The organism is Aeromonas lacus, assembly GCF_000764665.1.
GTDB classification, from domain to species: domain Bacteria; phylum Pseudomonadota; class Gammaproteobacteria; order Enterobacterales; family Aeromonadaceae; genus Aeromonas; species Aeromonas lacus.
Map to the genome: position 1 here is coordinate 1 of NZ_JRGM01000146.1, position 56,890 is coordinate 56,890.

The 56,890-nt window shown below is 59.9% G+C and carries 50 protein-coding genes, 4 tRNA genes and 1 pseudogene (1 of these 55 cut by a window edge); 25 read left to right on the forward strand and 30 right to left on the reverse strand.

Translation table 11 applies throughout. From position 1 onward, the window contains the following. The 7 genes from LG31_RS21665 to LG31_RS0115330 all read left to right on the forward strand — a co-directional run. The coding region (locus tag LG31_RS21665) for a hypothetical protein (protein ID WP_238567529.1) at nt 1-235 on the forward strand (235 nt) is incomplete at its 5' end. A 416-nt stretch (nt 236-651) separates the two neighbouring features. After that, entirely contained in the window at nt 652-1,575 is a 924-nt protein-coding gene (locus LG31_RS0115305) for a LysR family transcriptional regulator (protein WP_033115308.1), read from the forward strand. Between the two features lie 135 nt (nt 1,576-1,710). Further along, nucleotides 1,711-2,838, forward strand: coding sequence for an ABC transporter substrate-binding protein (locus tag LG31_RS0115310; RefSeq protein ID WP_033115309.1), 1,128 nt, complete (start codon nt 1,711-1,713; stop codon nt 2,836-2,838). Nucleotides 2,839-2,882: 44 nt separating this feature from the next. Continuing rightward, a complete protein-coding gene (locus tag LG31_RS0115315) occupies nt 2,883-3,881 on the forward strand; it encodes an ABC transporter ATP-binding protein (protein ID WP_033115310.1) in 999 nt (332 codons plus the stop codon). After that, nucleotides 3,878-4,831, forward strand: a complete 954-nt coding sequence (locus LG31_RS0115320) for an ABC transporter permease (RefSeq protein WP_033115311.1) — start codon at nt 3,878-3,880, stop codon at nt 4,829-4,831. The genes LG31_RS0115315 and LG31_RS0115320 overlap by 4 nt, the downstream gene beginning before the upstream one ends. After that, nucleotides 4,821-5,618, forward strand: a complete 798-nt coding sequence (locus LG31_RS0115325) for an ABC transporter permease (protein ID WP_033115312.1) — start codon at nt 4,821-4,823, stop codon at nt 5,616-5,618. The genes LG31_RS0115320 and LG31_RS0115325 overlap by 11 nt, the downstream gene beginning before the upstream one ends. Nucleotides 5,619-5,637: 19 nt before the next feature. Continuing rightward, complete coding sequence (locus tag LG31_RS0115330; RefSeq protein WP_033115313.1) at nt 5,638-7,068, forward strand: gamma-aminobutyraldehyde dehydrogenase; 1,431 nt, start codon at nt 5,638-5,640, stop codon at nt 7,066-7,068. 126 nt (nt 7,069-7,194) lie between these two features. On the opposite strand, the gene ychF is transcribed toward LG31_RS0115330, so the two are convergent. The 7 genes and pseudogenes from ychF to lolB all read right to left on the reverse strand — a co-directional run bounded on the left by ychF (nt 7,195) and on the right by lolB (nt 13,860). Further along, nucleotides 7,195-8,286 carry a redox-regulated ATPase YchF gene (gene ychF / locus LG31_RS0115335; RefSeq protein ID WP_033115314.1) on the reverse strand — a complete coding sequence of 364 codons (1,092 nt, stop codon included), beginning with the start codon at nt 8,284-8,286 and terminating at the stop codon, nt 7,195-7,197. Between the two features lie 61 nt (nt 8,287-8,347). Next, nucleotides 8,348-8,938: an aminoacyl-tRNA hydrolase gene (gene pth / locus LG31_RS0115340; RefSeq protein WP_033115315.1), complete on the reverse strand. Its 591-nt coding sequence runs from the start codon at nt 8,936-8,938 to the stop codon at nt 8,348-8,350. 193 nt (nt 8,939-9,131) lie between these two features. After that, nucleotides 9,132-11,120, reverse strand: coding sequence for a bifunctional metallophosphatase/5'-nucleotidase (locus LG31_RS0115345; protein ID WP_033115316.1), 1,989 nt, complete (start codon nt 11,118-11,120; stop codon nt 9,132-9,134). A 101-nt stretch (nt 11,121-11,221) separates the two neighbouring features. Continuing rightward, entirely contained in the window at nt 11,222-12,169 is a 948-nt protein-coding gene (locus LG31_RS0115350; protein ID WP_005343846.1) for a ribose-phosphate pyrophosphokinase, read from the reverse strand. Nucleotides 12,170-12,357: 188 nt separating this feature from the next. Next, a tRNA-Gln gene (locus LG31_RS0115355) sits at nt 12,358-12,432 on the reverse strand. Further along, nucleotides 12,412-13,282 (reverse strand): annotated as a pseudogene (gene ispE, locus LG31_RS0115360) (4-(cytidine 5'-diphospho)-2-C-methyl-D-erythritol kinase). The gene LG31_RS0115355 and the pseudogene ispE overlap by 21 nt, the downstream one beginning before the upstream one ends. After that, nucleotides 13,282-13,860, reverse strand: coding sequence for a lipoprotein insertase outer membrane protein LolB (gene lolB, locus LG31_RS0115365; protein WP_033115318.1), 579 nt, complete (start codon nt 13,858-13,860; stop codon nt 13,282-13,284). The pseudogene ispE and the gene lolB overlap by 1 nt, the downstream one beginning before the upstream one ends. 126 nt (nt 13,861-13,986) lie before the next feature. On the opposite strand from lolB, the gene hemA reads away from it, so the two are divergent. The 7 genes from hemA (at nt 13,987) to LG31_RS0115400 (ending at nt 21,136) form a co-directional block, all read left to right on the forward strand. Then, complete coding sequence (gene hemA / locus LG31_RS0115370; RefSeq protein WP_033115319.1) at nt 13,987-15,243, forward strand: glutamyl-tRNA reductase; 1,257 nt, start codon at nt 13,987-13,989, stop codon at nt 15,241-15,243. A gap of 55 nt (nt 15,244-15,298) precedes the next feature. After that, the gene (prfA, locus tag LG31_RS0115375; RefSeq protein ID WP_033115320.1) at nt 15,299-16,387 is read left to right on the forward strand and encodes a peptide chain release factor 1; all 1,089 of its coding nucleotides are present in this window, start codon (nt 15,299-15,301) and stop codon (nt 16,385-16,387) included. A 61-nt stretch (nt 16,388-16,448) separates the two neighbouring features. Next, nucleotides 16,449-17,288: a peptide chain release factor N(5)-glutamine methyltransferase gene (gene prmC / locus LG31_RS0115380; RefSeq protein ID WP_033115321.1), complete on the forward strand. Its 840-nt coding sequence runs from the start codon at nt 16,449-16,451 to the stop codon at nt 17,286-17,288. A gap of 57 nt (nt 17,289-17,345) precedes the next feature. Next, the gene (locus LG31_RS0115385) at nt 17,346-17,735 is read left to right on the forward strand and encodes a SirB2 family protein (RefSeq protein ID WP_084059652.1); all 390 of its coding nucleotides are present in this window, start codon (nt 17,346-17,348) and stop codon (nt 17,733-17,735) included. Nucleotides 17,736-17,747: 12 nt separating this feature from the next. After that, entirely contained in the window at nt 17,748-18,548 is an 801-nt protein-coding gene (locus LG31_RS0115390) for a SirB1 family protein (RefSeq protein WP_033115322.1), read from the forward strand. Nucleotides 18,549-18,652: 104 nt separating this feature from the next. Next, nucleotides 18,653-19,507 carry a 3-deoxy-8-phosphooctulonate synthase gene (gene kdsA / locus LG31_RS0115395; protein WP_033115323.1) on the forward strand — a complete coding sequence of 285 codons (855 nt, stop codon included), beginning with the start codon at nt 18,653-18,655 and terminating at the stop codon, nt 19,505-19,507. A 348-nt stretch (nt 19,508-19,855) separates the two neighbouring features. Next, nucleotides 19,856-21,136: a dicarboxylate/amino acid:cation symporter gene (locus LG31_RS0115400; RefSeq protein ID WP_033115324.1), complete on the forward strand. Its 1,281-nt coding sequence runs from the start codon at nt 19,856-19,858 to the stop codon at nt 21,134-21,136. Between the two features lie 99 nt (nt 21,137-21,235). Here the strand turns inward: LG31_RS0115400 and grcA are convergent, their stop codons facing one another. Beyond that, nucleotides 21,236-21,616 carry an autonomous glycyl radical cofactor GrcA gene (gene grcA / locus LG31_RS0115405; RefSeq protein ID WP_033115325.1) on the reverse strand — a complete coding sequence of 127 codons (381 nt, stop codon included), beginning with the start codon at nt 21,614-21,616 and terminating at the stop codon, nt 21,236-21,238. A gap of 379 nt (nt 21,617-21,995) precedes the next feature. On the opposite strand from grcA, the gene LG31_RS0115410 reads away from it, so the two are divergent. The 3 genes from LG31_RS0115410 to LG31_RS0115420 all read left to right on the forward strand — a co-directional run bounded on the left by LG31_RS0115410 (nt 21,996) and on the right by LG31_RS0115420 (nt 24,107). Then, nucleotides 21,996-22,736, forward strand: coding sequence for a substrate-binding periplasmic protein (locus LG31_RS0115410; RefSeq protein ID WP_033115326.1), 741 nt, complete (start codon nt 21,996-21,998; stop codon nt 22,734-22,736). A 69-nt stretch (nt 22,737-22,805) separates the two neighbouring features. After that, nucleotides 22,806-23,483 carry a uracil-DNA glycosylase gene (ung, locus tag LG31_RS0115415; RefSeq protein WP_033115327.1) on the forward strand — a complete coding sequence of 226 codons (678 nt, stop codon included), beginning with the start codon at nt 22,806-22,808 and terminating at the stop codon, nt 23,481-23,483. Between the two features lie 72 nt (nt 23,484-23,555). Then, nucleotides 23,556-24,107: a hemerythrin domain-containing protein gene (locus LG31_RS0115420; RefSeq protein WP_033115328.1), complete on the forward strand. Its 552-nt coding sequence runs from the start codon at nt 23,556-23,558 to the stop codon at nt 24,105-24,107. A gap of 264 nt (nt 24,108-24,371) precedes the next feature. Here LG31_RS0115420 and LG31_RS0115430 read toward each other — a convergent pair whose 3' ends face one another. The 3 genes from LG31_RS0115430 to LG31_RS0115440 form a co-directional block, all read right to left on the reverse strand. After that, the gene (locus tag LG31_RS0115430) at nt 24,372-25,172 is read right to left on the reverse strand and encodes an AraC family transcriptional regulator (RefSeq protein WP_033115330.1); all 801 of its coding nucleotides are present in this window, start codon (nt 25,170-25,172) and stop codon (nt 24,372-24,374) included. Nucleotides 25,173-25,182: 10 nt separating this feature from the next. Further along, nucleotides 25,183-25,719 (reverse strand): YbhB/YbcL family Raf kinase inhibitor-like protein, encoded by a 537-nt coding sequence (locus tag LG31_RS0115435; protein ID WP_033115331.1) that lies wholly within the window; start codon nt 25,717-25,719, stop codon nt 25,183-25,185. Nucleotides 25,720-25,907: 188 nt separating this feature from the next. After that, entirely contained in the window at nt 25,908-27,164 is a 1,257-nt protein-coding gene (locus LG31_RS0115440; protein ID WP_033115332.1) for an adenylosuccinate synthetase, read from the reverse strand. Between the two features lie 172 nt (nt 27,165-27,336). On the opposite strand from LG31_RS0115440, the gene LG31_RS0115445 reads away from it, so the two are divergent. Next, nucleotides 27,337-28,248: a LysR family transcriptional regulator gene (locus tag LG31_RS0115445; RefSeq protein ID WP_033115333.1), complete on the forward strand. Its 912-nt coding sequence runs from the start codon at nt 27,337-27,339 to the stop codon at nt 28,246-28,248. A gap of 88 nt (nt 28,249-28,336) precedes the next feature. Here LG31_RS0115445 and LG31_RS0115450 read toward each other — a convergent pair whose 3' ends face one another. Together LG31_RS0115450 and LG31_RS0115455 are read right to left on the reverse strand one after the other, a co-directional pair. Further along, nucleotides 28,337-29,656 carry a TAXI family TRAP transporter solute-binding subunit gene (locus LG31_RS0115450; protein ID WP_033115334.1) on the reverse strand — a complete coding sequence of 440 codons (1,320 nt, stop codon included), beginning with the start codon at nt 29,654-29,656 and terminating at the stop codon, nt 28,337-28,339. A 60-nt stretch (nt 29,657-29,716) separates the two neighbouring features. Further along, the gene (locus LG31_RS0115455) at nt 29,717-30,862 is read right to left on the reverse strand and encodes a MalY/PatB family protein (RefSeq protein WP_033115335.1); all 1,146 of its coding nucleotides are present in this window, start codon (nt 30,860-30,862) and stop codon (nt 29,717-29,719) included. Nucleotides 30,863-31,048: 186 nt separating this feature from the next. Here LG31_RS0115455 and LG31_RS0115460 point away from each other — a divergent pair, with 186 nt between their 5' ends. Next, nucleotides 31,049-32,221 (forward strand): MFS transporter, encoded by a 1,173-nt coding sequence (locus tag LG31_RS0115460; RefSeq protein WP_033115336.1) that lies wholly within the window; start codon nt 31,049-31,051, stop codon nt 32,219-32,221. Between the two features lie 16 nt (nt 32,222-32,237). Here LG31_RS0115460 and LG31_RS0115465 read toward each other — a convergent pair whose 3' ends face one another. Together LG31_RS0115465 and LG31_RS0115470 are read right to left on the reverse strand one after the other, a co-directional pair. After that, complete coding sequence (locus LG31_RS0115465; RefSeq protein WP_033115337.1) at nt 32,238-33,137, reverse strand: LysR family transcriptional regulator; 900 nt, start codon at nt 33,135-33,137, stop codon at nt 32,238-32,240. Nucleotides 33,138-33,267: 130 nt separating this feature from the next. Beyond that, the gene (locus tag LG31_RS0115470; RefSeq protein ID WP_033115338.1) at nt 33,268-34,023 is read right to left on the reverse strand and encodes a YciK family oxidoreductase; all 756 of its coding nucleotides are present in this window, start codon (nt 34,021-34,023) and stop codon (nt 33,268-33,270) included. 222 nt (nt 34,024-34,245) lie between these two features. On the opposite strand from LG31_RS0115470, the gene sohB reads away from it, so the two are divergent. After that, on the forward strand, nt 34,246-35,253 hold the full coding sequence (sohB, locus tag LG31_RS0115475; protein WP_033115339.1) for a protease SohB: 1,008 nt from the start codon (nt 34,246-34,248) through the stop codon (nt 35,251-35,253). 202 nt (nt 35,254-35,455) lie between these two features. Beyond that, on the forward strand, nt 35,456-36,679 hold the full coding sequence (locus LG31_RS0115480) for an MFS transporter (protein WP_033115340.1): 1,224 nt from the start codon (nt 35,456-35,458) through the stop codon (nt 36,677-36,679). Between the two features lie 4 nt (nt 36,680-36,683). On the opposite strand, the gene LG31_RS0115485 is transcribed toward LG31_RS0115480, so the two are convergent. Both LG31_RS0115485 and LG31_RS0115490 read right to left on the reverse strand, forming a co-directional pair. Then, nucleotides 36,684-37,766 carry a protoglobin domain-containing protein gene (locus tag LG31_RS0115485; protein ID WP_033115341.1) on the reverse strand — a complete coding sequence of 361 codons (1,083 nt, stop codon included), beginning with the start codon at nt 37,764-37,766 and terminating at the stop codon, nt 36,684-36,686. 160 nt (nt 37,767-37,926) lie between these two features. Continuing rightward, entirely contained in the window at nt 37,927-38,280 is a 354-nt protein-coding gene (locus LG31_RS0115490; protein WP_033115342.1) for a DsrE/DsrF/TusD sulfur relay family protein, read from the reverse strand. Between the two features lie 158 nt (nt 38,281-38,438). Here LG31_RS0115490 and LG31_RS0115495 point away from each other — a divergent pair, with 158 nt between their 5' ends. Then, nucleotides 38,439-38,834 carry a DUF1090 domain-containing protein gene (locus tag LG31_RS0115495; protein WP_033115343.1) on the forward strand — a complete coding sequence of 132 codons (396 nt, stop codon included), beginning with the start codon at nt 38,439-38,441 and terminating at the stop codon, nt 38,832-38,834. A 165-nt stretch (nt 38,835-38,999) separates the two neighbouring features. On the opposite strand, the gene LG31_RS0115500 is transcribed toward LG31_RS0115495, so the two are convergent. The 4 genes from LG31_RS0115500 to LG31_RS0115515 form a co-directional block, all read right to left on the reverse strand. Next, the gene (locus LG31_RS0115500) at nt 39,000-39,245 is read right to left on the reverse strand and encodes a YfhL family 4Fe-4S dicluster ferredoxin (RefSeq protein WP_033115344.1); all 246 of its coding nucleotides are present in this window, start codon (nt 39,243-39,245) and stop codon (nt 39,000-39,002) included. Between the two features lies 1 nt (nt 39,246). Next, entirely contained in the window at nt 39,247-40,611 is a 1,365-nt protein-coding gene (trhP, locus tag LG31_RS0115505; RefSeq protein ID WP_033115345.1) for a prephenate-dependent tRNA uridine(34) hydroxylase TrhP, read from the reverse strand. 226 nt (nt 40,612-40,837) lie between these two features. Further along, nucleotides 40,838-41,572 carry an EAL domain-containing protein gene (locus LG31_RS0115510; RefSeq protein WP_033115360.1) on the reverse strand — a complete coding sequence of 245 codons (735 nt, stop codon included), beginning with the start codon at nt 41,570-41,572 and terminating at the stop codon, nt 40,838-40,840. A gap of 646 nt (nt 41,573-42,218) precedes the next feature. Next, a complete protein-coding gene (locus LG31_RS0115515) occupies nt 42,219-42,857 on the reverse strand; it encodes a response regulator (RefSeq protein ID WP_033115346.1) in 639 nt (212 codons plus the stop codon). Between the two features lie 122 nt (nt 42,858-42,979). Between LG31_RS0115515 and LG31_RS0115520 the strand changes: the two genes are divergently transcribed. After that, a complete protein-coding gene (locus LG31_RS0115520) occupies nt 42,980-46,387 on the forward strand; it encodes an ATP-binding protein (RefSeq protein ID WP_050513475.1) in 3,408 nt (1,135 codons plus the stop codon). A gap of 9 nt (nt 46,388-46,396) precedes the next feature. On the opposite strand, the gene LG31_RS0115525 is transcribed toward LG31_RS0115520, so the two are convergent. The 5 genes from LG31_RS0115525 to astB form a co-directional block, all read right to left on the reverse strand. Continuing rightward, nucleotides 46,397-46,681 carry a hypothetical protein gene (locus tag LG31_RS0115525; RefSeq protein WP_033115348.1) on the reverse strand — a complete coding sequence of 95 codons (285 nt, stop codon included), beginning with the start codon at nt 46,679-46,681 and terminating at the stop codon, nt 46,397-46,399. 137 nt (nt 46,682-46,818) lie between these two features. Further along, nucleotides 46,819-46,903: transfer RNA gene (locus tag LG31_RS0115530), tRNA-Tyr, on the reverse strand. A 31-nt stretch (nt 46,904-46,934) separates the two neighbouring features. Further along, a tRNA-Tyr gene (locus LG31_RS0115535) sits at nt 46,935-47,019 on the reverse strand. Between the two features lie 39 nt (nt 47,020-47,058). Next, nucleotides 47,059-47,143: transfer RNA gene (locus LG31_RS0115540), tRNA-Tyr, on the reverse strand. A gap of 260 nt (nt 47,144-47,403) precedes the next feature. After that, nucleotides 47,404-48,741, reverse strand: coding sequence for an N-succinylarginine dihydrolase (gene astB / locus LG31_RS0115545; protein ID WP_033115349.1), 1,338 nt, complete (start codon nt 48,739-48,741; stop codon nt 47,404-47,406). A 344-nt stretch (nt 48,742-49,085) separates the two neighbouring features. Here astB and topA point away from each other — a divergent pair, with 344 nt between their 5' ends. Further along, on the forward strand, nt 49,086-51,707 hold the full coding sequence (topA, locus tag LG31_RS0115550) for a type I DNA topoisomerase (protein WP_033115350.1): 2,622 nt from the start codon (nt 49,086-49,088) through the stop codon (nt 51,705-51,707). Between the two features lie 97 nt (nt 51,708-51,804). Next, the gene (locus LG31_RS21455) at nt 51,805-51,969 is read left to right on the forward strand and encodes a hypothetical protein (protein ID WP_165791285.1); all 165 of its coding nucleotides are present in this window, start codon (nt 51,805-51,807) and stop codon (nt 51,967-51,969) included. A gap of 40 nt (nt 51,970-52,009) precedes the next feature. Here LG31_RS21455 and LG31_RS0115555 read toward each other — a convergent pair whose 3' ends face one another. From LG31_RS0115555 to LG31_RS0115570, 4 genes are all read right to left on the reverse strand, one after another. Further along, nucleotides 52,010-52,354, reverse strand: a complete 345-nt coding sequence (locus LG31_RS0115555) for an MGMT family protein (protein WP_033115361.1) — start codon at nt 52,352-52,354, stop codon at nt 52,010-52,012. A gap of 156 nt (nt 52,355-52,510) precedes the next feature. Further along, a complete protein-coding gene (locus LG31_RS0115560) occupies nt 52,511-54,376 on the reverse strand; it encodes a beta-N-acetylhexosaminidase (RefSeq protein WP_033115351.1) in 1,866 nt (621 codons plus the stop codon). Next, entirely contained in the window at nt 54,361-55,233 is an 873-nt protein-coding gene (locus tag LG31_RS0115565; RefSeq protein ID WP_033115352.1) for a glucosamine kinase nucleotide-binding domain-containing protein, read from the reverse strand. The genes LG31_RS0115560 and LG31_RS0115565 overlap by 16 nt, the downstream gene beginning before the upstream one ends. Then, nucleotides 55,226-56,890: the 3' portion of a glycoside hydrolase family 9 protein gene (locus LG31_RS0115570; RefSeq protein WP_033115353.1), read on the reverse strand. It continues 69 nt past the right edge of the window; 1,665 of the gene's 1,734 nt are visible here — the last part of the coding sequence; its start codon lies off the right edge, out of view — the gene reads right to left on this strand; it ends in the stop codon at nt 55,226-55,228. The genes LG31_RS0115565 and LG31_RS0115570 overlap by 8 nt, the downstream gene beginning before the upstream one ends.

Below are 56,890 nucleotides of genomic sequence, written 5' to 3' on the forward strand. Positions count from 1 at the left end.
CCAACTGAGCTACATAGCCAACCTTGCTTCCGGTGAGTCGTTACCTCGTCACCGTGCGGGCCGAATTATGCGTATCTGGCTCTGGGGCGTCAACCATTTTTTTGCCAGAAAAACTCAATTTGAGTGCGTTTGGCCAGTTATTGGTCTCTGTTGCGCAAAAGCCCAACAATCTGCATTTTTTTACGTCATCTCCTGCTTTGGTGTAACGGCAAAAGATAAAAACGCAGGCTCGTGAGGGTTGCCTTGCCATAGGGTAGAGAGGAGAGGAAAGGGGACTGCTACTGGGAGAGAAGAGTGTGTGGCTCCTTTCTATATCGTCCAGTTGCTACTTTTTAAATCAATATCTTATTCGATGATCGCTTGCAGCAGCTTGGTCTTGTGGGGATTTGCCGCTACAAACGGGTCAACAGGGAGATTTTTGGCATGCCACTGACATTTCAGAGGCGCTTTTTGCGGTTTTGAGTGCTGCTAGCGTAGACGCGCTCCCCGATTGCAATATGGGTTGTTGTCATTTGAGTTCCATATAAGTGGCTTCTGGCCGACAAGCCGGGAGTGAACGTCATTTTTGCGAGCCGTCTCACCCCTCTTTCCCCTGACGCAACCCGGTCAAGTCGGTAAGCTTGGGAGAGTCACCAAAGGCAAGGACGCCCGATGAACTTCACTTTTCGCCAGATCCGCTATTTCGTGGCCGTTGCCGACAGTCTGTCGGTGAGCCGCGCAGCCCAGGAGCTGCACATCTCCCAGTCCGCCGTCACCGGCGCCATTCGCGAGCTGGAGGAGGGGGTGGGCGCCACCCTGTTCGAGCGTGGCCCGCGCGGAGTGACGCTCACCCCTCAGGGCCACCAGTTTCTGCTCCATGCCCGGCGCATCCTCGGCGCCATGAGCGATGCGGCCCACTCCCTGAAAGGAACCGCACGCGAAGAGGAGGGGAGCCTCACCATAGGTGTCACCAGTCTGGTGGCGGGTTACTACCTCTCCGATGCCCTCGGCCGCTTTCGCCGCCTCTTTCCGGCAGTGCATATAGAAGTGAAAGAGGATGAGCAGGCGTTTCTCGAGCACCAGCTGGTCAATGGCGAGATCGACGTGGGGCTCTTGATGACCAACCGCACCATCCGCCACGAGGCGTTCGATACCGAGTTGCTGACCCGCTCACCGCTACGGCTCTGGCTGCCGGTCAATCACCCTCTCTGCGCCCAGCCCTCCATCTCGTTGACCGAACTGGCCAACGAGCCGCTCATCGCCCTCACCGCCGACCAGATGGAGCAGGTGATTCAGGCTGGACTGCGTCGTTATGGCCTGCGGCCGCGCATCGTGCTGCGCACCGGTTCGGTGGAAGCGGTGCGCAGTCTGGTGACCAGCCATCTCGGTCTGGCCCTGCTGCCGGATTTTGCCTACCGCCCCTGGTCGCTGGAGCAGGAGCGGGTGGAGGCGCGGGAGATCAAGGAGCCGATCCCCGCCATCGATATCGGACTGGTGTGGCGACGTGGCTCGCGTCTGCCGTGGGCGGCGCGCGAATTTATTGAAATAGCCAAGGAGCAGGGGCGGCTGCGCGCCCGGCTCGGGCCGGCTAGATAGGGTTCATACGACGTCGATATCACTTTTCCCGATAGCTTGGCCCCTGAAAATTGAAATTCTCATTGCTCTCTCCTTCCCCTACGCTCACTCAAGCGTTAACAGGATGTTAATTCACTACTGGAGAAGGAGATCACCATGAGACTGACTGCACTCTGTCTCGGATTGCTGGCGTCATCCCTGCCGCTGCACGCAGCGCAGAAAGGGGAGGGACAGGTCGACATTGTCGCCTGGGCCGGCTACGTGGAGCGGGGCGAAACCGACAAGAACTATGACTGGGTGACCGGTTTCGAGCAGGCTACCGGCTGCAAGGTGACGGTGAAGACCGCCGCCACGTCGGACGAGATGGTCGCCCTGATGAATGAAGGGGGCTTCGATCTGGTGACCGCCTCGGGAGATGCCAGTCTGCGTCTCATCGCCGGTGGCAAGGTGCAACCCCTTGATCTGTCGCGCATCCCCAGCTGGAGCAAGGTTGATCCCCGTCTGCAAAATGCCCCCTGGCACACGGTAAACGGCAAGCACTACGGCGTGCCCTACCAGTGGGGATCCAACGTCCTGATGTACAACACCAAGGTCTTCCCCAAGGCGCCCGACTCCTGGTCCGTGGTGTTCGAAGCCCAGACCCTGCCCGATGGCAAGCCCAACAAGGGGCGTATTCAGGCCTTTGATGGCCCCATCTATATCGCCGATGCCGCTCTCTATCTGATGACGCACAAGCCGGAGCTGGGGATCAAGGATCCCTACGAGCTGAATGAGGATCAGTACAAGGCGGCGCTGGAGCTGCTGCGCCAGCAGCGGCAACTGGTTGGTCGCTATTGGCACGATGCCTTCGTGCAGATCGACGACTTCAAGAATGAAGGGGTAGTGGCGTCGAGTTCCTGGCCCTTCCAGGCCAATACGCTGGCCGCGGACAAGCAGCCGGTTGCCACCGTGGTACCCAAAGAGGGGGTCACCGGCTGGGCCGATACCACCATGCTGCATGCCGAAGCCAAACACCCGGTTTGTGCCTATCAGTGGCTTGAACACTCTCTCGACAACAAGCTGCAGGGGGATCTCGCCTCCTGGTTTGGTTCCGTGCCTGTGGTTCCCGCGGCTTGCCAGGGTAATGCCCTGCTTGGCGCCGAAGGGTGCAAGACCAACGGGGCTGACAACTTCGCCCGGGTGCACTTCTGGCGTACCCCGGTCAGCCAGTGCAAGAGCCAGGGAACCTGCGTCCCTTACTACCGCTGGGTCTCCGATTACATCGCCATTCTTGGCGGCCGCTGACACGTCCGGGCCGGCTTGCCGGCCCCTCACTCTGGAGTCAATTCATGCACGCAGTTCAGTTTGAACGGGTGAGCCGTCACTATGGCGCCGTCAAGGCGGTGGACGAGGTGTCGCTGGCCATCGCGCCGGGGGAGTTCTTCTCCCTGCTGGGGCCGAGCGGTTCCGGCAAGACCACCTGTCTGCGGATGCTGGCCGGGTTCGAGTACCCGACCGGTGGCACCATCCGTCTCTTTGGCGAGGAATGCTCGACGCGTCCACCCTACGAGCGCCCTCTCAATACCGTCTTTCAGGATTACGCCCTCTTTCCCAACATGAATGTGCGGGACAACATCGCCTACGGGCTGATGATCAAGGGGATCGACAAGGCCACCCGCCACCGCCGTGCCGACGAGATGCTCGAACTGGTGCGCCTGCCCGGGGTGGGGGATCGCCGGCCGGGTCAGCTCTCTGGTGGCCAGCGCCAGCGTATCGCCATCGCGCGCGCGCTCATCAACCAGCCGCGGGTGCTGCTGCTGGATGAACCGCTCGGCGCCCTCGATCTCAAGCTGCGCGAGCAGATGCAGCTCGAACTCAAGGCGCTGCAGCGCCAGCTTGGCATCACCTTTATCTTCGTGACCCACGATCAGCAGGAAGCGCTCTCCATGAGCGATCGCATCTGCATCTTCAATCAGGGTCGCATCGAGCAGGTCGCCTCTCCCGAGACCATCTACGACACGCCAGCCACCCCCTTCGTGGCTCGCTTTGTCGGCAGCGTCAACCTGTTCGAAGGGGAGGCCGCCCACCGTCTCACCGGCCAGAGCGGTCAGGTGATGGTGCGCCCGGAGCGGATCCGGCTCGCCACGGCCGGAGTGCCCGGTTGGTCCGGCGAGGTGCGTGAGGTGGAGTATCTCGGCCCCTATGTGCGCTATCGGGTACGCATCGACAGTGACATCGAACTCATCGTCAACCACCCCAACGAGGGACAGGCGCGCCTGCCGCTCGGGGAGCGGGTCTCGCTAAGCTGGGCGGCGCCTGCCGTGCACGCTCTGGGAGCGACCCCATGAACAGTGCGAGTCTGACCATGCCAACCGTGCTTCCCCGTGCGCCGCTGCGTCGGCGCCTCTCGAACCTGCTTTATGGCCGCTCCGGTCTGCTGCTGGGGATCCTGCTCGGGCCACCCCTCATCTGGCTTGGCCTTATCTATGCCGGCTCCCTGCTGATGCTGCTCTCCAACTCCTTTTTCGGGCTCGACGAGTTCAGCGGCCAGATCCGCCACGAGTTCACCTGGCAGAACTTTATCGATCTGGCGCGCCCCGAGAATCGGGATGTGATCCTGCGTACCGTCACCATGTCTCTGTTGGTGACACTGGCCTGTGCCCTGATCGCCTTTCCCATTGCCTATTACATGGCGCGCTACACCAGAGGGCGGCAGCGGGCTTTTTTCTACATCGCCATCATGCTGCCGCTCTGGTCGAGCTATCTGGTGCGGGTCTACGCCTGGAAGCTGATCCTCGCCAAGGAGGGGGCGGTGAACTGGCTGGCGGGTCAGCTGGGGCTGGACGGGGTGTTGCAGGCGCTGCTCAGTCTGCCGGAGATTGGCGGCCCCTCGCTGTCGTTTTCACGGATCGGCACCTTTATCGTCTTCGTCTATGTCTGGCTCCCCTTCATGATCCTGCCCATTCAGGCAGCCGTGGAGCGGATCCCTCTCTCCCTTATCGAGGCGAGCGCCGATCTCGGGGCCACTCCGGGGCAGACCTTCCGTACCCTGCTGCTGCCGCTGGCGCTGCCGGGGGTAGTGGCCGGCTCCATCTTCACTTTCTCGCTGACCCTTGGCGACTACATCATCCCGGGCATTATCGGCAACTCCACCCTCTACATCGGTCAGGTGGTCTACATGCAGCAGGGCACGGCGGGCAACCTGCCTTTCGCCGCGGCCTTCTCGCTGGTGCCCATTCTCATCATCGCCGTCTATCTGATGGTGGCAAAACGTCTGGGGGCTTTCGATGCGCTTTGATCAACCGGGTCGTACCCTGCGGGTGGCCGCCTATGGCGGGCTCGCCTTCCTGCACTTTCCGATCCTCTTTATCTTTCTCTATGCCTTCACTACCGAGAGCAAGAGTTACCAGTTTCCGCCACCGGGCTTTACCCTCCACTGGGTCGCGGTGACCTTCGAGCGTCCCGATGTCTGGCGCGCCATCCAGCTCTCGCTGGAGGTGGCGAGCCTTGCCACTCTGGTTGCCCTGCTGTTGGGGACGCTGGCAGCCGCCGCCATCGCCCGCAGCCGCTTCTTCGGTCAGGAGATGGTCTCGCTGATGCTGATCCTGCCTATTGCCCTGCCGGGGATAGTGACCGGTCTGGCGCTGCGTTCGGCCTACGGTGCGCTGGAGATCCCCTTCAGCTTCTGGACCATCGTCATCGGCCACGCCACCTTCTGTGTGGTGGTGGTCTACAACAATGCGCTGGCCCGTTTTCGCCGTACCAACCGCTCGCTCATCGAGGCATCGATGGATCTCGGGGCCGACGGTTTCCAGACCGTGCGTTACGTCATCCTGCCCAACATCGCCACTGCGCTGCTGGCGGGCGGCATGCTGGCCTTTGCCCTCAGCTTTGACGAGGTGATCGTCACCACCTTTACCGCCGGCCAGCAGACCACGCTGCCCATCTGGATGTATCAGGAGCTGATCCGGCCGCGAGATCGCCCGGTCACCAACGTGGTTGCCCTTATCATCGTCGCCGTCACCACGGTGCCGATCCTGCTCGCCTATTACCTGACCCGCGATGGCAACGACGCCGTGCGCTAATTACCAAGGAAGGTTATTCATGAACATTTCGACCCAGCAACTTATCGACGGCCAGTTTGTGACAGGGGAAGGTCCGAGCGAACCGGTACTCAACCCCGCGACCGGTGAGCTGATTGTCCAGCTGCCGGAGGCATCCTTCGAGCAGGTGAGCCGCGCCGTCAACGCCGCCCAGCGCGCCTTTGGCACCTGGCGCCACACCACGCCGGCGACCCGCAGCAACCTGCTGCTGCGCCTTGCTGCCGCCATCGAGGAGCGGGCCGAGGCCTTCGCCGCCATCGAGTCCCTCAACTGCGGCAAACCCTATGCGGCCGTGCTGGGTGACGAGCTGCCGGCGGTAGTCGACTGCTTCCGCTTTTTTGCCGGTGCCGCCCGCTGTCTGCACGGGCCGCTGGCGGGCGAGTACCTCGACGGTCACACCAGCATGATCCGCCGCGATCCCATCGGGGTGGTGGGCAGCATCGCCCCCTGGAACTACCCGCTGATGATGGCCGCCTGGAAGATTGCCCCCGTGCTGGCGGCCGGCAATACGGTGGTGCTCAAGCCATCGGAGCAGACCCCGCTGAGCGCCCTGTTGCTGGCGGAGATTGCCAGCGAGATCTTCCCGCGCGGGGTGATCAACATCATCTGCGGCCGTGGCGAGAGTGTGGGCGCGCCGATGGTGGAGCATCCGCTGGTGCGGATGGTGTCGCTCACCGGCGATATCGCCACCGGCCAGAAGATCCTGCAGAGCGCGGCGCGCACCATGAAGCGTACCCACCTCGAACTGGGTGGCAAGGCGCCGGTCATCATCTTTGACGATGCGGATCTTGATGCGGTTGTGGCTGGCATTCGCACCTTCGGTTTCTACAATGCCGGGCAGGATTGCACCGCCGCCTGCCGCATCTATGTGCAGAACAAGTTGCACGACCGCTTCGTCGCTGCCCTGACCGATGCGGTCTCATCCATCAAGGTGGGTACCCAGTATGAAGAGGGGGTCGAGATGGGGCCGCTGATCTCCGATCGCCAGCGCCATCGGGTAGCGAGCTTTGTCGAACGGGCCGTCACCAGTGGCCATATGGAGGTGACCACCGGCGGGCGGATGCGCCCCGGCAGCGGCTTCTTCTACGAGCCGACCCTGATCGTGGGGGCCCGTCAGGAGGACGAGATCGTGCGCCGCGAAGTGTTCGGCCCCGTGGTGTCGGTGACCCGTTTCAGCGACGCCGAGCAGGTGGTGCAATGGGCCAACGACTCCGACTATGGCCTTGCCTCTTCGGTCTGGACCCGGGATCTGGGGCTGGCCCACAAGGTGGCAGCCGGGCTTCAGTATGGCTGCACCTGGATCAACACCCACTTCATGCTGGCCACCGAGATGCCCCACGGCGGGATGAAGATGTCCGGTTACGGCAAGGATCTCTCCCTCTACGCGCTGGAGGATTACACGGTACCGCGCCACATTATGGTCAAGCTCTAGCAATCGGCTATGAGTCACGGCTTTGTGAAAGCGGCAAGGCCGCGTTGCCAAGCGCAAAAGAAAAAGCCCATCCGTTGCCGGATGGGCTTTTGTCGTCCCGGGCCGCAAACTGCGGCCACCGCAGGATTAGACGTTGAACAGGAAGTTCATGATATCGCCATCTTTGACGATGTAGTCCTTGCCTTCGGCGCGCATCTTGCCCGCTTCTTTGGCGCCCTGCTCACCCTTGTAGGTGATGAAGTCTTCAAAGGCGATGGTCTGGGCGCGGATAAAGCCCTTCTCGAAGTCGGTGTGGATCTTGCCAGCCGCTTGCGGGGCAGTGGCGCCGACCGGAATGGTCCATGCACGCACCTCTTTCACACCAGCGGTGAAGTAGGTCTGCAGATTCAGCAGCTGGTAGCCGGAGCGGATAACACGGTTCAGACCAGGCTCTTCGATGCCAAGGTCTGCCATGAACTCGGCGCGATCTTCGTCGTCCAGCTCGGCGATGTCAGCTTCGATGGCGCAGCAGACGACCACGACAACCGCGTTCTCGGCGGCTGCGATCTCGCGCACCTTGTCCAGATAGGGATTGTTCTCGAAACCATCTTCCGCCACGTTGGCGATGTACATGGTGGGTTTGAGGGTCAGGAAGTTGAGGTGGCTGACAGCGGCCAGCTCTTCCTTGTCCAGCTTCATGCCACGGATCATCTGGCCGTTTTCCAGCGCAACCTTGATCTTCTCCAGGGTTTCGACTTCCAGCTTGGCATCCTTGTCGCCGCCCTTGGCGCGCTTGGACTGACGGTGAATGGCGCGCTCGCAGGCGTCCAGATCCGACAGGGCCAGCTCGGTGTTGATCACTTCGATGTCGTCGGCAGGGGAGACCTTGCCGGCAACGTGGATGATGTTTTCGTCGTCGAAGCAGCGCACAACGTGGCCGATCGCTTCGGTTTCACGGATGTTGGCCAGGAACTGGTTGCCCAGACCTTCACCCTTGGAGGCACCGGCTACCAGACCGGCGATGTCGACGAATTCCATGGTGGTAGGCACAACGCGCTGCGGATTGATGATGGCCGCCAGCTGGTCGAGGCGGGGATCCGGCATCGGCACCACACCGGTGTTCGGCTCGATGGTGCAGAACGGGAAGTTGGCGGCTTCGATACCGGCCTTGGTCAGCGCGTTGAACAGGGTGGATTTGCCTACATTGGGCAGGCCCACGATACCGCATTTAAAACCCATGGATTGTTACCTTACTTGATGGATGCTGTGAGGCTCGCCCGCAGGCGGCCCGTGTCATGCTTTATTCGGCCTTGAAGCTGTGCAGCCGGTTCATGGCCTTGGTCATATCTTGTTTGAACAGGATGTCGGTGGCACGCAGGGACTCGTCCAGTGCGGCGTCGATCAGGTTCTGTTCACTGCTGGGCGCCTTGGTCAGCACGAAGCCGGCGACCAGCTCCTTGGCTCCGGGATGGCCGATCCCGAGGCGCAGCCGGAAGAAGTTATTGTTGTTGCCCATCTTGGCGATGATGTCCTTGAGGCCGTTATGGCCGCCGTGACCACCACCCTGCTTGAACTTGGCGATGCCCGGGGGCAGATCCAGTTCATCATGGGCCACCAGAATCGCTTCCGGCTCAATCTGATAAAAACGCGCCAGAGCGGCGACCGCCTTGCCGGAGAGGTTCATGTAGGTGTTCGGGATGAGCAGTCGCACATCCTGCCCATCAACCAGAATGCGGGCAGTATGGCCGAAGAACTTGGGCTCTTCGCGCAGGCTGACATTGTGCCAGCGGGCCAGTTGCTCCACATACCAGGCGCCCGCATTGTGGCGGGTTTTGGCATATTCCGGGCCGGGATTGCCCAGTCCGACGATCAGTTTGATTTGGCTTGTCACGCTTGATGTCTTCACTCGCAGCTGCCATGGGCACACTACCCAGGGCAATAGGACGCAATATTCTAGCCGCCGAGTGGCGATCACTCAACCAATGTGCATGTTATGGCGGGATTTGAGCGATTTTGGCGGCCAATGGATGACAAACGGGCCTCTTGCGAGAGGCCCGTTCTCTGTCGATTTGCTGATGACCCGGTTATTTGGCGCGCAGCAGGGTGACAGTTTCCTCATCCAGAGCGGTCAGAGTGGGGCGGGCATCGCGCACATACTCCACGAAGGAGGCGGCATCGGTACCGCAATCGACCCCGGCTGCTTTGCAGTCGAGGGATTTGCCCGGGGCATAGACGGCGCCGAGCAGCTCGCCGTTTTGTGCCACTTTGAGCACCGGGAAGGCGGTCAGCTTGCCGTTGACGCTGGCGATGTCGACCCGCTCGCTCTTCTGACGCTGGGCATTGGCCAGTGCCTGCCAGCCGTCGTTGCCGTTGGCGCTGTAGGCGTTCATCACCACGCGATAGTGCTGACTATCCACCAGATCCTGCCACTCGCCACTCGCCGTCTTGTGCTGCAGTTGGGTCAGGGTGCCCGCCTTGCCTGCGTTGGTCTCCTGAAAGGTGTAGCGCAGGTGGCCACCATAGGGGAACTTGCCGGCATGGGCGCTGGCGGGCAGGGTGGCGGTGATGGTCTCGGTCAGCAGGGCGCGCACCTCGGCGCCGGTCAGGGTCAGCACCGCGAGCTGGTTTTTGAACGGCAGCAGGGTGAGGGAGCTGTCTCCCTCGCGCCACTCGCCGGCCGGCAGCTCGGCGCGCACGCCACCCACCGCCACCAGTGCGAAGTCGACCGGACCGCCTGTCAGGGCCTGAACAGCCGGGGTATTGGCCCAGTAGAACTCCCCTTCGGCAACCAGCGGTGCCACGTCGGAGCCATGGCTGTCGCTGCCGTTGTCGCCGGGGCGACGGGCATTTTGCAACTGCTCGGGAATGGTGCCGATCACCGGGCCATAGGCTTTCTCCAGCGCCGGTTTGTAGTGGCTGTCGATGATGCCGCGCAGGCGGGGATCTTCATCCACGGTGACCAGATTGGGCTGGTTGTCGATGAACTGGCTCGCCTCCTTGCTGCGGTTCTCGTCGAGGGGCTGCTTGCGCGCCGCATCGGCGAAAAAGTCGCGGCTGGCCAGCAGGCTGTTGTGGCCCTGACAGTCGGTCACATGACCCTGACCATCAAAGCTCACCTGCGCCAGACCAATGGCCTGGGCGTAGGAGCCAGCCTGCACCACGCAGGTCTTGCCGATGCCGTCCGGGTTGGTCACCAGCTTGGCGTATTCACCTGTGTTGCCCCAGCCGATATTGCGAAAATCGCCGAGCAGGCTGTGGGAGTGGCCGCCGACGATGGCATCGATGCCGTTCACCTTGGCGGCCAGCGCCAGATCCCGTTCATTGCCGATGTGGGTGAGCGCCACGATCTGGTGGATCCCTTTGGCTTGCAGCATGTCGACCGTGGCCTGGGCCGATTCAACTTCCTTGGCAAAGCGCAGCTTGCCGACGTTGGGGGCGATGTTGCCCATATCTTCCAGCACCAGCCCGATAACGGCGACCAGCTGCTTGCCTTGCGGCAGGTTATTGATGTCGGTGACCGGGCTCTTCTGGTTGCCGTCAAAGGCATAGACAGTGAAAGGCTTGAGATTGGCCACTTTGCTGAGGGCGGGATCGTCCTTGGTGTCGAGGTTGGCGGCCAGCACCGGGAAGTTGACCCCCGTGATGAAGCGGGCCAGCTTCTGGTTGTCGAGATCGAATTCGTGGTTGCCAAGGGCCATGGCATCGAGGCCGAACTGATTGAGCAGCTCGGCGTTGGCCATCCCTTCGTTGAGCTTGAAGTAGCCGCTGCCCTGCCAGGCATCGCCGCCGTGCAGCAGCAGCATGGCGTGGTTTTGGGCCAGCGCATCGGCCTGATAGGCCTTGGCCATGGTCAGCAGCCGCGGGTAGCCGCCGAAACGGGTGTAGAGGGTATCCGTCTTCCCCTCTTGGGCAAAGATATGCCCCTTCAGCTCGGCGTTGACCGGGTCAAACTGGGAGTGGGTATCGTTCATGTGAGCCAGAGTCAGCACGAAGGGCTGATTTTCTTTGGCAGGCTGACAGGCGAAGAGGGCGGAGGTCAGGGTCGCAAGCAGGAGGGGGCGCAAGCCATTCATGGGTAAATCCTTAACACCTGCCACAGGCAGGGTCGTACATATAGCCGGGGTCTATAAAGACGAAAACCGCCTGATGGCGGTTTTCGTTATTGCTGAATCTATCAATGCTCAAACATGGCAGAGATGGACTCTTCGTTGCTGATGCGACGAATGGCTTCGGCCAGAACAGTCGAGAGGGTCAGCTGTTTGACTTTGCCGACCGCCTTCATCTCCGCGGTGAGCGGGATGGAGTCGGTGATGATCAGTTCGTCGATCACGGAGTTCTTGATGTTCTCGACGGCAGAACCGGAGAAGACCGGGTGGGTAGCGTAGGCGAATACACGCTTGGCACCACGCTCTTTCAGGGCTTCTGCAGCTTTGCACAGAGTGCCGCCGGTATCGATCATGTCGTCAACGATGATGCAGTCGCGACCGGCAACGTCACCGATCAGGTGCATAACCTGGGAGACGTTCGGGCGGGGACGACGCTTGTCGATGATGGCGATGTCGGTATCGTCCAGCAGCTTGGCGATAGCGCGTGCACGCACGACGCCGCCGATGTCCGGCGATACAACGACAGGGGACTCGAGGTTCTTGGACTTCATGTCTTCCAGCAGCACCGGGCTACCGAATACGTTGTCTACCGGAACGTCGAAGAAGCCCTGGATTTGCTCGGCATGCAGGTCAACGGTCAGCACGCGATCCACACCCACGCTGGAGAGGAAGTCAGCGACAACCTTGGCGGTGATGGGCACACGGGCGGAGCGGACGCGACGGTCCTGACGGGCATAACCAAAATAGGGGATTACGGCAGTGATACGGCCAGCTGAAGCACGACGCAGTGCATCCACCATGACGATCAATTCCATCAAATTGTCGTTGGTCGGGGCACAGGTGGATTGAATGATGAAGATATCGCCACCGCGTACATTCTCGTTGATCTGTACGCTGATCTCGCCGTCGCTAAAGCGACCTACGGCAGCATTGCCGAGTTTGATAAACAGGCGATCTGCGATCTTCTGGGCTAGTTCCGGCGTTGCGTTACCAGCAAACAGCTTCATGTCAGGCACGGTTTGAAACCTCGGGGTTGCATCCAGTATGTGGGGGGAGTCTGAAATCAGACCCTTATCGTTTTGGGGCAAACGATTTAGCCAGACAACGAGCAAGGGAATAGCCGCATCGGGATGGCAGAAAGGGGGGTGAGCCCTGCGACGTGGGCGAGCACGACATCGCCCGCGTCACTGCCATCAGATCAAATTGGCTGGGGTACTAGGATTCGAACCTAGGGATGGCGAGATCAAAACCCGCTGCCTTACCGCTTGGCGATACCCCAATCATTTGAATTGTTGCAAAGTAACGAGGAGTGGTGATATGTTCTCGCCCTTGGCAACAAACCCATCCAGCCCCTTCGGCACTCTGGCCAACACTTCCCGAGCAGTCACTTCGTCTTCAAACTGAGCAAAGACGCAGGCTCCTGTGCCCGTCATTCTTGACGGCGCGTATTCTAGCAACCAGCCGAGCGCATTGGCAACCTCGGGGTGGCGCTTTTTCACGAGCGCTTCGCAATCGTTTTTCCACTCCCCCTCCATCAGGTTGTGCAAAGCCATCTTCGGCGTGGCTCTGGGCAGATCCGGATCCTGGAACACGACAGCGGTTGCCACATGGCAATCCGGCTTGAGCACCAGATACCATGACTCGGGCAATTCGACCGGTTGCAGTCGCTCGCCAACCCCCTCGGCAAAGGCTGCCTTGCCACGGACAAAGACCGGCACATCGGCGCCCAGCTGCACCCCAAGCGCTGCCAGTTCATCTTCGTCAAGACCAGCCTGCCAGAGGTGGTTGAGAGCAACCAGCGTGGTGGCCGCATCGGACGAACCGCCGCCGATACCCCCCCCCATGGGCAGCACCTTCTCCAGCCGGATATGGGCTCCCTGCGGGCTGGGCAGCCTTGCCTGCAGCAGGCGGGCGGCACGGATAATGAGGTTTTGCTCATCCGGTACGCCGGGAATGGCCGGGCTCAGGGTGAGGGTGTCGTTATTTGGAATCACCTCGAATTCGAGCCAGTCACCGTGGTTGAGGAAGATGAACAGGGTTTGCAGCTCGTGGTAGCCATCCGGACGACGGCCATTGACGTGCAGGAACAGGTTGAGTTTGGCCGGTGCCGGCCAGCGTGTGGAAGCCATTAGCGTGCAAGAGTCCATTGGTTGATCTGAAGCTTGAGGCGGCTGCCCTGACCGGTCATGGTCAGCTGGTGGGGCAGGCGGTAGCCATCCTGATCCCGGTAGTCGCCATAGACGATCTGCCACTGGCCGTCACGCACCCGGGCCAGACTGCTGTCGGGGTTGAGCTCGAAGTCGGCCTCGCCCGGCAGCCCCTTGATCCACTCCGGCAGACCGGCGACCGGAATGTTCCAGCCGGTGAGCTGATAGATCAGCCCTTCGGCATCTTGGCTCTGGTGACGCTTGCCCTCGCTGTCGATCAGGGTGATTTCGCCCTTGCTGCGGGAGAGCTCGAGAATGCTGGTGCCGATCAGGCTGGTGAGGTTGAGCCGATAATCATCGCCATCCTGCTGCCAGTTGAGGCGGGCGCTGCCCTTTTGCTGGGGAGTGATGATGGCCATCTTGCCGGAAAGCTCCCAATGGGTGAGCTGTTCGAGGCGGGTTCGTTCCTGATCCCAGTTAACCTGGGCCCGCTGGGGCTGAGTGGTGGCACAACCGCCAAGGATCAGCAGGCAGGCGAGGGTAAAAATACGTAGCAGCAAGAGAAGGCTCCAGAGAGAGGAATTTGCCACAGTATACGGGGCGGCCGTATTGCTTTTAAAGACTTACCCTTTCTCGTACAATTGGCAGCCTTTGCACCCAGCGTATGAAATGATCGTCGCCCACTCATGAGTTTGCTTGCCCTCGGAATCAACCACAACACCGCCAGTGTCGCCTTGCGGGAGCGGGTCGCCTTTGGTCCGGACTGCATCGATCGCGCCTTGCGTGAGCTGGTGAACCAACCCGGCATCAACGAGGCGGTGATCGTCTCCACCTGCAACCGGACCGAGCTTTACTGCAATCTGGCCGGTGAGCAGCAGGGCGAGGTGCTGCGCTGGCTGCAGCAGTTCCACGGGCTGGATGCGGCCGAGCTGGTCAGCGCCATCTACCAGCACCATGACGAAGAGGCGGTGCGCCACCTGATGCGGGTGGCGTGCGGACTCGACTCGCTGGTGCTGGGTGAGCCGCAGATCCTCGGCCAGATCAAGCAATCCTACGCCCATGCCCAGCAGGCGGAGTCGGTGAAGGGGGCGCTGGAACGGCTGTTCCAGAAATCTTTCTCGGTGGCAAAAAGAGTGCGCACCGATACCGAGATTGGCGCGAGCGCCGTGTCGGTGGCGTTTGCTGCCGTCAGCCTGGGTCGGCGGATCTTCTCCGATCTTTCCCAGACCAAGGTGCTCTTGGTCGGTGCTGGCGAAACCATCGAGCTGGTGGCCCGTCATCTGCGCGAACAGAACGTGACCCAGATGATGGTGGCCAACCGGACTTTGCAACGGGCCCAGACCCTGGCTGCCGAATTTGGCGCCCAGGTGATGACGCTCGAAGAGATCCCCGATTACCTGCACGAGGCGGATATCGTCATCAGCTCGACCGCGAGCCCGCTGCCCATCATCGGCAAGGGGATGGTGGAGCGTGCTCTCAAGGCGCGCCGTTTTCGTCCCATGTTTCTGGTCGATATCGCCGTACCGCGCGACATCGAGGCGGAAGTGGACGAGCTCTCCGACGCCTACCTCTACACGGTGGACGATCTGCAGGGGATCATCGAGCAGAACCTCGAGACCCGCAAACGGGCCGCGGCACAAGCCGAGGTGATCGTGCAGGAGGAGCGCGACGAGTTCATGGGCTGGTATCGCGGCCAGAGCTCGGTTGATCTCATTCGCGACTACCGCCAGCAGTCCCAGCAGGTCGCTGACGAGGAGTTGCAACGCGCCCTGCTGGCACTGGCCCAGGGCGAGAGTGCCGAGCAGGCGCTCAAGGCGATGGCCCATCGCCTCACCAACAAGTTGATCCATGCGCCGACCCAGGCCCTGCGCCAGGCGGCCTCCCAGGGCGACGAGAGTGCGCTGTCCCGTCTGCGGCAGGCACTGGGGTTGTCACAAGAGTAATTTTTCGGGGCTACCATGCTGGTGGTCCCGTCCTCCATTTGAGATTGCAAGAGTTATGAATCCGTCACTGATCAGAAAGCTGGAAGGCCTCATCGAGCGCCACGAAGAAGTTCAGGCCATGCTCGGCGAGCCCGACGTGGTCTCGGATCAGGAGCGCTATCGCGCCCTGACCCGTGAATATGCCCAGCTGGAAGATATCGTTCACGCCTTCCAGCGTTTCCGTCAGGCGCAGGATGATCTGGAGACGACCCAGATGATGCTGGAAGAGGATGATGCCGACCTGCGCGAGATGGCGCAGGAGGAGCTGCCGCTCGCCAAGGCCAATCTGGAGGCGCTGGAGCAGGAGCTGCAAGTGATGCTGCTGCCCAAGGATCCCAAGGATGACAACAACTGCTATCTGGAGATCCGGGCCGGGGCCGGCGGTGATGAAGCGGCCATCTTTGCAGGCGACCTGTTCCGCATGTACTCCCGCTTTGCCGAGCGTCAGGGCTGGCGTGTCTCCATCGTCAGCTGCAACGACGGGGAATATGGCGGTTACAAGGAGGTCATCGCCAAGATCGACGGCGAGCGTGTCTACGGTCGTCTCAAGTTTGAATCCGGTGGTCACCGGGTACAGCGGGTGCCGGAGACCGAATCTCAGGGTCGGGTGCACACCTCCGCCTGTACCGTCGCTGTACTGCCGGAAGTGCCGGAAGCCGAGCAGATCGAGATCAACCCCTCCGATCTGAAGATCGACACCTTCCGCGCCTCCGGTGCCGGTGGTCAGCACGTCAACAAGACTGACTCGGCCATTCGGATCACCCACCTGCCGACCGGGCTGGTGGTGGAGTGTCAGGACGAGCGCTCCCAGCACAAGAACCGCGCCAAGGCGATGTCGGTACTCTCTGCCCGCCTGCAGGCGGCTGAGGATGAGCGCCATCGCGCCGCCGAGCAGAGTACCCGCCGCAATCTGGTGGGCTCCGGTGATCGTTCCGAGCGCATCCGTACCTACAACTATCCGCAGGGCCGTCTCTCCGAACACCGCATCAACCTTACCCTGTACCGCCTCTCCGAAATTTTGGAAGGGGATCTGGACTGTGTTATCACGCCGCTGGTGCAGGAGTATCAGGCCGACCAGCTTGCCTCGCTGGCCGAGAGCAATTGATGCAAATGCTGAACCGGCAAGCTCGCATTCAGACGTGCCTGATTAAAGTAGGACGGCACTGATGCAGATCCAGCAGGCTCGTGCCCATATCATGACTGTACTGGCAGGGGGAGAGTCCCCTCGCGCCGATGCCGATGTGCTGCTCTGTCATCTGCTCGACTGCCGGCGCAGCTATCTGATGACCTGGCCCGAGCGCGAGCTGGATGTCGCCCAGCAAGCCACCCTGCAGACGTGGCTGGCCCGTCGTCTCAATGGCGAGCCCATTGCCCATCTCGTTGGCGAGCGGGAGTTCTGGTCGCTGCCGCTGAAAGTGAGCCCGGCGACCCTGATCCCGCGCCCGGATACCGAAGTGCTGGTGGAGCAGGCGCTGGCGAAGATCCCGCAAGGGCCCTGCGCCGTGCTGGATCTCGGCACCGGTACCGGCGCCATCGCGCTGGCCATCAAGTCCGAGCGACCCGAGCTCGATGTATGGGCGGTGGATCGGATGGTGGACGCTGCCGCTCTGGCGCGCGAGAACAGCGCGGCGCTGGGATTACCCATCGAGGTGCGGGACGGCAGCTGGTTTGCTCCGCTCGATGAGCAGGCTCCCCGTTTTGCGGTGATTGTCTCCAATCCCCCCTATATTGATGGCGCCGATCCCCATCTCGAGCAGGGTGATGTACGCTTTGAACCGCGCTCGGCGCTGGTGGCGGACGAAGCGGGGCTGGCGGATATCCGCCATATTGCGGCCCATGCCCCGGCCCATCTGCACAGCGAAGGGTGGCTGCTGCTGGAACATGGCTGGGATCAGGGGATGGCGGTGCGCCAGCTGCTGCAGGATTTCGGCTATCGCAGCGTAACCACAGTGCGCGATTACGGGGAGAACGAGCGGGTTACTCTGGGCATGTGCCCGACCAGCTGACTCCCTTTACTACCGGTTTGACGGGCAGGGGCGCGGCCTCTGCATCGAGGATTGATATTGAATAGCTATCTTGTGCTCAAGCATCTGCATCTCACCCTGATTGGCGGGGCCGTGCTGATGTTTATGCTTCGTTTTTACTGGGTTCAGGCCGGTTCTGGCCGGGCGTTCAGCGCACCCGTGCTGAAAACCAGCGGTCTGCTCAACGGACTGGTGGTGCTCTCCGGTGTACTGCTCTGTGTGGTGCTGGGTCTCAACCCGCTCAATAACGGTATTCCCTGGCTTAGCGAGAAGCTGACGGGGATCCTGGTATTGGTCTTTCTGGCGGCGATGGCGCTGCGGCTGGCCAAAAGCAATCTGGTGCGCTGGTGCTCCTTTCTGGGGGCGCTCGGCTGGATCTACTTTATTGCCAAGTTGGCAGTGCTCAAACAGGCGAGTTTGTTCGGTTAAGGCATGAAGAGCATGTTACGTATAGACGAATGGACCGATTTTGAAGCCCATGAGCTGACCGAGCTGGCCCTGGCGGTCAGCGACGAAATCTATGGCTCGGCCGAGCAGGGGATCCGCGAGCTGCAGCTGCTGGACGAGTGGCTGGATGAGCAGATCGAAGAGGGCACCTGCGACGAGGTGCGCCAGCAACTGCTGCGCGGTTTCTATCAGAGCCTCGGGTTTTACGGCGACTGGCAGGATTACTTCTCGGCCGACAATTGCGACATCAATCAGGTGTTGCTGCAGCGCAAGGGGATCCCGGTCAGTCTCGGCATTCTCATCATCCAGCTGGGACGCAAGCTCGGGCTCGATGTGGAGGGGATCTGCTTCCCGGGTCACTTCCTGGTGAGCTTTGCCGGCGGTGAGGGGGAGGTCTATGTCGATCCCTTCACCGGCGATGAGCTGAGCCTGGCCCGTATCGAACTGCTGCTGCGCGGCGCGCTCGGCGATCTGGCCACCCTGACCCCGGATTACCTGCAGCCCTCTGGTCAGTGGGAGATCATCGAGCGGCTGCTCAATGTCAGCAAGGGTGCCCTGCTGCGGGAAGACCGCATGTCCGAGGCGCTGCGCTGCAGCGAGTTGTTGCTGCGGATGAAGCCCGGCGATCCGCTGGAGACGCGGGATCGCGGCTTTATCTACGAGCAGCTGGATTGCCCCCGTCAGGCTGCCGACGACTTTGAATACTTTATTGAACAGTGCCCGGACGATCCGGTAGCCGACGTGCTGAAAGTGCAGCTGGCTGCGCTGGATTTGACCCCCAAGCCCCTCCATTAAGGATGGCTTGGCACTGCAACAGAAGAATATCCAGGCCGCTGCGCCCGGTCGCAACGGACTAACTTGGCTTCAGGCCCCAAGACCCATAATTAAGGATGTCTTAGATGGAACAGAAGAATATCAAGATCAACGAGCTCAACGTTGCCAATGACAAACCGTTCGTGCTGTTTGGCGGCATGAATGTGCTGGAGTCTCGCGACATGGCGATGGCGGTGTGCGAGAAGTACGTGGAAGTGACCAGCAAGCTGGGCATCCCGTTTGTCTTCAAGGCGAGCTGGGACAAGGCGAACCGTTCCTCGATCCACTCCTATCGTGGCCCGGGTCTGGAAGAGGGGATGAAGATTTTCCAAGAGCTGAAAGCGACCTTCGGCATGCCGGTCATCTCCGATCTGCACGAGCCCCATCAGGCCAAGCCGGTCGCCGAGGTGGTTGACGTCATCCAGCTGCCCGCATTCCTGGCGCGCCAGACCGATCTGGTTGAGGCGATGGCCCGTACCGGCAACGTCATCAACATCAAGAAGCCACAGTTCCTGAGCCCAAGCCAGATGAAGAACATCACCGACAAGTTCGAGGAGTGCGGCAATGATCGCCTGATCCTGTGCGAGCGCGGCGTCAACTTCGGTTATGACAATCTGGTGGTGGACATGCTGGGTCTGGGCGTGATGAAGAAGAGCACCGGTGGCTATCCGGTTATCTTCGACGTGACCCACTCCCTGCAGTGCCGCGACCCTCTGGGTGCCGCATCCGGCGGTCGCCGCGAGCAGGTCACCGAGCTGGCGCGTGCCGGTATGGCGGTTGGTCTGGCCGGTCTCTTTATCGAATCCCACCCGGATCCGAAAATTGCCCGTTGCGATGGCCCGAGCGCGCTGCCGCTCGACAAGCTGGAAGGCTTCCTCAAGCAGATGAAAGCGATCGACGATCTGGTCAAGGGCTTCGAGCCGCTCGATACTTCTGTCTGATTGGCTCCATAACGCTGGTTAAGACTGACAAGGCCCCGCATGCGGGGCCTTGTCATTGGTTCAATCCCCTCTGTTTTCCTCTCATGTCAGACTGCTTCCCCCTCATTGCGTACCACCCACCAATTAATAATCGGTGAATAAATATTTATAAATGGTTACTAATGTTGCGTGATCAGTGTCGCTTAACTCCATTTTTTAACATGAGATGATGGCGCTACAGTCACCAGAGCGCGGCATCAGCCGATCCAGGATTCGTTACGTCTCCTGCGGGTTGCTTTTGCCTGATGCATCGGGGCTGCATACCAATAAAACAGAACAACACACCGACAACGGAAGGGATTAAGCAGCATGAGTAAAAAGATTATGGGCAGCCTCTATTTTCAGGTACTGCTCGCAATAACCCTCGGGGTATGTCTTGGCCACCTCTACCCGCAATTGGGGGCCGACATGAAACCCCTTGGCGATGGTTTCGTCAAACTGATCAAGATGATTATTGCCCCCGTCATCTTCTGTACCGTGGTGACAGGGATTGCAGGTATGGAGAGCATGAAGGCCGTAGGCAAGACCGGTGCCATCGCCCTAGTCTATTTCGAGGTGGTCAGCACCATCGCCCTGATCATCGGGTTGTGCGTGGTGAACCTGCTGCAGCCGGGTGCCGGCATGAACGTTGATCCGGCCGCACTGGATGCCAGCACCATCGCCGTCTATGCCGAGCAGGCCAAGTCACAGGGGATCATTCCATTCCTGCTCGACATCATTCCGGGTAGCGTGATCGGTGCCTTTGCCAGCGGTAACATCCTGCAGGTGTTGCTCTTTGCCGTGCTGTTTGGCTTCTCCCTGCACCATATTGGTGAGAAGGGGAAAATTATTTTCGGGGTCATCGAGAGCTTCTCGACTGTCATCTTCGGCATCATCAACATGATCATGAAGCTGGCACCGGTAGGGGCATTTGGTGCCATGGCATTTACCATCGGCAAATACGGGGTGGGTTCTCTGGTGCAACTGGGCCAGCTTATCGCCTGCTTCTATATCACCTGTCTCTTCTTCATCTTTATCGTGCTGGGCAGCATCGCCAAAGCATCCGGTTTCAGCATCTTGCGCTTCATCTCCTATATCCGCGAGGAGCTGCTGATCGTGCTGGGAACCTCCTCCTCCGAGTCAGCGCTGCCGCGCATGCTGGACAAGATGGAGAAGCTGGGTTGCCAGAAATCGGTAGTAGGGCTGGTCATTCCGACTGGTTACTCCTTCAACCTGGATGGCACCTCCATCTATCTGACCATGGCCGCTATCTTCATCGCCCAAGCGACCAATACCCCGCTCGATCTGTTCCATCAGATCACGCTGCTGGTGGTGCTGCTTATCTCCTCGAAAGGGGCGGCCGGGGTCACCGGGAGTGGCTTCATTGTGCTGGCTGCGACCATCTCCGCAGTTGGCCACCTGCCGCTGGCCGGTCTGGCGCTGATTCTGGGGATCGACCGCTTCATGTCGGAAGCACGGGCGCTGACCAACCTGATTGGCAACGGGGTTGCGACCGTGGTGGTGGCAAAATATTGCAAGCAGCTGGATGTGAAGAAAATGGAGGGCGTGCTGGGCCGCAAGGGCGGGGTTCTGGAAACCGAAAAGGTGTAACTGAGCCTGTCAGGCTGAACGCAACGCAATAAAAAAACGGCCCTCGGGCCGTTTTTTACTGACATCCATGGATGTCATCACTTCATGACAGAGCGGGAATTACAGGCTCTGGGTGAAGGTACGGGTAACAACGTCACGCTGCTGTTCCGGGGTCAGGGCGTTGAAACGCACTGCATAGCCTGAAACGCGGATGGTCAGCTGCGGGTACTTCTCCGGGTTGGCGATGGCATCTTCCAGAGTTTCGCGACGCAGCACGTTGACGTTCAGGTGCTGGCCACCTTCAACGGCAGGTTCAGCCTGAACCGGCAGTTCACGGTATTCGAACTGACCCAGATCAGCCAGTTGAACTTCCTGATCGGCAGCAAAGGCGTCGCCTTTGACACAGATGCAGCGAGCCTGTTGCTTCTCTTCGTCCAGCAGCCAGAAAGAGTTCAGCAGAGCGGTGTTGGCGGCCTGGGTGATTTGAATGCCTTTGATCATGGTATGACTCCTCAATGGGAACGCGAATCCAACTGTAAGGAAATTACCCTGATGTATTTAAGCTACCGAGGATGTCGACGACTTAAAGGGCCCTTGCCTTACACCTTTACTTTGTTGGGGTCATATATACCACGGTGGTAATATTACAAAAATTGATTTAGATCAATAAAAATCGACAAATCGCCATTTCAATGGGATTAAATTCTTGAGTTGAATCAAAAATAGGTCATTTTTCTGATTTTGTAAGATATCTAAATTATGCATCTTTTATCTTTTAAATCTAGTAATTTAACTACACCTTATGGTGTTTGTGGTGCGTATCAGGGAAGGGTGACTCGAGAGAACTACACTTGATGGAAAATAAAGAGGAGAGTCGCGGGTGAAGAGTGGGTGGCAAAAATGGCGCTGGCTGATAGTTGCCAGCTGCTTGGTTGTGGCTGGAATGGTGCGGGCCGAAACAGTCCGAATCGCCGTGGGCGAGTGGCCTCCCTATATCAGCGAGTCTCTGCCCGAGCAGGGATTCCTCTGTCAGGTGGTGCGCGAAGCCTTTGCCGCCGAGGGGCCTGATGTCAGCTTTCACTTTTACCCCTGGGCTGAAGCCTACAAGCTCACTCTTGCCGGGGATTATGTTGTGACCATGCCCTGGTTTCGTTCCCGCGAACGTGAACAGAGCTTCTATCTCTCCGCATCGCTCGGCCAGTTCACAACCCGTCTTTTTACCTTGTCCGGTTCGCCGCTCGTCAATCTCGGAGAGATCAACCACGAGCCGGTGGGGGTGACCCGCGGCTATTTTTACGGGGATGGTTTTGCCGCCCGTCAATCCGAGCTGGCTCTGGAGTGGTCTGATTCTGATCAGGAGAGCCTTGAGAAACTCGTCTCCGGCCGTATTCGTTATCTGGTGATGGATGAGCAGGTGGCCAAGGCCCTCTTCCTGCAGATGCAATCCCGCCATCCCGGGTCGCTGTCGTTGACCAGCGCCCCTGATCCTATCTGGTCTCAACCCGGTTATCTGCTGATGCGCAAGGCGGATCCCGATGCGCGTCGTCTGATGCTGCTGTTCAATGCTGGTCTGCACAAACTGGAGCGCTCCGGGCGGCTCGCCAGGCTCTGGAAAGTGTGAGTCACGGTTGCGTCTTGCGGGCAGCCCCCCTATCCTGACTCCTTTGCCGTATCAAGTGAGGAGTTCGGGGTGCTGACCTGGAGTGATGTGATTGGCTCTGAAAAAGAGCAGGACTATTTCAAGAGTACGCTGGCGACCGTCAGGGCAGAGCGGGAAGCGGGCAAGGTAATCTATCCCCCTGCGGCCGATGTGTTCAATGCCTTCAAGCTGACCGAGCTGGATCAGATCAAGGTCGTCATCCTGGGACAGGATCCCTACCACGGCCCCAACCAGGCGCATGGTCTCTGCTTCTCCGTCCTGCCCGGCGTGCGCACGCCCCCCTCTCTGGTCAACATCTATAAAGAGATGCAGCGAGACCTGCCAGGTTTCGTCACACCCAATCACGGTTTCCTCGAATCCTGGGCCAAGCAGGGGGTATTGTTGCTCAATACCGTGCTGACGGTGCAGGCCGGTCAGGCTCACTCTCATGCCCATCTGGGTTGGGAGACCTTTACCGACAGGGTTATCGAGCAGATCAATGCCAGCTGCAACGGGGTGGTGTTCCTGTTGTGGGGCTCCCATGCCCAGAAGAAGGGGCGTTTTATCGATCGGCAGCGCCATCATGTGCTGACGGCCCCCCATCCCAGCCCCCTCTCCGCCCATCGCGGTTTCATCGGTTGCGGCCATTTTTCGCAAACCAACCAGCTGCTGGAGCAGCAGGGCAAGAGTCCCATTGAGTGGCAATCTGTCTGCCCCCCACTTGATTGAGTGCAAAGTTCGGGCGACAAATGACCGTATACTCAGGAAAATAACATCTTATTTCAGCGCCAAGGAGTGCCCATGTTATCGAGTCTGCACAAGGATCACCTCAACATCGCCCGACTGCTGGAGCTGCTCAAGCAGAAGCTGGCAGCCATTCATGCGGAGCAGCCCATCAGCTATTTTCTGGTGCGCGACGTCATCGACTATCTGCGGGAGGTTTCTGACAAGTACCACCATCCCAAGGAAGATCTTATCTATGACTACTACCTGAAATACCGAGTGGTAGAGGGGGAGGTTGCCAACCGGTTGCAGGAGGAGCACGTCAAGCTGCTGGAGGCAGGTGGCGAGCTCAAGGAAATGGTCGAGATGATCCTGATGGATGCGGTGATCCCGCTCGACCAGTTCACCGCCAAGCTGGAGCGTTTCGTTGAGCTGCAGGAGGCGCACATGAATTACGAGGAGGGAATCATCTTCCCTCATCTGCGCGACTCTCTGACCGAGGATGACTGGCGTCATCTGGAGCAAAACTGGCAAAACCGTGCCATCGGTGACCCCCTGTTCGGGGCTGAAGTGAGCCAGAACTTCCAGGCTCTGGCCAAGCGGCTCTCTCTGCCGCTTACCACTCACTGACAGAAACTCTTGCGGCCAGCTATGCCGCCCATCAGCCAAGCATAAGAAAGGCCTCCCTATGGAGGCTTTTTGCATATGCGCAGCTTTACTCCTGCGGCTTGAGGAAGTTGCGATAGAGCATATAGAGGTGGGCCGAGCTCCAGCTGAAGTTGCTATCAGCTCCATTGCCCGTAGCGACCTGAGCGTCGTAGTTGTCATAGAAGCCGGAGGCATCATCGAATATCCAGCTGTTGATGTAACTGCCGATGCGTAATACCCGCTGTTTTACTTGGTATTACCGAGTCGCACTGCAGGGCAGGTTTGCAGGTATTGATGCGGAGTGAGGCCGAACTCCTGTTTGAAGCGGGCAGCAAAGCGGCTGAGGGAGTCATAACCGCAGGCGATGGCTACCTCTTGCAGGGAGAGCGATTGCTGCAACAGGGTGAGTGCATGGCTCATCCGTACCTGAGCCAGCAGGTGACGGAAGGTGCGCCCTTCGGCTGTCAGTTTGCGTACCAGCGAGGCGCGGCTCATCGAGAAGTGAGGGGCAACAGTTTCCAGCGTGTGATCGGCACCGGGCTCAACGCCGAGGTAACGGGCCAGCCGCTCGCCGAGGGTCATGGTGCTGGCGGGAAAGAGCAGATGAAGAGCGCCAGTAGCCCTCAACTCCGCATAGAAGGCCCGCAGCAGCTCGGTCTGGGTCGCCTCACTCAGCCCCCGCTCTGTCATGGTGCAGACCATCTCGAAGCAGTAGGCGAGGCTTGTCGTCACCTTTATCGCGGGATCTGCCATCGCCTGAGTAGCGGAGGGCGTATCGGGCAGCCACTCGGCGGGGGGCGGCGTCAGCAGGGTAAGGACATGGGAGCGAAACTTCTCCTGCTCCGGCTGGTTGACGAAGGTGAGCTGGTGACCCGCCGGGATCAGCAGCCAGCTCTCCTTGCCAAACGAGAGACGTCGCTCTTGCCACCAGAGCAGCTTCCTGCCCTGTTTGACCCAGATGATGGTCGGCGCATAGATGAGTACGCGGTGCAGCGGCTGCTGGCGGATCCCGAGATAGTGGTGCTGTTGCAGCAGGGGCGTGCTCATCCGGTTGCTCCTAGGGGGTGACGAAAGTGGCGGTCAGAGTAGCCTTACCAAGGGCCATGCTGTTCAGCATGTAGCCTACCATGGCGGGCGGGGTGTCTGCTTTTACCTCCAGATTCTGGGGCAGGGCCCAGGCGGTGAACTGATAGCGGTGCATACCGTGGCCAGCGGGCGGGCAGGGGCCGCCGTAGCCCTGGCTGCCGAAGTCGGTTCTCAGCTCCAGCCCCTGCTTGAGCTTGCCGGAGGCATTGCTGGCCAGCTCGCTCTGAGTGGCAGGCAGGTTCACCACCAGCCAGTGCCACCAGCCGCTGCCGGTGGGGGCATCGGGGTCATAGGCTGTGATGGCGACGCTTTTGGTGCCGGCTGGCAGATCCTGCCAGCTCAGCTGGGGTGAACGGTTGTCGCCGCTACAGCCAAAGCCGTTGAAGCTGAAGGCTTTGTCCATCAGCTGGCCTTCGTGGATATCGCTGCTCTTCAGGGTCATGGCGGAAGCGGGCAGGGTTGCCATGCAGAGCAGGGAGAGCAGTGCGGTGCGTTTGGTCAATCTCATGGTGTGACTCCTCGTGTGGTTACGGATTCACTTTAGCGAGACCGGTGCGTGATGGAGTGACATATTGGCTCAACATTGTATCAATGTAGATTTTAATTGAGCATAACTGTTGTTTTCTGCCCGTCAGCAATAAAAAACCGGCATCATGGATGCCGGTTGTTCACTGTGCTGACAGTTGATCGCGCGGATTAACGCAGGATCATCTCGTCACGGCCCGGGCCGACGGAGACCATCGGAACCGGTACGCCCAGCAGCTCTTCGATACGCAGTACGTACTGCTGTGCCGCTTTGGGCAGCTCTTCGAAGGTGCGGCAGCCGGTGATGTCTTCGCTCCAGCTTTCCATCTGCTCGTAAACCGGCTTCAGGGCAGCAGTTTGCGGCCAAATCGGGTTCTCGGTGTGAGCACCTTCGTAGGCCACACAGATCTTCAGATCCGGCAGACCGGTCAGGCAGTCCAGCTTGGTCAGGGCGACTTCGGTCGCAGCCTGCAGCTCGACACCGTTCTTGGTGGCAACGGCATCGAAGTAGCCGACGTCACGAGGACGACCGGTGGTGGCGCCGAATTCGTTGGCGATCTTGCGGAACTCGTCCTGGTTCTCCATGGCGGTCAGCAGGGTGCCGGTACCGACGGAGGTACTGAATGCCTTGGCAACGGCGATGACGCGCTCGGGACGCAGGCCCGGCAGACCGCCACCGATGCCGGCGTAGGCACCGGATACGTGGGAGGAGGTCACCCAGGGGTATTCGCCGTAGATGAGGTCACGGCCTGCGCCCAGCTGGGCTTCGAACAGCAGGGTCTTGCCTTCGGCCTGCAGCTCTTTGAGCGGCATGCTGACGTTGCAGACGGAGTCGATCCAGGGAGCGGACACTTCCAGCAGCCAGTCAGCCATTTCCTGGGCGGTCTGGTTGAACTCGAAGGTCGGGTAGAGAGCTTTAAGTTGCGGCAGTTTCCAGTCGAGGAAGAATTGAATGCGCTCGACCAGTACTTCCGGCTGCTTCAGCCAGCCAACCAATATCGCTTTCTTCATGACGCGGTCACCGTAGGCCGGCGCGATGCCCTGACGGGTAGAACCATAGGCACCGTCACCCAGACGCTGCTCTTCCAGGGTATCTTCCATGGCGTGCAGCGGCAGGCAGAGGGTAGCGCGGTCAGAGATGGCCAGCTTGGGAACGACACCGGAGGCTTTCACTTCGTCGAGTTCGACGGTGAGCTTCTCGGGGCTGATCACCATGCCCGGGCCCAGCACGACCAGACAGTTCGGGTTGAAGACACCGCTCGGAACCTGGTGCAGCTTGAAGGTGCCAAGGTCGTTGACGACGGTATGGCCGGCGTTGTTGCCGCCCTGGAAGCGAATGCTGGCGCCAGCTTGGCCTGCCAGATAATCCACGATGCGGCCTTTGCCTTCATCACCCCAGTTGGCACCTACGACTACGATAGACGACATGACTCTTTCTCCTAAGACGTTAGGCGTTCATCCTAGGAGCCTGCTGCGGATTAGAAAAATTAATTATCTTTATAGTTCCGATAATAAAACCATATAATGATGGCCAATTTATCGGCATGTGGCCGCAAGATCGCCGCGCAGAGCCCAATGAACAGTGAGTTGAGAGAGTCTTATGCTGGACATCCATTGGCTGCAAACCTTCGTCACCCTGGCCCGGTTGCAGCACTTTGGCCAGACCGCCACCGAACTGCACATGACCCAGCCCAATGTCAGCCTGCATATCAAGCGGTTGGAACAGGCGACCCGGGTGCGGCTTATCGAGCGCAGCCCCTTTCGTCTGACTCAGGCTGGCGAGCGGTTGCTGCAAAGCGCCGAACGGGCTATAGCCGAACTCCAACTTTGCCAATCCGATCTCAATGCGCTCAACCAGTTGAGTCAGGGGACGCTGGCCATCGCGGCCAGCGACATCATCTCGCGCCTGTTGCTCATTCAGCCGTTTCAGCGCTTCAAGCGGGAGTTTCCCGGCATCGACCTCACCCTCTTCAACACCACCTCGGATCAGGCGGCGGAGCTGGTCAAAAGCGGCAAGGCGGATCTGGGCTTCGTGATGGCGCAAAAGCGCAGTGAACCGCTCTTCTACACCGAACTGCAGCAGGTGACCTGGTGCGCGCTGGGCCACGGTCTAGTCCGCTGGCAGGCGCGAGCCAGAGCAGGGGAGAGTGACCCCCTCGACGAGCCGACCCTGATCCTGCTTGGCCATGATACTCGCACCCGGGCCCTTATCGACCCCTCCTTACCGCTGCTGGCGCTCCCCCCTTGCCGCATCATGGAGGTGGGGAGCGTGGATGCCCAGCTGGACTGGGCCGAAGCCGGGTTTGGCGTCGCCATCGTGCCGGACTTCTCCCTGCATCCTCGCCTCAACCTGACCGCGCCGGTTGCCAGCCTGACCGATTTCCCGGGTACCAGCCTGGGTTATGTGGTGCGCCAGAATCAGGTGCTGTCGCGCGCCATCAAGCAGCTGCTCATCTGGGTGGAGGAGGAGATCCACAAGCCCAACCCTTATCTGGCAGGGGTCGATAAATAACCTGAGCAGAGATAGACAATGAGCCGAGATAAACAAAAAGAGCAGCCTTGGCTGCTCTTTTTGTTTGATATACCAGCCCTGCGCCGGGCTATTGCGCCGCGGCAGCGCCGCTGGTGGCAACGGCGCTGCTGGTCGCGACAGGAGTGGCAGACGGCATGGTCTCTGCCGCTGCACTGGCAGCAGATTGAGTCGCTGCACTGGCTTGAATGGCTGGTGCCGCCACTTCCCCGCTTGTCGGTACCGCGTCAGAGGGGGCAGCTGGAGGTGCCGCTGCGGAAGTGGCAGGTTCGAGCTGGGTCGGTTGTAATTCGGAAGTGGGCTGTGTTGCTACCGCCGCGCGGCTGGCTGTGGGATCGGCGCTGGAGACGGCACCGGGAGCCACGTCAGAGGCAACCCCGGTCGAGATGGCTGCACTGGTGGCAGCAGAGGGGGCCTCACCCTCTGCCAGCTGCTCGGGGGCGAGCGGCAGCGGTTCGGGCACTTCATCTGACATGCCCGAGTGCAGCGGCAGCTCGGTCTGTGCCTGCAGCAGTTCCGGCGTCACGGTACTCAGGGCCGGGTGGAGGCGGCTGAACTGCCTGACCCGCGCCAGCAGGGTATCGCGCACGGTGCGAACGATGGGATCCGGCAGGCTGGCCAGCGCCACCAGCTCGGCGCTCATCCCGATATTGTTGATGGCGGTGAGCTGCCCCGGATAGAGATTGGCGGCGATCTGGCTGCGCTGGTAGTAGGGATGCTGCTTGAGCAGTTTGTCGATCTGCTCCCCTTCGATAGGGATGAGGCGAACCTGGCAGCGGCTAATCAGATCGCCGATCGCCTGGCTCGGGTGGCCCACCACCACGAAGGCGGCGTCCAGTGTACCGTCACAGAGTCCCTCCAGCGGAGTCTGCGGTGATTTGAGTTTGTAGGCGGCAAACTGCTTGGGATGCCACCCCATGGCGCCCATCAGGGCCTGACTGGTCACCATGTCGCCGGCCCCGGCATTGCCCGGGTAGACCCGCTTGCCCTCGATATCGGCCAGAGTGGTGATATTGCTGCTGGCACTGGCCAGCAGGGTCAGCGACTCCTGATAGAGGCGAAACAGGCTGCGCAGCTTGTGATTGGCTCCCTGCCCACTGAAGGGGCCGGTGCCATGGAGTGCATGGTGGAGCACGTCGGATTGCACCAGTGCAAGCTGCACTTCGCCCTTGTTCAGCGCCTTGAGGTTGGCCAGAGAACCGCGGGTGCTCTGTACCGTACAACTGTCGCCGTGCAGGGCGTGATCGACATTGAGCACCCGGCAGATGGCACCTCCCGTGGGGTAGTAAACACCATTGAGGGGGCCCGTGCCGATGGTCAGCGCCTGACTGCCGAAGGGGAGCAGGATGCCGAGTGAGAGCAGGAGGTGACGCAAAATCCGTGGGTACATAGTTAACCGCTGGCTGGTGGTGCAGGAAAAGGGGACGGACACTGCCCGTCCTGTCAGTTGTTACTGTTTGCCGTGGCTCAGGATAGCCCGTTCCATCCGCGCCAGGGCCTCGACCAGACGCGCTTTGGTGCAGCCAAAGTTGAGGCGCACAAACTGGCCATTGCCAAACTGGGCTCCCGGCGAGAGACCGACCCCAACCTGTTCAAAGAAGGCGACGGGGTCGTCCAGCCCGAGCGCGCTCACATCGATCCAGGCCAGATACGTCGCCTGATGGCTGGCCAGCTCGACACCGGGCCAGCGGGCGACGGCCTGCTGGATCAGGGCCAGATTGGCTGCCAGATAGTCGAGTTGTTCGCAGAGCCACTGCTCGCCGCCCTCATAGGCCGCTTCAGCTGCCACAAAGCCGAGCAGGTTGACGTCGGCGCTGATGCCGCGCATCGCCTGCTGCAGGCGGAAGCGCAGACGGGCGTTGGGCACCACGGCAAAGGAGCAGCAGAGGCCGGCGATGTTGAAGGTTTTGCTCGGGGCCATCATCACGGCGCAGCGCTCGGCAGCTTCCGCACTGATGGCGCCGTAGGGTATGTGGCGGGCCGACTTGTCCAGCAGCAGGTCGCAGTGGATCTCGTCGGAGCAGATCACCAGATTATGGCGCTCGGCGATGGCGTCGATGGCCAGCAGCTCCTCGCGGGTAAAGACGGTACCGCCCGGGTTGTGGGGGTTGCAGAGCAGCAGCAGGTCGGCCGAGGGGGCCTGGCGCTCCAGTTCTGCAAGATCCAGCACCCAGCGACCGGCCTCTTCCACCATGGGGACGGTGAGCAGGGGACGGTCGTTGAAGCCCGGCGCCTGCAGGAAAGGGTAGTAGACCGGCTTGGGGGTGATGATGCCGCGGCCATGCTGGCTCCACGCCTTGCAGGCAAGGTTGAGCCCCGGAACCACGCCGGGCAGAAAGACCAGCCACTCCGGCTGGATGGCCCAGCCATAGCGGGTGGCCAGCCGTTCGATGATGAGTTCGATCAGGCGGGGGGAGGGGCGAGAGTAGCCGAAAATGCCGTGGGCAACCCGCTGGGTGAGCGCCTCGATCACGGATGGTGGAGAGACAAAGTCGGTGTCGGCAACCCACATGGGCAGCACATCCTGACCCTTGTACTTGTCCCACTTCAGACTCATGGTGCCACTGCGGTCAACTTCCCGATCAAAATCAAACATGCGAACTCCTTGTGCTGGCCAGATGGGCTTTCACTCTACGGGGTCGCGGCCCGCCCCGCAAGCGACAACCCCGGGGCGAGCAGCCTTGAGCCAGCTCTTGATAATGACATAAGATAAGTGCGGTTTTTTCATGCGGTTGCTGCTCTGACCTTCCGTATTTTCTGCTTCGTGACGAATGGTAATCCTATGGCCTTGCTGACGGCGGTAACAAGACGCCCCGATCCCGTATCCCTCTCTTTTCTTGCTGTCACCTTCATGACCGGTGTGGCGGTGGCGCTCCAGGTGCCAACCTTGAGCCTCTTTCTTGCACAAGAGGTTCAGGTGCGCCCCTTTCTGGTGGGTTTCTTTTACACCATCAATGCTGTGGTCGGCATCCTGATCAGCCAGTGGCTGGGCCATCGCTCTGACAATCAGGGGGATCGCAAACGCCTGATCCTGCGCTGCTGTTTTGCCGGCATCGCCCTCTCCCTGCTGTTTGCCTGGAACCGCAACTACTGGCTGCTGGTGAGCCTGGGGGTATTGCTGGCCAGTCTGGCGGCCACGGCCAGCCCCCAGCTGTTTGCACTGGCGCGGGAGTACTCCGACAGCCGCAACAAGCGGGCTGACATGTTCAGCTCGGTGATGCGCGCCCAGTTCTCGCTGGCCTGGGTCATCGGCCCACCTATCGCCTTTGCGTTGGCCATCGGCTACGGCTTCGAGGTGATGTATCTCGCCTCTGCGGTCGCCTATCTGCTCTGTACTTTGGTGGTCTGGCGCTGGCTCCCCTCTCTGCCACTGCCCAAGATGGCCGAGGAGAGCGAGCGGGTCAGCAGCTGGCGGGATCCTTCGGTGCGGGCGCTGTTTATCGCGTCCACCCTGATGTGGACCTGCAACAGCATGTACCTCATCAATATGCCGCTCTACATCACCCGTGAGCTGGGGATGGATGAGAAGCTGGCAGGGGTGCTGATGGGGACAGCGGCGGCCCTCGAGATCCCCTTCATGCTGTTGGCGGGCTACTACACGGCGCGGTTTGGCAAGCGGCCGATGATGATGCTGGCGGTGCTGGCCGGCGTCATCTTCTATGGCGGGTTGGTGAGCTTCACCAGCCACTATGCGCTTATCGCACTGCAGCTCTTCAATGCCATCTTCATCGGTATCGTCGCGGGGATCGGCATGTCCTATTTTCAGGATCTGATGCCGGGTCGGGCAGGGGTTGCCACCACGCTCTTCTCGAACAGCATCCGCACCGGCTCCATCATGGCGGGCGCCATTGCCGGCATAGTGGCGGAGGTGTGGAGCTTTCACGGTGTCTTCATGGTTGCACTGGTGCTGGCTATGGTGGCGCTGGCCGCCTGCTGGCGGGTGCCCAATGTCTAGGAGAAAGGGTAGCGGCTTATTTACCCTGCGCGGAGAGGTTCTGCTCGCCCTGATATTCGTTGCGCAGGCAGCGCAGCAGCAGCTCGGTGGCGGGGCCAAGTGATTCGGGGGAGAGGGTGAGCAGATAGGTGTAGAGATGGCGTTCGTTGCCGCTCTCCAGATCGAGCTGTACCAGCGCGCCGGAGGCCAGCTCTGCTTCGACCAGATGGCGTGGAAGCCAGGCGTAACCAAGCCCCTGCAGGATCATGCTGATCACCTCGTGGTAGTGCGTCGCCTTCCAGCCGGTATCATCAGCATCGTTCCAGTCCACCGAGCGGTGAATGGGCGGATGAAGGCTGATCTGGTTGTGGCTGGTGAGGTCATCGAGACTGATGGGCCCTTCCTGCTGGGCCAGCGGGTGGTTGGTGGCACAGAGCGGACGCAGGCACACCTCGTCCAGCACCAGCCCGGTGCGATCCCCCGGCAGATGTTCCGAGAGCATCAAATCCCCCGGCTGCAACGCGTTGAAATGGCAGTGAATACGCTCGTGCAGATTGACCCGGCAGCCACGGCTGCGGGGGTAGAAGTGGGCCAGCGCACGGTAGAGGCGCTCCCTCGGTTGCAGGGCCGAGACGTAGAGGTTGATCTGCGGCTCCCACTGCCGCTCCAGGTTATTGGCCAGATTCTCCAGCTCCTCCACTTGCTGGCTCAACTGGCGCGCCCGCTTGAGGAAGATCTCCCCCGCCGCGGTCAGCACTGCCTTGCGGCCACGCACCTCCAGCAAGGGCACCCCCAGACTCTGCTGCAACTTCGCAACCGCATGGTTGAGGGAGGACTGGCTCTTGTTCAGCGCCTCGGCCGCTTGGGCGTAACCGCCACAGTCGACCACTGCCTGAAAGATCCGCCATTGCTCAAACGTGCTTTTGGGACGAAACATAGTTCAACCTGATTGGAGAGGGTGGAGTCAGGGAGATACAGGGAGCCGAGGCTCCCTATTCAATTTAACCCCTGCCTCGCAATAACCCGGTTATTTTGTTGATTTATTTGGGTTGCGCCGCTTTCTTGGCTTATTTGGGCTGCGCCACAAAGGTCTGGCCGGTTTTGCCCCGGCTGTCGCTTCCCATCAGATAGAGGTAGAGCGGCATCAGGTCGGTCGGAGTCTTGAGGTTCATCGGATCTTCCGCCGGGAAGGCGCTGGCCCGCATCTTGGTCCGGGTGCCACCCGGGTTGAGGGTATTGACCCGCACGCCGGTGTTTTCCAGTTCGTCGGCCAGCACTTCCATCATCCCCTCGATGGCAAATTTGGAGATGGCGTAGGTGCCCCAGTAAGCCCGCCCCTTGCGACCCAAGCTGGAGGAGGTGTAGACGATGGAGGCATCGCCGTGCTCTTTGGCGCTCTGGCGAACCAGCGGCAGCAGCGCCTGGGTCAGCAGAAATTCCGATTTGACGTTGACCTGCATTACCTCGTCCCACTCCTTCTCCTGAATGTGCTCGAAGGGGGAGAGGGTGCCGAGCAGTCCGGCATTGAACAGAATACCGTCTAGGCGGCCAAACTGGCGGGTGAAGGTAGTGGCCAGTCCACGATAATCGGCGGAAGTCGAGGTTTTCAGATCGAGCGGGACGATGGCGGGCAGCGGGTGGCCAGCAGCCTCAATCTGGTCATAGACGGCTTCAAGCTTGGCGCTGGTGCGGCCGAGCAGGATCACGGTGGCGCCGTGGGCGGCATAGGTGAGGGCGGCTTCGCGGCCGATCCCGTCTCCGGCACCGGTGACCAGAATGACCTTCTCCCTGAGCAGATCGCGGGGGGCCTGATAATCGAGCATGGCAACTCCTGTTAACAAATTCCGGCCATAAGTGCATGGCAATCGAGGGCCAAGTGTACTGATCCGCGCCTCGGTTTGACCAGCTCATCCCCGAAAAAATGTGAAGAAAATAGAGGGGTTGTGAGTATCCGGTTGGATTTTTAACGGCTTGATGCAGAGTTTTTGCGCGCGTCCGGCAAACTCCCTAGAATGTGACAAAACCGATCCTCTCTGGAGTCCACCGTGACATTTTTGACCGAATATGGCCTCTTTCTGGCCAAAACCGTGACCTTTCTGCTGGCCATCGGCGCCATCGTCCTGATGGTGGTCAGCAGTCGTCAACCCAAGGCGCGCAAGGGCGAGCTGGTGGTGACCGACCTCTCGACCGAGCTGGAGCAGGGGCAGTTTGCACTCAAGAGCGCACTTGCCAGCAAGGCCGAGCGCAAAGTGCTGGAGAAGCAGCAAAAAGAGGAGCAGAAGAAGCGCGCCAAGGCGGGTGACGAGCGCAGCCGGCTCTTCGTCATAGATTTTAATGGCAGCATGGATGCCAAAGAGGTTGCATCACTGCGCGAAGAGGTGAGCGCGGTGATCGGCGTAGCGCAGCCCGGCGACGAGGTGCTGCTGCGACTTGAGTCCGGTGGTGGCGTGGTGCATGGCTACGGTCTTGCCGCCTCCCAACTGCAGCGGCTGCGTGACAAGGGGATCAAGCTTACCGTGGCCATCGACAAGGTGGCTGCGAGCGGCGGCTACATGATGGCCTGCGTGGCGGATCAGATCCTGGCGGCGCCGTTTGCCATCGTGGGCTCCATCGGGGTGATTGCCCAGATGCCGAACTTCAACAAGCTGCTGAAAAAGCACGACATCGAGTTCGAGATGCACACCGCAGGTCAGTACAAGCGCACCATCACCATGTTTGGCGAGAACGATGATTTGGGGCGCGAAAAGTTTCGCGAGGAGCTGGCCGCCATTCACGAGCGCTTCAAGCAGTTTGTTGCCGAGCACCGGCCGCAGCTCGATATCGATCTGGTGACCACCGGCGAGCACTGGCTGGCGAGTCAGGCCAAAGGGTTGGGGCTGGTGGATAGCCTCTGTACCAGTGATGACTACCTGCTGGCGCAGTCCAGCCAGCACAAGGTGGTGGGCATTCGCTACAGCCGGCCCAAGAGCCTGACCCAGAAATTGGGCCAGCAGGGCGCCCAAGCACTGGAGGCCGGGTTTGGCCGCCTGTGGCAGCAGAGCCCCTGGCGCTGAGTAGCGACCCGCAACGGGTGCGACAAGTGGTGAGCGAGGCCAGTCGGGGCAACCCGGCTGGCCTCTTTTTTTGGCCACTTTACAGGCCGTGTTGCCGATGAGGTAACGCCGTGGCGAGGAAGGTTGTCTCCATTCAACTCCTCTGTTACAACTGAGGGCTTTCCCCTTTCATTGCAGGCCCTACGGGCCAGGGAGCATGCCAATGCCATGGAGCACCTTCAGGCAATTTACCCCGCTGGTCTGGATTGTCATTCTGGGCACCTTCATGGTGCGCACCAGCTACTACATGGTGTGGCCCTTTCTCTCCATCCTGCTCTATCGGGAGTATGACCTCTCGGCAACCCTCATCGGCCTGCTGCTGGGGGGCTCGGCAGCGCTCTCCACTCTGGTGAGTTTCTACGGCGGCTGGCTTTCGGACCGCTTCGGGCGGCACAGCATTCTGCTCGGCGGTTGTCTGGTGGCGATGCTCTGTTTTGGCTTGCTCGGCTTTTCCCACTCCGTGCTCTGGCTTGGGGTTGGGGTGATGGGAAGCGGGCTTGCCTCCGGGCTTATCGATGCGCCCGGCAAGGCGCTGATGGCAGATAGTCTGGCGTCGGCCAAGGCGCGAGAGCTGGCTCTGCACCTGCGCTATTTCCTGCTCAACCTGGGGGCAGCGTTGGGACCGCTGCTCGGGGTGACGCTCGGGATCAATGCCCAGCAGGAGACCTTCCTCTTTCTGGCAACGAGCTATCTGCTGCTGTGGGTCGCCTTTGGCTGGGGCTTTCGTCGGGCGGGTTCCTCTCACAGTCATGGCGCTGCCGGTCCCGGCTTGCGCGATGCCATCAAGGTATTGCTGGCGGATCGCGCCTTCCTGTTGCTGGTGATGGCCAATTTGTTGATGGTGCTGGTCTACTCCCAGTTTCACTCGCCACTGGTTCAGTACCTGACTCGTGCTGGTATGCCGCAGGTGGCCGAGCTGGTTGCCTTGCTGGTGGCCACCAACGCCCTGACGGTGGTGTTGCTGCAGTTCCCGCTGCTGCGGCTGCTCTCGCGCTGGCCGGTGCGGGTGCGGCTTCATATCGGCATGGCTCTGTTTCTGGCGGCCCAGCTGCTGTTTGCCGCAGGGGATCCGCTGGTGCGTAGCCACTGGTTTGGCGCCGTGCTGCTGCTCAGCATCGGCGAGACCATCCTCTTTCCACTGCTCAACGTGCTGATCGACCAGATGGCGCCCGGCCATCTCAAGGGGAGCTATTTTGGTGCCAGTGCGCTGGCTGGCTTGGGCAGCGCCGTCGGGGCTCTGCTGGGGGGCTGGATCCTGGAGCAGTGGAGTGGACAGCTGCTATTCCTGCTGATGGCGCTGCTCTGCGTGGCCATCTTCTGGCTCTACGAACGGGGAGCCCGCTTGCGGCACCCTGCGGCAGCCGTGTCGGAGCCCAGCAGCAACTGAGTGCTCAATGGCGCTCTTTGGGGGAAACCGTCTTGAGGGCTCGCTTGGCGGCATACATCCGTTCGTCCGCCAGCCGGATCAGGTTTAGCCCCTCGTCGTAGTGTTCGGGGCCGGTCTGCACTATGCCGATACTGAGGGTGATCCCGGCCAGTTTATCCTTTATCGCCTGGGTCAGTCGCTTGAGATAGATATCCCGCGCCTGCGCCTCGTTGCAGTTGGGCAGGATCAGGCAGAACTCATCCCCGCCATAGCGAAAGCAGCTGTCTTCGGTGCGAAAGACCTGACGGATGCAGGTACCGACGGTGCGCAGGATCTCGTCCCCGCGCTGGTGCCCCTCGCTGTCGTTGATCTGTTTGAAGTTGTCGATATCGAGGTAGGCGATGGCCACCGGTTCGGCCCGCCGCTCACAAGAGCGCAGCGTCAGCTGCAGCTGATCGTTGAGGTGACGGACGTTTAGCAATCCCGTCAGCGCATCGGTGCGGTTGAGCTCCTCCAGCTGATGGGTGCGCTCGCGAACCTTCTGTTCGAGGCTTTTCGCATAGTTCTCCGATTTCTCTCTGGACGACTCGATCTCTGACACCAGGCTGCGGATATAGGTCTCGAAGACCAGCGTGATGTCGAACAGGATCAGCTTGTCCAGCGCCGCCAGCATGGCGATCCGCTCGCTCTCGTTGCCGATTTGGTCAAAGATGTTTTCGATCAGCAGCGCCTTGAGGGTGTTGATGGCGGCCAGATAGAGCTTGGGTTCGACGCCGATCCGCTTGTGCACCAGCCCGATCCGCAGCCGGTTGTTAACGTACTCCAGATCGTAGAGACCGCTGAACAGATCGAGAATGTAGCGCCGCTGGGCGGCTCTCAGCCGGTTGAGGGTATCGGCATCGCCTATCAGCAGGGCGATCTCGGTGATGGCGGTCTGCTGCTGGTAAAACTTGTCGACCAGCTCATCGATATGGGGCTCGATCTTGCCGCTGTAACTTGCCAGCAGAGCGACATCCTGTTCGTTCAGCAAAAGCAGCTCTTTGCGATGGGCAATTTCAAATTCGGTGATCCGCATCTGCTCCAGCAGGGTCTGTTCCGTGGGTTTCATCGCCGCTCTCTATCAAGGGGGCCGGCAGGACTCCGTGTCGCTGTCGTAGCCTTATTGGAAATAATTTGCAATTGATAGTGTAGACATTTGCGGGGTGGAGACTTAAATGGCTCTTGTCGACAGAGCCATTTCATCGGGCTGGATAGTAAGGCGAGAGGTATTAGAAGGTCAGTACCTTGTCGGCGGCGAGGGTCCACTGGGCCAGCATCGGCAGGGTGCCGATCTCGATACCCTCGATCAGCGGCAGGGCAGTAATGCCACGGGCATCGGTGCAGGTTTTGCACAGGCGAATGGTGACCCCTTGTGCCAGCAGGATCTCCAGCATCTGGCGCAAGTTGTACCCTTCGGCAGGAGCCTGACCGGCCAGCGCCGCGCTCACCGCATCGGACATCAGGAACAGCTTGATGCTGGCACCGCCCTGTTCGTTGAGGGCAATGGCCAGACGCAAGGCATTGAACAGGGATTCGCTGCCATAGGGGGCACCGTTGGCAATCACCACAATTTGTTGATTCATAAGAGACTCCCGATTGGAAAGAGCGTCATTGTAGAACCAATAAGGTGGCAATTGCGTGATATGACACAATTTCTGTCGCACCTTTTTCCCGCTTGCTTGACCCTGCTGCCGATCGAGGTTCTTATGGTCAGTTCGCAAACAAGACCGGATGAATCGAGATGTGGAAAGTATTGGGAGCCGGCTTGCTGCTGTTGGCAGGCTCAGCCTGTGCCAGTGAGCCTGTCGGTTGCAAGGCCCGCCTGCAGGCGGTCAACGAGCAGCTGGTGTTTGCCAAAGCACACAACAATGCCGGGCAGATTGCCGGGCTGGAACAGGCTGCACGCAATATCAAGGCCTACTGTACCGACGAAGGGCTCCTCAAGGAGCAGAAACAACGGGTAAGCAAGCTGCGGGGAGAGGTCAATGAGCGCCTGCTTGAACTGCAGGAGGCTAGAGTGTCCGGCAAACCGGGCAAGGTTGCCGACAAGCAGAGCAAGCTGGAGCAGTCACAGACCGACTTGCTGGAGGCGCAGCGCGAGTTGGGTGAGCTGAACCGGTTGGTCGACAAAAAGTAGCGCCCATTCGATGAGCGGGGATCAAAAAGGCCGGGATAACCCGGCCTTTTGCATTTACTGCCTGTGCATCCGCACAAACTTCTCCATCAGCTGATCTTCGGTCTCCACATGAGCAGGATCCCGGAATATGCAGCCCATGTAGAGCAGACGCTGATGCCGGAGTTACTACCTGTGCATCCGAACAAACTTCTCCATCAGCTGGTCTTCGGTCTCCACATGGGCGGGATCCCAGATGATGCAGTCGATGGGGCAGACACTGATGCAGGTCGGCTTCTCGTAGTGACCGACGCACTCGGTGCAGCGACTGGGGTCGATCTCGTAGATCTCCTCACCCAGGCTGATGGCCTGGTTCGGGCACTCGGGATCGCACATGTCACAGTTGATGCACTTGTCGGTGATGAGCAGTGCCATCTCAAGCCGCCGTATGGGGGTTGCGCGTGTCTTCGCGATCCCCGAGGTTGCGCAGCAGGATGCCGAAGTTCACATCCAGATCTTTGGGAACCGGCACATAGACTACGTGGCCGTTGCCCGGCGCGGTGTCGATGAGCTCGCCCTTGCGGTTCTCCATCTGCTCCAGATTGAAGCGGACGTTGCCCTGAGGGGTCATCAGCTCCAGGCTGTTGCCTACCAGGAACTTGTTCTTCACCTCAACCTCGACCATGTCACCGTTGCGACCGGTGATCTCGCCGACAAACTGCTGGGTGTCGGAGACGGAGTAGCCGTAGTCGTAGTTCTGGTATTCGCTGTGGTTGTGACGGCGCAGGAAGCCCTCGGTATAGCCGCGATGAGCCAGATTCTCGAGGGTGCCCATCAGGCTGCGATCAAACGGACGACCCGCTACGGCATCGTCGATGGCCTTGCGATAGACCTGAGCGGTGCGGGCGCAGTAGTAGAAAGACTTGGTGCGGCCTTCGATTTTCAGCGAGTGAACGCCCATTTTGGTCAATCGCTCGACGTGCTCGACCGCGCGCAGATCCTTGGAGTTCATGATGTAGGTGCCGTGCTCGTCCTCGAACGCGCTCATGTACTCGCCCGGACGGTTGGACTCCTCCAGCAGCACCAGTGCATCGCTCGGCTTGCCGAGGCCCAGAGTCGGGTCAACTTTCTGCACGGCGATAGGCTCTTGACGGTGGACGATCTGGCCCACTTCGTCTTCCTTGCCCTCGTGCACCTTGTACTCCCAGCGGCAGGAGTTGGTGCAGGTGCCCTGGTTGGGGTCGCGCTTGTTGATGTAGCCGGAGAGCAGGCAACGACCGGAGTAGGCCATGCACAGAGCGCCGTGAACGAATACCTCCAGCTCCATCTCCGGTACCTGCATGCGGATCTCTTCGATCTCGTCCAGCGATAGCTCGCGGGAGAGGATGACCCGGGTCAGGCCCATCTGATGCCAGAACTTCACCGTGGCCCAGTTGACCGCGTTGGCCTGCACCGACAGGTGAATAGGCATGTCAGGGAAGGCTTCACGCATCATCATGATGAGACCGGGGTCGGACATGATCAGCGCATCCGGCTTCATTTCTACCACAGGGCGCATGTCGCGGATAAAGGTCTTGAGCTTGGAGTTGTGGGGCTGGATGTTGGCTACCACATAGAACTGCTTGCCAAGCTGATGGGCTTCGTTGATGCCGAGCTGCAGGTTTTCGTGATCGAATTCGTTGTTGCGCACCCGCAGGCTGTAGCGGGGCTGGCCGGCATAGACGGCATCGGCGCCATAGGCGTAGGCGTAACGCATGTTCTTGAGGGAACCTGCGGGGGAGAGCAATTCTGGTTTAAACATGTCGGACTCTTCGTATCTGATTGCAAATCAGGACGACGCCACCTGATGGCGCCGTATGGATTGAGTAGCAGTGCGAGCCATTACGTGGTGCTCTGCCACCCGATAACGGTATATCCAGCCTGCACGCTTATAAAATATGCGCCAGATATTCGGGGTGCGAGATTGTACTCGCCCCCACGCCATCATGCAATTTGGCGGGGATAAAGAGGGACGGGGTGTCTCGCTGTCAGGCCCAGCGAGACAGGGGGGCGGGCATGGCATGGGCATAGCCCTGCTGATAGTCGCAGCCGAGCTGGTTGGCAATCTCGATGTGAGCCAGGGTCTCGACCCCTTCGCACACCACCTTCATGCCAAAGCGCTGCAGATACTCCACCAGACCAGTCAGCATCCGCAAGGCATGGCTACTCTTGTTCGCCTGCAGCAGCAGGGAGCGATCCAGCTTGATGATCTCGTAGGGGAGTGCCATCACCCGCTGAAAATTGCACTCCTGGGTGCCGAAATCATCGCAGGCGATATGAGCGCCGTGGCTGCGCAGCACTTCGATCAGCTCGCGATGTTTGCGATAGAGCGGCGCGTGTTCCAGCACCTCGAACCAGATCGCTATCCCCAGCTTGCGAGCCTGCAGGATCACCAGTAACAGCAGGTTCTGGTATGTCGAGCTCTCAAGTGCAGGATTCAAGTTGATGGAGAGAGAGCAGGGCGCATGGCGTGCCAGTACGGGCAGGTCACGCCAAATCGCTCTCAGTATCACTATATCGATGTCCAGAGCTTCACCCTGGCTCAGAGTCAGGAAGTCGATGCCCTGGTGGCCACGCCGGGCGGGATCCCAGCGCCTAGCCAGCGCTTCAAAGCCGATGATCTGGCGATCCTTGCCGATGATGGGTTGGTAAAACGGTACAGCGGCATCTGCCGCCAGCGGGGCCATTTCACAACTTGGGATCTCTTCTTTGAATGCCAACATGGCACTGGTCTCAACAGGCTGATAAATATGGGAGATCATATAATAGAAGGTCAAAAGGGGATGTAGGAATACTCCGATTGTTAGTTGTTGAATTAAGGTGAATGAATCGGAATATTCCGATTACTTAGCTGAATGCAACTATATAAACTGTTGCTGGATAAAAATACGTAAATACTCAGAATGTATAATTAATGGGGGGCAGCCATGGGAATTTAATTCACACCAACAGCAGGGGCTTTGAGGATATATCGTACAAAAAGAGGATGATTTTCACAATCAAGGTGCTCATTCGCAACGAGAAACATCATATTATTTGTTTGTGGTGAAAAATTGACCAGACATCCATGTGAGACGCATAAAGCTATATATCTGTGGTGCTGGTATTTGCTTCTGTTATGACTGGTCGTGAAATTTATGGGATGATAGTGAGAGACCGATGACAATATATTTAAAGTATGATCCTGACTTTCTATGTCAATAAAAATAAAACATGGTTAATTTTAATCGGCTGTTGCTTTACAGCTCGAAATATGATCAGCGCTGGCTTTTTCGCTGCCATTTCTTTTATATAGCTCCCCGGATTTTAGTTGGCAGAGAGGGCGTTTGGTGCAAACAACCATTGGCAAGCACCCGATTTTATATCTGATTAGCACAGGCCACTGCTGCGGGCATATTCAAAGAGGGCGCTGTCACTGTTGATGCCCAGACGTTGCATGGCACTCTTCTTTTGGGTGCTGATGGTCTTGATGCTGCGGTGCAGGTACTCGGCTGCCTGGGTAACAGACATACCGCTGGCCAGCAGCCGGACCACTTCAGTCTCTTTGGGGGTTAGTTGATTGACCCCGGCCTGCTGGGGCAGGCCCGCTTCGGCCAGCAACATTTTGACCGAACTGCCGATATAGGTGCGGCCAAGCAATACCTGACGAATGGCATCCGAGAGTTCGCCGATGACCGATTTCTTCAACAGCAGACCACTTATTCCTGACTGGATAAGCGATTGTAAAATGGCGTTATTGTGGAGTTGGGTCAGCACAATAATAGGCAAAGAGGGATAATCTCGTCTTAACTGCTGGATCATCACCAAACCGTCGCTGCGAATATCGCCGGGCATGCTGAAGTCGGTGATTAACAGATCACATGGATGTTGCTGCAATAAAACCAGCAATTCAGATACCTGATAGGCCTCGGCAATCACTTCACAGCGGGGTTGAATCTGCTCGATAAGAGCACGGATCCCGGTCAAGATCAGCGGATGGTCATCAGCAAGTATAATCTTGAAGGACATAAATGAGCCTCTTATAAAACAGCGAATAATATTCAGGCTATCAAACCTAGCATTTCTATACTACCGTGCGCACCCATTTTTTTCATGGCCTCCTCTTGTTGGGGAAATATATTTGAATCGTTATGCGTATATGCCATTCAATCATGCCGATAATCAAGCGGTTCATAATTATTGTCACTCTATTTCTCTTGACTCCATATGTTATTTCCGCCGATACCATTGCTATTCCCACTGTAGAGGTAGGGATATTGGCGGGTGGATGGGGTCCTTTTCAGCAGTGGGACGGCAAGGTCGCCTCCGGATTCAGCGTTGAATTGATGGAACAATTGGCCAAAAAGCTGGACTACCGGATTGCCTGGCAGGTTTACCCTGACTGGGAAGCCATGTATACCGATGCCTGCCGTGGCAAGCTGGATATCCTGCTTGATGCTTTTAACACTGAGGTGCGCCAGTGCGTCACCTATAGCCTGCCTTACTACACCTCGCCGACTGTGGTGGTGGTGCGCCAAGACAGCGCCCTGTTTCGGGATGTGAGCCGGTTGCAGTCCGCGAGCATTGCCATCGAAAAAGGCTTTCTGACCGAGAAGCTGGTCAAGCTGCATTATCCCAATGTCACACCGCGGCTCTTTGTCGATACTCGCCGTGCATTGCAGGCGGTTGAACAAGGTCGGGCAGATGCCTATATCGGCAACCTCCACGTGGCCAATCTGTTTATCGAACGTCACCCGGCGTTGGCGGTAGTTGCCCAGTCTCCCTTGTTGATGGAAACCCTGCACCTTGGCATTGCCAGCCAGAAACACACTCTTGCCATCCGGCTGGATACCGCTATTCAGGCGCTGACGGTCGAGGCGCGCAGTGAACTGGAGAAACTCTGGCTGGGGGAGAGTCTGGAGCCCAATTTTATGGGGCACAGCCATTTCTTGCTGCGTCCTGATGAGCGTGGCTGGCTCTCGATGCTGCCACCGCTAAAGCTGGGGTTGATCCCCGGCTGGGTGCCCTTCTCCTATCACGATGAGGAGGGCAATTCGGTCGGCTTGATAGCAGATTATCTGAACGTGTTGCAAGAGAAGTTGGGGTTGGCATATAGCGGTGTGCCGGTACGGCGCTGGCCCGAGCTGCAACAACTGCTGCTGCATCACGATGTGGATCTGGCGGTATTGCCAGCACGGATCATCGAGCGGTTGGTGGGGTGGCATGCCAGCGAGCCCTTTGCATCATTCCCGATGGTGCTGGTGACGGCACGTGGCAGCCTCCCTATCGGAGATCTCTCCGATCTGGCCGGCAAAGAGCTGCTGCTGACCGATAGCATGCTGATCCCCGAGCTAAGGGCGCTGGTGCCCGACCTTAAACTGACCACAACCCGTGATGCCAGCGATGGGCTCGCCCGTGTCGCTGCGGGGCAAGGGGATGCCTATATCGGCAATCTGGTGGTGGTCTCCCGTCTTATCACCGAGCTGTTTGATGACAGACTCCATATCGCCGCTCCCACCCCCTTCAAGGATGAACTGGCTGTGGCGGTACGTGAGCCATACGCGCCCTTGTTGCCTTTGGTGAACCGGGTGCTGGCCAGCATGAGCGACAAGGAGCAGCGCCAGATCCGCAACAGCTGGTTGGCGCTCAATTACAGCGAAGGGATCCCCAGAGCGAAACTGGTGCGCACCCTGCTGCCGGTCGGGCTGGCCGTCAGCTTGTTTATCCTGACGCTGCTGGTCGCTTACTGGCGCTTGCGGCAAGAGATCATTCGGCGGCATCAGGTGGAGCTGGCATTGGCCAGCGCCAAGGTGCGGGCCGAGTCTGCTGCCACCATAAAGGGTGAATTTCTGGCCACCATGAGCCACGAGATCCGTACCCCGATGAACGGCATCGTCGGTATGGCGGAGCAGCTCTCGCTGACCGGGTTGAGCGAAGATCAGCGCCAGATGGTGGAGATCATCAACCGTGGGGCACAGGGGCTGCATGCGCTGATCGACAACGTGCTCGACTACGCCAAGCTGGAGGCGGGCAAGATGGTGCTCGACGAAGTGCCGTTCCTGATGCGGGAGCTGATCGACAGCGTGCTGACCATGACCGTCAGCGAGGTACAGCGCAAGGGGCTGCGAGTCTATCTGCTGGCGGATAAGGAAGTGGCAGCCCGCTTTCATGGCGATGTGCTGCGGCTGCGTCAGGTCCTCTTCAACTTTGTCAGCAATGCCATCAAGTTTACCGAGCGCGGTTTTATCGAGCTTTCCCTTGCCCTATTGCAGGAGGAAGAGGGCAGGCAGCGGCTGCAGTTCGGGGTACGAGATAGCGGGATCGGCATGAGTGACGAGGCGCAAAGCCGGATCTTCAACGCCTTTGAGCAGGCGGAGAGCTCGACTACCCGCAGTTACGGCGGCAGTGGGCTGGGGCTCAGCATCTGTCACACCCTTGCCGGATTGATGCAGGGAGAGATTGGACTGCAGAGCTCACCTGGCCTTGGCACCTTTATCACGCTGACCGTGACTCTGCCGGTTGTGACCCACTCCGAGCCAGACCCGCACCTCGCTGGGATGCGCGCTGTCATCGAGTTGCGTGATGAGAAGCTGCGTCACACCCTGTTGTTGCACCTCGGTGCGCTGGGGGTGAGCTGCACCGGGCAAGCGGGTGGGGCGGATCTGCACTTTAGCGACAGCGAACAGGCTCCCAGCGATGCTATCAGGTTGGTAGAGCTGAATTCGCCCATGGGTTATCGGCGCGAAGCGGGGCGCTATCTGCTCAACAGCAATCCCCTGACCTGGAATGCGGTACGCGAGGTGTGCTATCGCCAGCTGGGATTGGCCGATGTCCTGTTGCCGACCCCGCTGTGTGAGCAGGCTGAAGCCGGCGAGCTGCTGCCCTACCGGATCCTGCTGGTGGAGGATAACCCGCTAAACCAGTCGTTGGTGATGCGCCAGCTTGGCCAACTTGGCTTGCATTGTGATCTGGCCGGGCAGGGTGAGCTGGCGCTGGAAATGGTGGTTCGTACTCCTTACGACCTGGTGCTGTGCGACTGCCAGATGCCGGTGATGGACGGCTACGAGTTCACCCGCAAGGTGCGCGAGCAGGAGGAGCAGGATGAGCGGTTGCTGATCATTGCCATGACCGCCAACGTGTTGCCGGAACAGCGCGAACGCTGCTTTGCCGCCGGTATGGACGATCTGCTCGGCAAGCCGGTACTGCTGGCTGGATTGCGCCAGATGTTGCAGAAGTGGCATATCCTCCCCTCCGAGCGGCTACTCGACCTCGCTGTGGTGAGCTCGCTGTTTGGCGCAGGTGAGCCGTTGCGACAGGCGTTGCAGCAGTGTCGTGACGAACTGGAGCGTGGACTTGGCATGCGTCCGCAAGAAGATATCGCCTTGGCCGAGTGGGTGCACCGTCAGGCGGGTACGCTCGCCATGATGATCCCGGAGGTAGCTGAGCAGGGCTGGCGGCTGGAGGAGCGGATCCGTCAACAAGGGGCCGCAGCGTGTGGCGATGAACTGGCGCGGTTTTGTGCACTGTTGCAGCAGCTGGTCGATGAGCTGGCGGTGTGAGTCGGTAATCTAGTGGATTGCCGCAAGCGCCATCTCGAAGCGCTGCTCGCGAATGGTGCGGGGCATGGCGCCATTGGTTGCACCAGCCAGCCACTCCCAGTCAAGCCTGGGGCTGCCCGCTTTGAAGCGCTGATAGGGAATACCCAGCTTCACTGTCACGAAGAGCGTCGTGGGCAGGCCCAGCTTGTTGCTGTAGCGAACCATCAGGTCGCCCTGATAGCCCTCCATGCGCTTTTTCAGCGCTTGCAGCGTGAGCCCGGTGGCATGGCCATGTTCGTCCCAGATCTCAAACATGATGTGAATACTCTGACAAAGGTGGTGATAAAGTGAACAGGATGGGTTGCAAATGCAACTGTCAGATCTGACAAGGGGAGAGACCGTATGGGCCAGAAAAGCGAAAACCCGGCGCTGGGCCGGGTTTTCTTGAATGATGGTGGAGGGAGAAGGATTCGAACCTTCGAAGGCAGAGCCGTCAGATTTACAGTCTGATCCCTTTGGCCGCTCGGGAACCCCTCCACAGGGGCCTTGCATATTGTGTTCAGGAAGATGGTGGAGGGAGAAGGATTCGAACCTTCGAAGGCAGAGCCGTCAGATTTACAGTCTGATCCCTTTGGCCGCTCGGGAACCCCTCCACGGGGTACTTCCTGATTGTCACTACTTTTGCACTTGAATGGTGGAGGGAGAAGGATTCGAACCTTCGAAGGCAGAGCCGTCAGATTTACAGTCTGATCCCTTTGGCCGCTCGGGAACCCCTCCCCAAGTGCGAGGCGCATACTAACAGATCTTCGCTCTTTGTGAACCCCTTGAAGCGTTTCTGGCAGCAAAAAATGACTGTTCGTCGATTTTTTGATACATCGTGCTCAAAATTCAGACTTATCAGCAAGTTGTGCGCTGCTTTTCTATGCAGTCCCGTTGCCTGCTCTGGTCGAAAAATTCAGAATTCGTTGAGGGACAGACAAAAAGACCGCCGGATGTGGCGGTCTGTTGCTGAATTGATCTTGTGCCAAACGCGATGATCAGCGCTGGAACGGGTAAATGGATCCCAGTTTCAGGATCTGGGTCAGTTCGTCCAGTGCACTGCGAGACTCCTGCACCAGGGTCGGATCACGCAAGTCATCCAGGGTCAGGCGGTCGCGATAGTGGCGATCGACCCAGCCATCGAGGCGGGCGAACTGACTGTCGTTGATAAGGCAGGACTGATTGACCGCCGCGAGTTCGGCATCGTTCATGGCGACCCGCAGCCGCAGGCAGGCGGGGCCGCCGCCATTACGCATGCTCTGCTTCACGTCCATGTAGTGAACGGCCTTGATCGGCGTGTTCATGGTCAGCAGCTTGTTCAGGTACGCCGATACCGCCGGATTGTCGCGGCATTCGGTAGGGGCGATGATCGCCATCTCGCCATTGGGCAGGGTGAGGATCTGGGTGTTGAACAGATAGGATTTCACCGCATCCAGCACCGATACCTCGGCGGTCGGCACCTCGATAAAGTGCAGCTCCCCTTCGCCAAACTTGGTCTGCACCTCGGCCAGCGCCTGTGCGGTGTTGAGAAATGCCTGCTGGTGGAAGAAGAGCACGTTCTGGTTACCCACCGCGATCACGTCGTTGTGGAATACCCCCTGATCGATCACCTCCGGATTTTGCTGGATAAAGACCACGCTCTCCTCATCAAGACCATGCAGGCGGGCGATGGCCTGACTCGCTTCCAGAGTCTGGCGGGCCGGATAGCGCTTTGGTACCGGGCGGGAGAGATCAAAGGCGCTGCGACCATAGACGAACAGCTCGACTCCCGCTTCGCCATAGGCACGGCAGAGCCGGGTGTGGTTGGCCGCCCCCTCATCGCCGAAGTGATCGTTCTCAGGCAGGTGAAGGTGGTGGCTGAAGTGGCGTTCGTTATTGAACACGGCACGCAGGATACGACCGGTGACATCCGGCTCGAGGGAGCGGTGAAATTTGTTGGTCAGGTTGGCGGGGGTGAAGTGAATGCGTCCATCCTGAGTATCGGCACTCGGGGAGACGGTGGCAGCGTTGGCGGTCCACATACTGGAGGCCGAGTAGCAGGCCGCCAGTACGGCAGGTGCCTGTTTGGCGGCCTGCTCCAGCACCCGGGCATCGCTGCCGGTAAAGCCGAGGCGGCGCAGGGTTGCAAGGTCAGGGCGCTCTTGTGGCGCCAGCACTCCCTGGGTCATGCCGAGCTCGGTCAGCGCCTTCATCTTGCGCAGCCCCTGCTTGGCTGCCTCTTTCGGGTTGGAGGCTTCCTGGGCGTTGTTCTGGGAGGCGACGTTGCCGTAGGAGAGACCGGCGTAGTTGTGGGTCGGGCCGACCAGTCCGTCGAAATTGACCTCGAAGTGCTTCATTGAGTACATCCTTTCGATTTTTATGATGGGTAGCGGATTCCTTCCGCGCACAATGCGTCGGGGTGGAGCCATTATAAAGAGATTTTATGTTTTTGTAACAAGCCGGTAACCAGCAGACGTTTTTATGTCGTTTCCGATATAAAAAGAGGGGCCGTATGGCAGAAAAATGAAAAAGCGGTTGCACCCGACGCTGACCCTTCGCATTAATAAATAAAGAAGCAGCGCGGTAGGGGCTGGTCAGGCAAATTGAGTCACAAGATTGCTTTTTCCCGCCAAATCTCTTATACAGCCCCACAAAACCGCACACCAACCCCGTCGGGTGCAATGAGGATAATAGTTACAGCATGGGCAAATCACTGGTCATAGTGGAGTCTCCGGCCAAGGCCAAGACCATCAACAAATATCTGGGCAAGGACTACGTGGTGAAATCCAGCGTGGGTCATGTTCGCGATCTGCCCACCAGCGGCAGCGGCAGCACAGAGCCCAAGAAACCCGTCATTCGCGGCATAAAGTTGAGCGAAACCGAAAAGGCAGCCAAGGAGCGCAAAGCTCTGTTTGCCCGGATGGGGATCAACCCGACCGCGGGCTGGCAGGCCAACTACCAGATTTTGCCCGGCAAGGAGAAGGTGGTCAGCGAGTTGCAGAGTCTGGCCGAAAAGGCTGACACCATCTATCTCGCAACTGACTTGGATAGAGAAGGGGAAGCGATCGCCTGGCACCTGCGCGAGATCATCGGTGGCGACGAGAGCCGCTACAAACGTGTGGTGTTCAACGAGATCACCAAAACCGCCATCAAGGAGGCGTTTGCCCAGCCCTCCGAGCTCAACATTGACCGCGTCAATGCCCAGCAGGCTCGTCGTTTCCTCGACCGCGTCGTAGGCTACATGGTCTCTCCGCTGCTGTGGAAAAAGCTGGCTCGCGGCCTCTCTGCAGGTCGGGTACAGTCCGTCGCGGTGCGTCTGATCGTCGATAAAGAGCGCGAAATCAAGGCGTTCGTGCCGGTCGAGTTCTGGGATCTCAACGCCGACCTGCTGACCGCCGAGAAGAGCGAGCTGCGGATGGAGGTGGTCAGCCGCAACGGCGCTGACTTCAAGCCGGTAACCCAGGCCGAGACCTTCGCCGCCGTCGCAGCCTTGGAAGGGGTCGACTACAAGGTCGTTAACCGGGAAGACAAGCCGACTGGCTCCAAGCCGTCTGCCCCCTTCATCACTTCAACCCTGCAGCAGGCAGCCTCTACCCGGCTGAGCTTCGGGGTCAAGAAGACCATGATGATGGCCCAGCGTCTCTATGAAGCGGGTTACATCACCTATATGCGTACCGACTCGACCAACCTCAGCAAAGAGGCGGTCGAGGCGGTGCGGGAATATATCGGCGAGCAGTATGGCGCCGCCTACCTGCCGGCCGAGCCTAACCTCTACGGTGCCAAGGCCAATGCCCAGGAAGCGCACGAGGCGATCCGCCCATCCAGCGTGTTGGTGACTGCCGAGATGCTGGAAGGGATGGAGCCGGATGCCATGCGTCTCTACGACCTTATCTGGTGTCAGTTTGTCGCCTGCCAGATGACGCCAGCTCAGTACGACTCCTCCACCCTGACCGTCAAGGCAGGTGAGTTCGAGCTCAAGGCCCGTGGTCGTACCCTGCGTTTTGCCGGTTGGACCAAGGCGCTGCCGCCGATGGGTCGCAAGGGTGAAGATACCCAGCTGCCGGCGGTAACTGTCGGCGAGGTTCTGAAACTGCTCAAGCTGGATCCGCGCCAGCACTTCACCAAGCCGCCCGCACGCTTTACTGAAGCGGCGCTGGTGCGCGAGCTGGAAAAACGCGGCATTGGCCGTCCCTCTACCTACGCCTCCATCATCTCCACTATCGTCGATCGCGGCTATGTGCGAGTCGATAGCCGTCGTTTCTTCGCCGAGAAGATGGGCGAGATCGTCACCGACCGTCTGGTCGAGAACTTCGTCGAGCTGATGAACTACGAGTTCACCGCCAAGATGGAAGACAAGCTCGATGGCATTGCCGAAGGGAGCCTCGAGTGGAAGAAGGTGCTGGATGCCTTCTACGCCGAGTTTACCCATGAGCTGGAGAAAGCGGACAAGGCGCCGGAAGAGGGCGGCATGCGTGCCAACCAGATGGTGCTGACCGATATCGATTGCCCTGATTGCGGTCGCAAGATGGGTATCCGTACCGCCACCACCGGTGTCTTCCTTGGCTGCTCCGGTTATGCCCTGCCGCCGAAAGAGCGCTGCAAGAAGACCATCAACCTGGTCTCTGCCGACGAATTCGTCTCCGCCACTGATGGCGAAGAGGCGGAAACCGAGGCGCTGCGTGCCAAGCATCGCTGTGGCGTGTGCGGCACCGCGATGGATGCCTACATCATCGACGACAGCCGCAAGCTGCACGTCTGTGGTCGCAACCCCGATTGCGATGGCTATGAAATTGAAAAAGGCCAGTTCAAGCTCAAGGGCTACGAAGGGCCGAGCATCGAGTGTGACCGCTGCGGCAGCGAGATGCAGCTCAAAAACGGCCGTTTCGGCAAGTACATGGGCTGCACCAACGAGACCTGCAAGAACACCCGCAAGATCCTGAAAAACGGTGACATCGCGCCGCCGAAAGAGGATCCTGTACCGCTGCCTGAGCTCAAGTGCACCCAGTCCGATGCCCACTTCGTTCTGCGTGACGGGGCTGCCGGTCTGTTCCTGGCTGCCAGCAACTTCCCCAAATCGCGCGAGACCCGCGCGCCGCTGGTGGAGGAGCTCAAGCGCTTCAAGGATCGCATCTCGGCCAAGCACAAGTATCTGGCGGGGGCCCCGCTCACCGACCCGGATGGCAACCCGGCCATCGTGCGCTTCAGTCGCAAGACCAAGGAGCAGTACGTGATGACCGAGGTCAACGGCAAGGCGACCGGCTGGACCGCTCACTACGATAACGGCACCTGGCAAGAGAGTTTGCCAAAGGCGAAGAAAGCCTGATGAGAAAGAGGCCCCGACAAGGGGCCTCTTTGCTTGTTGAGCAGCATATACTGAGTACCAGCTGCAAGGAGTGCAGTGTTGTAACAGGGAGGTGGTGATGGAGATACACGAGATCCGGCCGGGCATGAGCTGCATGACCCGTGAAGGGGCGGCCTATGTGTTGGAAGTGGACCGGCAGAGCTTGCTGGTGCTGTTGCAGCGCGAAGATGAAACCATTCCGGTGCAGGTTCGCAGCGACGAGATCCTGGCACCGCTGGAGTAAGCGTCAGGCCAACAATCACCACTTCAGGTGAAGAACAACATTAAAACGGCAGTAAAAACAGCAGCTCGGCCAGGTCGGGCTGCCACTGCCAATCCCGCATTCTGACTCGCCCGCCAATCACGGCAACCCCCTCCTCCTGCAACAAGCCGACCTGGGTGGCAAATCCCTCTGACCCTTTGGGCAACGAAATGGTACCGGCAGCGCCCAGCACCCGATGCCAGGGCAGCATCTTGTTGGTCTCCCGCAGTACCTTGCCTACCAGCCTTGCCCGCCCGGGCAGACCCGCCAGATCGGCTACCTGACCGTAGCTGGCTACCTTGCCTGCAGGAATCAGCGCGATGATCGCCTCGATTCTGGCCACTTTTTCATGGGAGGGGTGATACATGGAGAGTCTGCTGTTGCCGTTGAGTGGATGGGTCATTGTGGCTTCTCGGCGGGGCCGGGAGCAAGGCGTGGGAGAGGTTGGAACATCTGATATCAGGGGATGGTGGGGGCCTAAATGAAAAAAGGCGGCCTGAGGGCCGCCAAAGTAAAGACAACATTACCTCTGTGGCATCCGGTAGCGCACCTGCAGTTGGTCGAGGATCTGCAGCTGGCCGGGCAGCCGGGCGGCGAAGTGCTCCCACCCCTTGCGGGCAGGAGTGCTCCAGGCCACCTCGGCCGTGGCCAGCATGCGCGGGAACAACATGTAGTCGAGACGATCGCGCGAGATGATCAATTCTGACCACAAGGGGCTCAGCACCCCGAGGATGTTATCGCTGGCATGGAAATCGGCTGGGGCAGGGTCGCACGAGTAGATCTGCTCCAGATTGAGGGTTCCCGCCCAGTAGAGGCCGGGTTCGTGAATATCGGCGCTCCAGGCGAGATCCAGATAGAGGAACTGGGCGGGCGCCATCACCACCGGATAACCGGCCGCGGCAGCGTCCAGCCCCGCCTGAAAGCTGGTCCAGGCGCAGATTGCCGCTTTGCGGCTCACCTTGTCGCCATGCAGGATCTCCTCCCAGCCAATCATCTGTTTACCCCTAGCGGCCAGATAGCGCTGGCAGTGGCGCAGCAGATGGCCCTGCAGTTCGCGGCAGTCGGCGTATCCCTGCTCAATCATCAGCTGCTGGCAGGCGGGGCTATCGGTCCAGACACCGCTCGGGACTTCATCTCCCCCCATATGGATCTGGGAGCCGGGGAAGAGCTCGCATACCTCGTCCAGCACCGCTTCCAGAAAACGGTAGGTGCCGGGGAGGGCGGGGTTGAGCACGTTGTCGTCAAAGTGCTGCACCGAGCGGTAGCGGGAGCGATCAGCCTCCTCCACCAGCAGTTCCGGCAGCGCCTTGATGGCGGCGTGGCAATGACCAGGGATGTCGATTTCGGGGATGATGGTAATGCCAAGCCCTTCGGCATAGGCCATCAGCTCGCGCACCTCGCTCTGGGTGTAGTAGCCACCGTAGGGGTTGGGGCCGCCGCTCAGTTGCGGATCTATGGCCAGGTCATGGCCGCGCCAGGCACCCACGGTGGTAAGCTCGGGGAAGGCGTTGATCTCGAGGCGCCACCCCTCGTCATCGGTCAGATGCCAGTGGAAGCGGTTGAACTTGTAGAGGCTCATCAGCTTGAGCAGCCGCTTGATGGTCGCCGTGCTGTGAAAGTGGCGGGCGCAGTCGAGAAAAATGGCGCGAAAGCCAAAGCGGGGAGTGTCCTCCAGCGTCAGACAGGGGAGGCTCTCCCCGTGCTGCAGATACCACTGGGCCAGCGTGACCAGAGCGTGACGCCAGCCACTCTCGCCCGCAGCGGCGATCACTATCTCCTCTTCGGTGATGGTGAGCCGGTAAGCTTCGGGGGCCAGAGCTGTCTCAACCAGTCTGATCTCTGCGTCATGATCCTGCTCCAGTGTCAGCGATGTGAGCTCGTTGAAATGGCCAAGCAAGCCGCTGATATCGCGGACGGCGCTCACATGGGCCCGCTCTGCGAGGCGAAAATATCCCTCCTGCAGCACCAGATGAGCTGGCTGCGGCACTATGCCGGGCTGCGGTTCGACGTCCGGCAGGTCTGGTTTGCGGGCGGGGGGGGTCTCCAGCCCCAGCTCCTCTGCGGCCAGGGTCACCGGCAGCAGCTGGGGGACAGTGGTGGCTTCGGGCAGGCTCAGGAAGAAGCCCTGCGGCATGTCGGAGAGCTTCTTGATGGGGGTCTGGCGGCAGCAAAACTGGATCTCGTTGCTGCCAGCCTGCGGTATCAGCACCTTGTAGCTGCCGCTCTGGCGCTCAAGCTCGCCTCCTTGCAGCGATTCCGGGTCGATATGGCGTGCCAGACAGAAGTGCAGCTTCCACGCCTCCGCCGGCAGATTGAACAGGGTGAAGGCAAACCAGACATCCTCGCCGTCACGTCGGGTGACCCGGGAGTGGATCAGGGGTGTAGACATGGATAATCCTCTGATTGGGCAAACAGGATGGCTCCATCGAGCGCATCGCTTCTGGGGGCCACAAGGTTCAGCTCGCCAAGGCGTGGAGCCAGGCGGGTGCCGATACCGCCCAGCAGGGCGATCTCGGCGGCACCCAGCGACTTCATTCCCTCCAGCAGGGTGGTGAGCTGGGCGCAGGTCTCATCCAGTAGCTGGTTGGCGAGCTCGTCGCCATCGCTGGCCGCATCGAACACCCAGGGGGCGAAGCGGCCGTAGTCGGCGGGAATGGCGCGAGCAGCCCAGCGCACTACTTCGGCCTGATCCCGTTTGAAGTGGTCGAGCAAACGAATGGCCAGCGTGCTGGGTGGGAGGATGCCATCGTGGCAGAGCAGGGATTGCTGGATGGCGCGTAATCCCAGCCAGGCGCCGCTGCCGAGATCCGAAATCGGGAAGCCCCGCCCGGAGCAGGTGCGGATCTGGTGATTCTGATAAACCAGCCCGACCGAACCGGTGCCGGCGATCAGGATGGCTCCCTCCCGGCCACCAAAGGCGCCGAGGCAGGCGCCGAAGGCATCGGAGGTGAGCTTGACGCTGGCAAAGGGGAAGGGCATCTCGAGCAGGGCGTGATAGCAGTCGGCCAGCTCGGCGGAGGCGAGCGCCAGCCCGACCCCCATCTGTTGTTCGCACTCTATGCCGAGTCCGGCCGTAAGGCGGGCGCTGGCGATGGCGGCCAGCACATTGGCGTGAGCGTGAGGGATCCCCAGTTCCAGATTGGATCCGGCAGCGCGCCCTTCGCCGAGCAGCTTGCCGGCCTGATCCCGAATGCGGGCGCGGGTGTGGGTGCCCCCGCCATCGACCCCGACCCAGTACTCAATCATGGTGACCTCCCTGATCATTTCGATCTCTCAGGGCGTTTTGCCAGCTGATGGCCAGGGCAAACCAGGCGGCGTGGGGGATCCACTGCTCGCCCCAGCGCCAGTTCTGATCCAGTCGCTCTTTGTACTCCTGCGGGATAAAAGCCACCTCATTCTCGTCATCAAACCCTGAGGTGATGCCGTTGCAGATGCCCCCCTGCGCATTGGGATAACCGGCGGTATAGGCGGGGTTGTTGATGCCGTGGCCCGCCAGCATGCAGGCGTTGAAGGGGTTTTGCCCCAAGATCCAGTCGAGCTGGTGCTGACCGAAAGTGCGCAGCAACCTGCTCTGCTGGGGCAGTTGTGCTGCGGCGGCAAACGCCATGGCGGCCAGCGAGGCCAGGCGGGCGTTCTCCCCCTGCCACCAGTAACCGGACTCGTTGTTGTGGGGCATAAAGAAGCTGACGCGTTGCGCTTCATCCACCCCTTTCACATATTGGCGGGCGAGGGAGAAGGGGTTGCCCGCCCGGGCGCACAGCGCCAGCTCGGCGGCCAGTGCCTGCTCCACCACGGTTTGTACCCGGGCCTTGTATTCCTGATCCGGCTCTACACCTAAATATTCCAGCAGCGCCAGCACCGGCAGACCCGCCTCGGCGGCGTGGTAGTAGGGGCGCGAGCCATCTTCATTGGCTGACCAGTAGTGACCCAGCTCCGGATGGGGGCGCTGACGGGCGCAGAGCTTGCTGGCGCGGACTCTCGCCTCGGCCAGCCACTCGGAGCCGAAGGTGCGGGTCAGCTCCACTGCCGCCAGCAGGGCGCAGTAGTCGTCGATGATGTTTTCGACCCCGTCGTCCAGATAGGCGAGGTTGTGCTCGCACAGGTGCTGGTAGCCGCGTCTGGCTGCCTCGGCGTAGCGGCTGGCATCGAAGTCGCCGCTGACGCTCTCGCGGGCGGCGCGGGCCAGCGCGGCGATGGCCATGCCGCCCCCTTGCCGGAAACCGGCTTGCCAGTTGGCGGATTTGATCCCCTGCTGGGTAGCGTAGGCGCACAGCTCGCGCTGGGCGGGGTCCTTGCTCCACTTGTCGAACAGGGTCATGTAGAAGAAGCCCGACTCATCCTGCATCCGGCAGAGGAAATCGGCGCCGTGTAGCGCCTCGTCATTGAGCCGCTTGCAGAGGTTCACTCCGTCGATATCGCGGTGCTGGGCCAGCAGTTCCCGGCACTTGAGCAGGGCCCACACCACCATGGGGGTCTGCTGGGGGTTGAGGTAGTTGGCGTAGGAGAGGTGGCTCAGGTACTTGCTCATGTCGCCGCTGGCATCGAACCAGCCGCCGTGCACATCTTTGTGCTGGTCGGTGCCAAACAGGCGGGCGTTGCGGTCGGCCCGATCGAAGATACCGCTGGCGCGCTGTCCCTTGAAGTAGTGAATAACGTCCGAGAGGCAGCGGCTGGCCAACAGATCCTGGCCGATGGCAAAGCGGGTGGAGCGGACTATGCCTTGGGCAGTGATCGCCTCCAGCCGATAGTGGCCGGGCTCCTTGAAGGCGGAGAAGTCGGCACGCCAGTAAGCGCGGCCCTGCCAGCCGGGGACGCTGCCAGCAGCTTGCAGCGGAGTTTCAAACAGGATCTGGCCATCATCAAGGCGTTGCAGCCTGACATAGCCGCCGAGATCAGGGGCGGG

Excerpts from the sequence above, each read along its gene's own strand:
- LG31_RS0115305 (WP_033115308.1), top strand. The coding sequence starts at position 652 with ATGAACTTCACTTTTCGCCAGATCCGCTATTTCGTGGCCGTTGCCGAC.
- LG31_RS0115310 (WP_033115309.1), top strand. The coding sequence starts at position 1,711 with ATGAGACTGACTGCACTCTGTCTCGGATTGCTGGCGTCATCCCTGCCG.
- LG31_RS0115315 (WP_033115310.1), top strand. The coding sequence starts at position 2,883 with ATGCACGCAGTTCAGTTTGAACGGGTGAGCCGTCACTATGGCGCCGTC.
- LG31_RS0115320 (WP_033115311.1), top strand. The coding sequence starts at position 3,878 with ATGAACAGTGCGAGTCTGACCATGCCAACCGTGCTTCCCCGTGCGCCG.
- LG31_RS0115325 (WP_033115312.1), top strand. The coding sequence starts at position 4,821 with ATGCGCTTTGATCAACCGGGTCGTACCCTGCGGGTGGCCGCCTATGGC.
- LG31_RS0115330 (WP_033115313.1), top strand. The coding sequence starts at position 5,638 with ATGAACATTTCGACCCAGCAACTTATCGACGGCCAGTTTGTGACAGGG.
- ychF (WP_033115314.1), bottom strand. The coding sequence starts at position 8,286 with ATGGGTTTTAAATGCGGTATCGTGGGCCTGCCCAATGTAGGCAAATCC.
- LG31_RS0115345 (WP_033115316.1), bottom strand. The coding sequence starts at position 11,120 with ATGAATGGCTTGCGCCCCCTCCTGCTTGCGACCCTGACCTCCGCCCTC.
- hemA (WP_033115319.1), top strand. The coding sequence starts at position 13,987 with ATGAGTTTGCTTGCCCTCGGAATCAACCACAACACCGCCAGTGTCGCC.
- prfA (WP_033115320.1), top strand. The coding sequence starts at position 15,299 with ATGAATCCGTCACTGATCAGAAAGCTGGAAGGCCTCATCGAGCGCCAC.
- prmC (WP_033115321.1), top strand. The coding sequence starts at position 16,449 with ATGCAGATCCAGCAGGCTCGTGCCCATATCATGACTGTACTGGCAGGG.
- LG31_RS0115390 (WP_033115322.1), top strand. The coding sequence starts at position 17,748 with ATGTTACGTATAGACGAATGGACCGATTTTGAAGCCCATGAGCTGACC.
- kdsA (WP_033115323.1), top strand. The coding sequence starts at position 18,653 with ATGGAACAGAAGAATATCAAGATCAACGAGCTCAACGTTGCCAATGAC.
- LG31_RS0115400 (WP_033115324.1), top strand. The coding sequence starts at position 19,856 with ATGAGTAAAAAGATTATGGGCAGCCTCTATTTTCAGGTACTGCTCGCA.
- grcA (WP_033115325.1), bottom strand. The coding sequence starts at position 21,616 with ATGATCAAAGGCATTCAAATCACCCAGGCCGCCAACACCGCTCTGCTG.
- LG31_RS0115420 (WP_033115328.1), top strand. The coding sequence starts at position 23,556 with ATGTTATCGAGTCTGCACAAGGATCACCTCAACATCGCCCGACTGCTG.
- LG31_RS0115430 (WP_033115330.1), bottom strand. The coding sequence starts at position 25,172 with ATGAGCACGCCCCTGCTGCAACAGCACCACTATCTCGGGATCCGCCAG.
- LG31_RS0115435 (WP_033115331.1), bottom strand. The coding sequence starts at position 25,719 with ATGAGATTGACCAAACGCACCGCACTGCTCTCCCTGCTCTGCATGGCA.
- LG31_RS0115440 (WP_033115332.1), bottom strand. The coding sequence starts at position 27,164 with ATGTCGTCTATCGTAGTCGTAGGTGCCAACTGGGGTGATGAAGGCAAA.
- LG31_RS0115445 (WP_033115333.1), top strand. The coding sequence starts at position 27,337 with ATGCTGGACATCCATTGGCTGCAAACCTTCGTCACCCTGGCCCGGTTG.
- LG31_RS0115450 (WP_033115334.1), bottom strand. The coding sequence starts at position 29,656 with ATGTACCCACGGATTTTGCGTCACCTCCTGCTCTCACTCGGCATCCTG.
- LG31_RS0115455 (WP_033115335.1), bottom strand. The coding sequence starts at position 30,862 with ATGTTTGATTTTGATCGGGAAGTTGACCGCAGTGGCACCATGAGTCTG.
- LG31_RS0115460 (WP_033115336.1), top strand. The coding sequence starts at position 31,049 with ATGGCCTTGCTGACGGCGGTAACAAGACGCCCCGATCCCGTATCCCTC.
- LG31_RS0115465 (WP_033115337.1), bottom strand. The coding sequence starts at position 33,137 with ATGTTTCGTCCCAAAAGCACGTTTGAGCAATGGCGGATCTTTCAGGCA.
- LG31_RS0115470 (WP_033115338.1), bottom strand. The coding sequence starts at position 34,023 with ATGCTCGATTATCAGGCCCCCCGCGATCTGCTCAGGGAGAAGGTCATT.
- LG31_RS0115480 (WP_033115340.1), top strand. The coding sequence starts at position 35,456 with ATGCCATGGAGCACCTTCAGGCAATTTACCCCGCTGGTCTGGATTGTC.
- LG31_RS0115485 (WP_033115341.1), bottom strand. The coding sequence starts at position 37,766 with ATGAAACCCACGGAACAGACCCTGCTGGAGCAGATGCGGATCACCGAA.
- LG31_RS0115490 (WP_033115342.1), bottom strand. The coding sequence starts at position 38,280 with ATGAATCAACAAATTGTGGTGATTGCCAACGGTGCCCCCTATGGCAGC.
- LG31_RS0115495 (WP_033115343.1), top strand. The coding sequence starts at position 38,439 with ATGTGGAAAGTATTGGGAGCCGGCTTGCTGCTGTTGGCAGGCTCAGCC.
- LG31_RS0115500 (WP_033115344.1), bottom strand. The coding sequence starts at position 39,245 with ATGGCACTGCTCATCACCGACAAGTGCATCAACTGTGACATGTGCGAT.
- trhP (WP_033115345.1), bottom strand. The coding sequence starts at position 40,611 with ATGTTTAAACCAGAATTGCTCTCCCCCGCAGGTTCCCTCAAGAACATG.
- LG31_RS0115510 (WP_033115360.1), bottom strand. The coding sequence starts at position 41,572 with ATGTTGGCATTCAAAGAAGAGATCCCAAGTTGTGAAATGGCCCCGCTG.
- LG31_RS0115515 (WP_033115346.1), bottom strand. The coding sequence starts at position 42,857 with ATGTCCTTCAAGATTATACTTGCTGATGACCATCCGCTGATCTTGACC.
- LG31_RS0115520 (WP_050513475.1), top strand. The coding sequence starts at position 42,980 with ATGCGTATATGCCATTCAATCATGCCGATAATCAAGCGGTTCATAATT.
- LG31_RS0115525 (WP_033115348.1), bottom strand. The coding sequence starts at position 46,681 with ATGTTTGAGATCTGGGACGAACATGGCCATGCCACCGGGCTCACGCTG.
- astB (WP_033115349.1), bottom strand. The coding sequence starts at position 48,741 with ATGAAGCACTTCGAGGTCAATTTCGACGGACTGGTCGGCCCGACCCAC.
- topA (WP_033115350.1), top strand. The coding sequence starts at position 49,086 with ATGGGCAAATCACTGGTCATAGTGGAGTCTCCGGCCAAGGCCAAGACC.
- LG31_RS21455 (WP_165791285.1), top strand. The coding sequence starts at position 51,805 with ATGGAGATACACGAGATCCGGCCGGGCATGAGCTGCATGACCCGTGAA.
- LG31_RS0115555 (WP_033115361.1), bottom strand. The coding sequence starts at position 52,354 with ATGTATCACCCCTCCCATGAAAAAGTGGCCAGAATCGAGGCGATCATC.
- LG31_RS0115560 (WP_033115351.1), bottom strand. The coding sequence starts at position 54,376 with ATGTCTACACCCCTGATCCACTCCCGGGTCACCCGACGTGACGGCGAG.
- LG31_RS0115565 (WP_033115352.1), bottom strand. The coding sequence starts at position 55,233 with ATGATTGAGTACTGGGTCGGGGTCGATGGCGGGGGCACCCACACCCGC.